Annotated in this window: 39 protein-coding genes (2 of these 39 cut by a window edge); 11 read left to right on the top strand and 28 right to left on the bottom strand. The window is 38.6% G+C overall.

Annotation, left to right across the window (positions count from 1 at the left end):
- The 14 genes from AC0L7T_RS10730 to AC0L7T_RS10665 form a co-directional block, all read right to left on the bottom strand.
- Positions 1–1,442: the 5' portion of an FAD-dependent oxidoreductase gene (locus AC0L7T_RS10730; RefSeq protein WP_473342624.1), read on the bottom strand. It extends 583 nt beyond the left edge of the window; 1,442 of the gene's 2,025 nt are visible here — the first part of the coding sequence; it begins with the start codon at positions 1,440–1,442; its stop codon lies beyond the left edge, outside the window.
- Positions 1,443–1,451: 9 nt separating this feature from the next.
- Positions 1,452–3,224, bottom strand: coding sequence for an arylsulfatase (locus tag AC0L7T_RS10725; RefSeq protein ID WP_473342622.1), 1,773 nt, complete (start codon positions 3,222–3,224; stop codon positions 1,452–1,454).
- 173 nt (positions 3,225–3,397) lie between these two features.
- Positions 3,398–5,080: an FAD-dependent oxidoreductase gene (locus tag AC0L7T_RS10720; protein ID WP_473342621.1), complete on the bottom strand. Its 1,683-nt coding sequence runs from the start codon at positions 5,078–5,080 to the stop codon at positions 3,398–3,400.
- A gap of 137 nt (positions 5,081–5,217) precedes the next feature.
- Positions 5,218–6,615, bottom strand: coding sequence for a Gfo/Idh/MocA family protein (locus AC0L7T_RS10715; protein WP_473342620.1), 1,398 nt, complete (start codon positions 6,613–6,615; stop codon positions 5,218–5,220).
- 111 nt (positions 6,616–6,726) lie between these two features.
- Positions 6,727–8,439 (bottom strand): FAD-dependent oxidoreductase, encoded by a 1,713-nt coding sequence (locus AC0L7T_RS10710; protein ID WP_473342619.1) that lies wholly within the window; start codon positions 8,437–8,439, stop codon positions 6,727–6,729.
- A 117-nt stretch (positions 8,440–8,556) separates the two neighbouring features.
- Entirely contained in the window at positions 8,557–10,062 is a 1,506-nt protein-coding gene (locus AC0L7T_RS10705) for a sulfatase family protein (RefSeq protein WP_473342617.1), read from the bottom strand.
- Between the two features lie 68 nt (positions 10,063–10,130).
- On the bottom strand, positions 10,131–11,249 hold the full coding sequence (locus tag AC0L7T_RS10700) for a hypothetical protein (protein ID WP_473342616.1): 1,119 nt from the start codon (positions 11,247–11,249) through the stop codon (positions 10,131–10,133).
- Positions 11,242–13,629, bottom strand: a complete 2,388-nt coding sequence (locus AC0L7T_RS10695; protein ID WP_473342614.1) for an FAD-dependent oxidoreductase — start codon at positions 13,627–13,629, stop codon at positions 11,242–11,244. The genes AC0L7T_RS10700 and AC0L7T_RS10695 overlap by 8 nt, the downstream gene beginning before the upstream one ends.
- 253 nt (positions 13,630–13,882) lie before the next feature.
- Complete coding sequence (locus AC0L7T_RS10690; protein WP_473342613.1) at positions 13,883–15,562, bottom strand: RagB/SusD family nutrient uptake outer membrane protein; 1,680 nt, start codon at positions 15,560–15,562, stop codon at positions 13,883–13,885.
- A gap of 13 nt (positions 15,563–15,575) precedes the next feature.
- Positions 15,576–18,902, bottom strand: a complete 3,327-nt coding sequence (locus tag AC0L7T_RS10685) for a SusC/RagA family TonB-linked outer membrane protein (protein ID WP_473342610.1) — start codon at positions 18,900–18,902, stop codon at positions 15,576–15,578.
- Between the two features lie 94 nt (positions 18,903–18,996).
- Complete coding sequence (locus tag AC0L7T_RS10680; protein ID WP_473342609.1) at positions 18,997–19,992, bottom strand: FecR family protein; 996 nt, start codon at positions 19,990–19,992, stop codon at positions 18,997–18,999.
- A gap of 139 nt (positions 19,993–20,131) precedes the next feature.
- Entirely contained in the window at positions 20,132–20,713 is a 582-nt protein-coding gene (locus tag AC0L7T_RS10675) for an RNA polymerase sigma-70 factor (protein ID WP_473342607.1), read from the bottom strand.
- Positions 20,714–20,872: 159 nt separating this feature from the next.
- Positions 20,873–21,649 (bottom strand): cupin domain-containing protein, encoded by a 777-nt coding sequence (locus tag AC0L7T_RS10670; protein ID WP_473342605.1) that lies wholly within the window; start codon positions 21,647–21,649, stop codon positions 20,873–20,875.
- 217 nt (positions 21,650–21,866) lie between these two features.
- Positions 21,867–23,033, bottom strand: coding sequence for a glycosyltransferase family 2 protein (locus AC0L7T_RS10665; protein ID WP_473342604.1), 1,167 nt, complete (start codon positions 23,031–23,033; stop codon positions 21,867–21,869).
- Between the two features lie 211 nt (positions 23,034–23,244).
- Between AC0L7T_RS10665 and AC0L7T_RS10660 the strand changes: the two genes are divergently transcribed.
- Positions 23,245–27,372, top strand: a complete 4,128-nt coding sequence (locus tag AC0L7T_RS10660) for a response regulator (protein ID WP_473342602.1) — start codon at positions 23,245–23,247, stop codon at positions 27,370–27,372.
- Between the two features lie 210 nt (positions 27,373–27,582).
- Here the strand turns inward: AC0L7T_RS10660 and AC0L7T_RS10655 are convergent, their stop codons facing one another.
- Together AC0L7T_RS10655 and AC0L7T_RS10650 are read right to left on the bottom strand one after the other, a co-directional pair.
- Positions 27,583–28,281: a LytR/AlgR family response regulator transcription factor gene (locus tag AC0L7T_RS10655; RefSeq protein ID WP_473342600.1), complete on the bottom strand. Its 699-nt coding sequence runs from the start codon at positions 28,279–28,281 to the stop codon at positions 27,583–27,585.
- A gap of 47 nt (positions 28,282–28,328) precedes the next feature.
- Positions 28,329–28,991 (bottom strand): acyltransferase, encoded by a 663-nt coding sequence (locus AC0L7T_RS10650; RefSeq protein WP_473342598.1) that lies wholly within the window; start codon positions 28,989–28,991, stop codon positions 28,329–28,331.
- A gap of 152 nt (positions 28,992–29,143) precedes the next feature.
- Between AC0L7T_RS10650 and AC0L7T_RS10645 the strand changes: the two genes are divergently transcribed.
- Genes AC0L7T_RS10645 through AC0L7T_RS10620 form a run of 6 tightly spaced genes read left to right on the top strand, consistent with a single transcriptional unit; the run spans position 29,144 to position 36,868 of the window.
- Positions 29,144–29,902, top strand: coding sequence for a TolC family protein (locus AC0L7T_RS10645; protein WP_473342597.1), 759 nt, complete (start codon positions 29,144–29,146; stop codon positions 29,900–29,902).
- A 1-nt stretch (position 29,903) separates the two neighbouring features.
- Entirely contained in the window at positions 29,904–32,045 is a 2,142-nt protein-coding gene (locus tag AC0L7T_RS10640; protein ID WP_473342596.1) for a GumC family protein, read from the top strand.
- 24 nt (positions 32,046–32,069) lie between these two features.
- Positions 32,070–33,497, top strand: coding sequence for an O-antigen ligase family protein (locus tag AC0L7T_RS10635; protein ID WP_473342595.1), 1,428 nt, complete (start codon positions 32,070–32,072; stop codon positions 33,495–33,497).
- Entirely contained in the window at positions 33,490–34,398 is a 909-nt protein-coding gene (locus AC0L7T_RS10630) for a glycosyltransferase family 2 protein (protein WP_473342594.1), read from the top strand. Before AC0L7T_RS10635 ends, AC0L7T_RS10630 begins: the two co-directional genes overlap by 8 nt.
- A gap of 11 nt (positions 34,399–34,409) precedes the next feature.
- A complete protein-coding gene (locus AC0L7T_RS10625) occupies positions 34,410–35,543 on the top strand; it encodes a glycosyltransferase family 4 protein (protein WP_473342592.1) in 1,134 nt (377 codons plus the stop codon).
- Positions 35,540–36,868 carry an oligosaccharide flippase family protein gene (locus AC0L7T_RS10620; RefSeq protein WP_473342590.1) on the top strand — a complete coding sequence of 443 codons (1,329 nt, stop codon included), beginning with the start codon at positions 35,540–35,542 and terminating at the stop codon, positions 36,866–36,868. The genes AC0L7T_RS10625 and AC0L7T_RS10620 overlap by 4 nt, the downstream gene beginning before the upstream one ends.
- A 22-nt stretch (positions 36,869–36,890) precedes the next feature.
- Here the strand turns inward: AC0L7T_RS10620 and AC0L7T_RS10615 are convergent, their stop codons facing one another.
- Positions 36,891–38,060, bottom strand: a complete 1,170-nt coding sequence (locus tag AC0L7T_RS10615; protein WP_473342589.1) for a glycosyltransferase — start codon at positions 38,058–38,060, stop codon at positions 36,891–36,893.
- Positions 38,061–38,206: 146 nt separating this feature from the next.
- On the opposite strand from AC0L7T_RS10615, the gene AC0L7T_RS10610 reads away from it, so the two are divergent.
- Positions 38,207–39,433: a glycosyltransferase gene (locus tag AC0L7T_RS10610; RefSeq protein ID WP_473342588.1), complete on the top strand. Its 1,227-nt coding sequence runs from the start codon at positions 38,207–38,209 to the stop codon at positions 39,431–39,433.
- Here the strand turns inward: AC0L7T_RS10610 and AC0L7T_RS10605 are convergent.
- The 3 genes from AC0L7T_RS10605 to AC0L7T_RS10595 form a co-directional block, all read right to left on the bottom strand.
- A complete protein-coding gene (locus AC0L7T_RS10605; RefSeq protein WP_473342586.1) occupies positions 39,430–40,632 on the bottom strand; it encodes a sugar transferase in 1,203 nt (400 codons plus the stop codon). The two genes, AC0L7T_RS10610 and AC0L7T_RS10605, sit on opposite strands and share 4 nt — an antisense overlap.
- Positions 40,625–41,032, bottom strand: coding sequence for a response regulator transcription factor (locus AC0L7T_RS10600; protein ID WP_473342584.1), 408 nt, complete (start codon positions 41,030–41,032; stop codon positions 40,625–40,627). The genes AC0L7T_RS10605 and AC0L7T_RS10600 overlap by 8 nt, the downstream gene beginning before the upstream one ends.
- Positions 41,033–41,295: 263 nt before the next feature.
- Positions 41,296–42,243: a UDP-glucuronic acid decarboxylase family protein gene (locus AC0L7T_RS10595; RefSeq protein WP_473342583.1), complete on the bottom strand. Its 948-nt coding sequence runs from the start codon at positions 42,241–42,243 to the stop codon at positions 41,296–41,298.
- Between the two features lie 175 nt (positions 42,244–42,418).
- On the opposite strand from AC0L7T_RS10595, the gene AC0L7T_RS10590 reads away from it, so the two are divergent.
- The gene (locus tag AC0L7T_RS10590) at positions 42,419–43,210 is read left to right on the top strand and encodes an NIPSNAP family protein (RefSeq protein WP_473342581.1); all 792 of its coding nucleotides are present in this window, start codon (positions 42,419–42,421) and stop codon (positions 43,208–43,210) included.
- A 203-nt stretch (positions 43,211–43,413) separates the two neighbouring features.
- Here AC0L7T_RS10590 and AC0L7T_RS10585 read toward each other — a convergent pair whose 3' ends face one another.
- Positions 43,414–44,271, bottom strand: coding sequence for a substrate-binding domain-containing protein (locus AC0L7T_RS10585; RefSeq protein ID WP_473342580.1), 858 nt, complete (start codon positions 44,269–44,271; stop codon positions 43,414–43,416).
- A gap of 200 nt (positions 44,272–44,471) precedes the next feature.
- On the opposite strand from AC0L7T_RS10585, the gene fbaA reads away from it, so the two are divergent.
- Positions 44,472–45,533 (top strand): class II fructose-bisphosphate aldolase, encoded by a 1,062-nt coding sequence (gene fbaA, locus AC0L7T_RS10580; protein ID WP_473342579.1) that lies wholly within the window; start codon positions 44,472–44,474, stop codon positions 45,531–45,533.
- Positions 45,534–45,806: 273 nt separating this feature from the next.
- Here the strand turns inward: fbaA and AC0L7T_RS10575 are convergent, their stop codons facing one another.
- The 6 genes from AC0L7T_RS10575 to AC0L7T_RS10550 all read right to left on the bottom strand — a co-directional run bounded on the left by AC0L7T_RS10575 (position 45,807) and on the right by AC0L7T_RS10550 (position 54,344).
- Entirely contained in the window at positions 45,807–47,903 is a 2,097-nt protein-coding gene (locus tag AC0L7T_RS10575; protein WP_473342578.1) for an alpha/beta hydrolase family protein, read from the bottom strand.
- A gap of 218 nt (positions 47,904–48,121) precedes the next feature.
- A complete protein-coding gene (locus AC0L7T_RS10570) occupies positions 48,122–49,495 on the bottom strand; it encodes a Gfo/Idh/MocA family protein (protein WP_473342577.1) in 1,374 nt (457 codons plus the stop codon).
- A 33-nt stretch (positions 49,496–49,528) separates the two neighbouring features.
- Positions 49,529–50,416 (bottom strand): sugar phosphate isomerase/epimerase family protein, encoded by an 888-nt coding sequence (locus AC0L7T_RS10565; protein WP_473342576.1) that lies wholly within the window; start codon positions 50,414–50,416, stop codon positions 49,529–49,531.
- 10 nt (positions 50,417–50,426) lie between these two features.
- The gene (locus AC0L7T_RS10560) at positions 50,427–51,605 is read right to left on the bottom strand and encodes an alpha/beta hydrolase family protein (RefSeq protein WP_473342574.1); all 1,179 of its coding nucleotides are present in this window, start codon (positions 51,603–51,605) and stop codon (positions 50,427–50,429) included.
- Between the two features lie 27 nt (positions 51,606–51,632).
- Positions 51,633–52,901, bottom strand: a complete 1,269-nt coding sequence (locus AC0L7T_RS10555; protein ID WP_473342572.1) for a dienelactone hydrolase family protein — start codon at positions 52,899–52,901, stop codon at positions 51,633–51,635.
- 30 nt (positions 52,902–52,931) lie between these two features.
- The gene (locus tag AC0L7T_RS10550) at positions 52,932–54,344 is read right to left on the bottom strand and encodes a putative oxidoreductase C-terminal domain-containing protein (protein ID WP_473342571.1); all 1,413 of its coding nucleotides are present in this window, start codon (positions 54,342–54,344) and stop codon (positions 52,932–52,934) included.
- A gap of 904 nt (positions 54,345–55,248) precedes the next feature.
- On the opposite strand from AC0L7T_RS10550, the gene AC0L7T_RS10545 reads away from it, so the two are divergent.
- A complete protein-coding gene (locus AC0L7T_RS10545; RefSeq protein ID WP_473342570.1) occupies positions 55,249–56,667 on the top strand; it encodes a tagaturonate reductase in 1,419 nt (472 codons plus the stop codon).
- Between the two features lie 84 nt (positions 56,668–56,751).
- Here the strand turns inward: AC0L7T_RS10545 and xylA are convergent, their stop codons facing one another.
- Positions 56,752–57,671, bottom strand: the 3' portion of a protein-coding gene (gene xylA / locus AC0L7T_RS10540) for a xylose isomerase (RefSeq protein ID WP_473342569.1). The gene runs 394 nt beyond the window's last position; 920 of the gene's 1,314 nt are visible here — the last part of the coding sequence; its start codon lies beyond the right edge, outside the window; the stop codon is at positions 56,752–56,754.

Genomic DNA, 57,671 nt, shown 5'->3' with positions numbered 1-57,671 from the left:
ATATGACTGGCAGAAAGGGCAACAGGTACAAGCAAGTTTTTTGCCTCATTGGCTTTAGGTATAATAGACCTATAAGCAATTGGATACGGGCCGAAACCACCTATCTCAACATTGCCTTCATTCTTCACCATTTTCTTACCATCCTTTTCTACAACTACACGTTGGATATTGTGAGAATCCATGGTGTAAGCAGCCATTCCAACACCATCCGCTACTACTTCCTCACCTACGCAATTGGCTTGAGTCATTACGTATTCTCCTATCATTCTCCTCACTTCTCTCACATACAATTGTGGCGTCCAATTTTCACTATCTACATATTCATCTTTTGGATAACCCCATTCCTGAATGGCATCCTGAAGTTCTTTTGGCACCCTTGGATCGGTTTTGTAGAAGTAAAGAAGTGATTTCGTGTAAAGCGTATGGGCATCTATTATTTCTTTTCTCTTTTCATAACTTCCTTCCGGATATTCGTGATTCATTCCAATCATATCTGTAGAGAAGCCTCCCCGATTGTTAATATCCGTCTTGCTATTTGGCATTCGACTCCAGATAAAATATTGTCCAAGGCTTCTTTTCTCAGGTTGTGCTTCAAAAAGTCTGACCAATAAATCAAACATAGCTGGGTCGTAACCTTCTGGTTTTGTTATTTCTATCCGATTTCCTGGATCATTGGTCAAACAAATACGATAATTATAAGCTTGAATTTTATCATCCTCAGTACCATCTTCCGCCAGACTACCCTCACTGATTCCCCACAGCAATCCACTCGAAGGATCTCCTGGAGTTTTATAAGGATCAACGCCGTCAGGAAACTGATGGCCATTCATTAATTGAACGCCATTATAGGTTTCCCCATACTTATCATTGGCCTCTCTACCGATGTCATAGCTGACGCCTGCCTTGGCCATCAAGTCACCTTCATAGGTAGCGTCAATAAACATTTTACCTGACACTTCCCTTAACGGTTCTGAAAGGTTGTTCGAATTTTCCAAAGAGATTTTAGAAACCCATCCATCCTTATTGACTGCATCTTGAATTCTTAACCCATATTGAACTGTGATTCCTGCCCGATCTAAATACTCCTGAAAGGTCGCTTTGGCAATACTTGGTTCGAATATCCATTGTTCAAACTTCCCATAATGATCTCCTAGTTTCCGATAAAAGTCCCTTGAAAGCCCAGTAACGGCAACTTTATTCCCTATATCTGTATACCCAAGCCCCCCGGTAGTCAAACCACCTAAGTGCTGACTGGGTTCTATCAGCAACACTGACTTGCCCATGGTTTTAGCGGTATAAGCTGCTATTATCCCAGAGGATGTGGCTCCATACACGACTACATCATAAGTATCCTCTTCTGCTTTTTCAGAGCCCGAACATGAAAACATCAAGCTTGATAAAATCAAACAGCCTATTACTAAATAATTTAATTGTCTTTTCATTACTTATTCTCAATTGGTTTTGGTGAATACAATCAATCTTAAATCCATTACCTGACTACCAGGAATTTCAAGTGCTTTCAAGGATAAAGTGGCTTCTCCACTGTCCAAATTTATTTCACCCAAAGACATGGCTTTGAAATCTTTAACGTAAGACTCCATACGTTCCACTCGGTCATTTTCCATTCCTTTGATCGGGGGATCATGGGCGGTTTCCACTTTCCCGTCCAGGTAATTCTCTCCTACCTGAAGCCTGAAGGTGGCACCAATGTCTTTTTTAGGGCATGTATAATATATCACTACCTGGTATTTTCCCGCTTCTAATACCTCTACGTCCCAGGTGATACTGTCTTCCAAACTCGTCCAATTTGTAAAGAAAGAATCATTGGGAAAACGATTGGAACGTTGGACCTGACCATGAGCAGTACCATCTCGGGCTGGCATTTGTGTATAAATTGCTTCTGGAGCCCCTAAAGTAAATGGCCTAATCTTGGGCTCATTGGCTTGTTCATCAGCCATTTCACTTTCCCATGCCACTTTTGCGGCTATAAGCCTGGCGGTAACTTCAGGATTTTGATCTTGAACCGGATTCTTCTGATAAGGATCCTTATTCATGTCAAACAAAGCGCCTTCATGATCCAGAAGAAAATTTTGAGTCCTTAAACTCGTTCGGTTGTTCCAGTGTCGGTAGATTATTCTATCTCCCCAGTCCTTTGCATCTTTAAATATCAATGGTGTTAAACTTATACCATCATATGGTTTAGCAGCCTTGTGATTTATCCCCAGCAATTCCATTAATGTTGGAAAAAGGTCAATTGCACCCGATATTTCTTTGATCACTTCCCCTCCGGAAATGGTCCCTTTCCACTGCATGAAAAAAGGACTTCTAACGCCTCCCTCATCCGTGGATCCCTTTCTGCCTTTCATTCCCCCATTCCACCTAAAACTATTTGGACCATTGTCACTAAAATAAATGACAATTGTATTTTCTTCCAGATTAAGGGATTTTAACTGGTCCATAATTCTTCCCACATTCCAATCAATATTTTCACACATGGCCAAAGCTGCCTTGGTAAACGCTTGATCCTCATCATTCACCAGGCTATCCAAGGATTTGTTAGCGAATGAATCGTACCAACGATCAGGAACCTGCATGGGTGAATGGGGTGTATTTAGGGGCAGGTAAACTAGAAAAGGTTGCTCCTGATTTTTCTCAATAAACTGCATGGCTTTGGTAGTCAGGTCATTGGCAAGAAAACCTTCACCTTGAACGGGTTTGCCATTGTGTTCCAGCGGAGGACTAAAATAATTCCCCCAATGTCCGGAACAAAAGCCATAAAACTCATCAAACCCTCTGGCATTGGGATGGTAAGGAAATTGCATGCCATTGTGCCATTTGCCAAAAGCGCCTGTTAGGTATCCCTCTTTTTGAAGTACTTCTGCAAAAGTTTCTTCATCAAGGTCAAGCCGTTCTTGCCCTGCAGAAGTCCCACTGACTCCTCCACGCAAATGATACCTTCCAGTAAGCATTTCTGCCCGAGTTGGAGAACAAACCGGAGAAACATAGAAACGATCAAAGCTGATCCCTTCAACACCCAATTGATCAATATTTGGGGTTTGCAAGTTCGGATTACCCGTAAAACTTAAATCTCCCCAACCCTGATCATCGGATAGGATGATTACAACATTCGGTCTGTCCTCCTCCTTTTCTTCTGACTTACAAGCCATAAAAGAAAACAAGCACAAGCAGAAGAATATACAGGTTTCAGTAAATTTCACAGGCATATATTTTAATTTAAAATCAACAATTACCTTATGGAAGTTTTTTGGAAGTTAAAAGAAATTAAAAGTAAGCAACAGGTACTGCAAACTTTTTAAAGTCATTGGTCCTTTATTGCCTACTTTTGAAACACTTAAATTCAGTATATCAACACTATTCTTTATATAAAATCTTAGTATTAATTAATTTTATCAGCTAAAGTCAATACTTGACCATCCTCCAAAAGTTTTGCTTTTAAATCTGCGTAAGGAAGTTTTTGTACGCTGACACCTTCATCCAGAGCCATTACCGCTGCAGTAGCAGCCGATTGTCCCAAGATCATAAATACTGGCTCCATTCGAATGGATCCAAAGGCAATATGACTTGCAGAAACTGCCACAGGAACCACTAGATTTTGAATTTCGTCGGCTTTAGGTACCAAAGAACCATAAGAAATTTCATAAGGTTGTGGCAATGGAACTCCCACGTCTCCTTCATTTTGGACATGTCCATTCTCATCCACATAGCGTTGGATATTGTGCGAATCTATGGTATAGGATCCCATTCCTACTGATTCAGGGGTAGGTCTTTTTTGTAATAACTCGTTTTCAGTCATGACATATTTACCAACCATTCTTCTGGCTTCCCTTACATAAATTTGATGTGGCCAGTTACCATTGTCTGTAAATTCATCTTTGGCCAAGCCCCATTTTTTAAATTCATCCTGGGTTTCTTTTGGCACCCTGGGATCATTGGCTACATAGTATAAAAGTCCTTTTTGATAGTCCTCATGTTCCTTGATGATTTCTCGCCTTCTTTCATAACTGGCTTCAGGGTAATCATAATTCATCCCTATATTGTCAGAACTAAATGGTCCATGATTGTTGGTATCCGTTTTCTTGTTTGGAATCATGTCAAATTTACCGAACCATTCTGTCCATCCTGCATCAAAAATTCGACCTAGCAATTCATATTGGGTAGAATCATAATTGTCTGGTCTTGGGAAAGGCACCTGATTGTCTGGATTTATAGACATACAAGTTCTAAAGCAATAGGCCTGAACCTTGTTGTCCCCTTCCCCTTTAACACCTGGGTCCTCTCCACTTATTTTAGGAAGCAAACCTGAGGAAGGGTCACCTGGAATAATATAAGGATCTATCGGTTGATCTACTGCTTTGAAATGGTGCTTGTGATGAAAAACACCCGTCTGCACTCCATTCCAATCCTCACCATATACACTTGTTCCTTCTCTTCCTACATGGTAACTGACCCCAGCAGCTGCCATCAAATCTCCTTCATAGGTGGCATCTACAAACATTTTACCTTTGAATTCCTTGCCACTCAATGTACGAATAGCTGTGATTTTTCCGTCCTCAACGGTAACTCCACTTTCTCTGTCCAACCATTCATCCCGAAGAACTTCAATGCCTAATTCCTCAATCCATTCGTCATAGACTTCCTCAGCAACATGGGGTTCAAAAATCCACATGGTTCTAAACGCTCCATCTATAGCAGGTGTGCCCTGACCTTTGTTTCCAAAATCAGATTGGGCTTCCCATTTCCAGGCACCATCTTCTGTATATTTTTCATATACACGTTGGTAAAATTCACGGGAAAGGCCTCCTATCACCTCTTTTTTCCCTGTATCCGTCCAGCCTAAACCACCGGCCGTCAAACCTCCTAAGTGCTTGTCCGGAGAAATCATTATTACTGATTTGCCCATTTTCTTTGCTTGTATTGCTGCAGTTACTGCTCCAGATGTGCCGCCATATACTATTACATCTGTTGTTTCTTCCTGCTCAGTTGCTGGGCCACAAGCCATAAAAACGAAAAGCAAAGAAAGGTTTAACAACACAGTCTTTAAAATACCTGTTTTTTTCATTGTTTCATTGGGTTAAATGCTTATTTATTAATTTTTATATGATTTTATTTTTTATATTCCTAGAGGTGGATTCAATCACTAAATACCCTCATCCCCATACCTTTTAAGTAAATCATAAAAGATAATCCTGAATTCAACTAAGCCCCTACAAGCTTCATGTTTTCAGGATCCCACCCGACAATTTTCTTTTGGAAATAACTGATATTGCCTGCTTCAGTTGGACCAGAAGCCCGAAGTCCAAATACTGCATCCTCCACTACAGGTTTCCCATCGCGGATGGATTCAAAGAAATTGACAAAATGCTCATACCTATCTCCCTTGTAGTTAGTAGGTACTTTGAATTCAAATTCAGAAGGCCCAACCATTTCAGCTTTCTGAGGGTATTTTTTACTGTGAGCAGCTTTGAGTGCTTCCTGCATGGCTTCCGGGAAGCTGTTTAAGGACATCCCAGGATCTTTGGGGAAAGGTGTTTTGCGTAATTTTAAACCATTAAAATCGATGGTAATGTCCCCTTCCGAACCCACTATTCTAAACAGAAAATTATTTCCTCCCCCACTTACAAGATTGGTTCTCAATGACAGGTTAAATGCAGGGTGAGCATCCGATTTAGGATAATCAAATAATCCCAAATGAATATCAGGCACATCTCTTCCATCTTTCCAATACCTCAAACCTCCAGTAGCCTGAACCCTTTCAGGCCCCTTAGATCCTGTGACAAAATGCAGCATGGAAAGCATGTGCACATACAAATCACCCGCTACGCCTGTGCCATAATCCTGGTAGTTTCTCCACCTGAAAAAACGAAGTGGATCCCAATCTCTTTTTGGTGCATTGGCTAGATAAGTATCCCAATCGACTGTTTCCTCGGAGGCATCCAATGGAACTGTATATTGCCAAGCTCCTCTCGCACTGTGTCGGTCAATCTGTGCTTCAGCAAAGTTAATCTCCCCAATTTCTCCAGCCGCTATCAGTTCTTTTGCTTTGGCATGAATGATGGAGCTCACATACTGACTACCAACCTGAAATACCATTCCGGTTTTTTTCTGCATGTCAATAATGCTGTGACCATCTGCAGAACGTTGTACCATTGGTTTTTCACAATAGACATGTTTGCCTTTTTGCATGGCATCCAAACACACTTTTTGGTGCCAATGATCAGTGGTCGCATTGATAACAGCATCCACATCACTTCTTTCTAAAATCTCTCTGTAGTCTTTGGTCGTATATATCTCTGAACCCCAAAGTTCTTTGGCGCGAACAAGTCTTCCATCATACAAGTCACAAGCTGCTACAATTTCAACGCCATCTACCATCAAGGCCGTATTGGCATCACCTATGCCCATGCCTCCAGTACCTATGACAGCTACGCGGATTTTATCATTGGCAGACACCGCTTTTCTTTTTACCAAGTCAAGGTAAGTGGAGGATTCAAATCCTTTAGAGGCAATTGCTATTGGTGCACCCACTGCCAAGGCCGTGGATGTCGATAACTTTTTCAAAAAAGATCTTCTGTGGTTTTGGGGTTCAATTGGCATAACTATTTGCTTTTATAAGTTTAAATGCAATGTAACAATACTATTTATGTTAATGCAGAATTCACGAAAGTCTAAATAAGGCTGGTTTCAACACTGAAATTTCGGATTCAATTATTTCTGATATTCTAAAATCTGATTGTCTTTGCGAAGGATTTCAACCAATAAATTATAGTCAAGATCCTGAACTGCCACCTGATGGTCGATTGCTAAGGCAGCAGCAGTGGCTGCAGATTGGCCTAAAACCATAAATACGGGTTCCATTCTAGCTGATCCAAAAGCAACATGAGTGGCACTTATACAAACTGGCACCAAAAGGTTTTCTTTTTCTCCCTTTTTGGGAACAATCGATCTATAAGATATTGGGTAGGCGGTCAAGCCCCTAGCTTCAAAGTTACCTTCGTTTTGAACATAGCCATTGTGGTCTACATAGCGTTGTACCATATGGGAATCCATCCCATAAGAGCCCATGCCTACTCCATCTTTTACTTGTGGGACCAGTCCCTCACAATCAGCTTGCGTAACGACATAATCACCTACCATTCTCCTTGCCTCTCTTACATACAGTTGAGGCGTCCATCCATTTCTATCCTTAAACTCATCTTTTGTCATTCCCCATTTGGACACTACATCCCTCACTTTTTTTGGAATTCTTGGATGGTAAGCCAATGACCACATCAGCCCTTGTTGGTACCCCAATTGTTTTTGGCTAAAAGCTTCCCTATCCGCATAACTTGCTTCAGGATAATCGAAATTTTGACCGATAAAGTCTGTCGAAAACCCTTTTTGATTGTTGGTATCCGTCTTTTTATTGGGCATGGGTGTATTGATCCAAGGCACCAATGGATCCCCATAATGGTACATTTTTTCTATTGGTCCATTGGCTGCTTCATAATTCCTAAACAACAACTCATATTCAAGTTCATTGTAATTTGCAGGTTTCTCGAATGGAATCCTGTTCTCTGGATGGTTGGTTAAGGTCATACGATAACAATAAGCCTGAATCCCTTTGTCTGCAGTGCCATCCAAACCAGGTCCACCTTCAATTATAAATGGCAGTAATCCACTGGATGGATCACCTTTTACCACATAAGGGTCTACACCCGGTACGAAATTATGGTGGATCGCATTTCTGGAAACATTCCCTTTTAGGGTAAGGTTATAAAAATTGGCTTGCACACCATTAAGGGTTTCTCCATACTGACTATTGGCTTCTCTACCGGTTGTATAACTCACCCCTGAAGCGGCCATCAAATCTCCCTCATAGGTAGCATCCATAAACATTTTACCTGAATAAGTCTCCCCGCTTTCCATGGTAATGGAAGTAATTCTATTGCCATTGGTCTTGACTCCGGTTGCTCTGTTTAGGCGTTTATCCATTACGACAACTATATTTTCCTCCGCCAACATCTTTTTATAGACTTTCATCGCTACTGATGGTTCAAAAGTCCACATGGCCGCTTCGCCTTCATTGGATCTTGTTTGGTCCGGCCTCGTCAAATAATCTAGCCTACCCTCATATTTCCAGGCCTCTGGATTGTCATAGTAAGCCTTGATATTTTGGTAAAATTCTAAGGAAATACCTCCTATTACGTCTTTGTTCCCAATATCTGTGGCGCCTAATCCCCCGGTGGTAAGCCCACCTAAATGATTTGAAGGCTCAATAAGAATTACAGATTTGCCCATTCTAGCCATTTGAATGGCTGCTGCGACACCACCTGAAGTACCTCCATAGACGACCAGGTCATAAGAGGAATTTTGTGCCTGCGATGGATGAGCAATCCATGAGGTGAAAAGAAGTAGAAATGCTGTAAACAGTTGCTTCATAGTGTTTAAATTTAAGGAATGTATCCTATTTGGTTACTATTCCAGTCTTTGATTATAAGTTATTATTTGTTTTTTTTAAATGGTGAAATGGTCGGGCCAAAAGCAAAATTAGTCCTGTTAATTTTCCGCAGTAATGGCTGCATTTAAATGATCGTTCAATTGTTTTAATAATTTATCAGCCATTTCAGGATTTTCCTTAGCCAGATTATTCGTCTCCCCAGGGTCTTCCTCCAGGTTATACAGTTCCACTGGCGATACAAAAGGATATTTACCAAGCACCTTCCATTTCCCTTCACGCAAACCATATGCATTCCCACTGCCCCGGACCACTATTGATTCCCTATTTCCTGAAGTCACCTTACCGCCAAAAAAAGCGGACAATAGGTTATGCCCATCTATAGCTGAATCTTCAGATAATGTTTCCCCTACCAACGCTGCTAAAGTTGGTAAAATATCATTCAGCGCAATGAGTTGATTGCTCACCTGTCCTTTTGGAATTTTACCTGTCCAACTTGCTATCATTGGGGTACGTACCCCTCCTTCATAAACAGACCATTTGGTACCTCTAAAAGGAAAATTGGGCCGGTGTGCATCTGGATGTATTTTCTTGTTCACATCCTTTGGGCTATTTGTCACTTGCTCTTTGTCTCCTTCCCGACTTGTAGCAATAAACTGCGAGCCATTGTCACTGGCAAAAATTATAAGCGTATTGTCTCTTAAACCGAGAAGCGCTAGTTCTTTTATTATTTGGCCAACATAGAAATCCAGCTCAAACACATAATCTCCATAAAGTCCAGCATCTGTTTTGCCTATAAAGTCCTCATCAACAGCCAATGGAATATGGGGAACATAGGGAGAATAATAGAGAAAAAATGGTTTTTCTCCACCACTTTTTTTGAAGTTTTGTAGGTAATTAATGCTTTCCTCTGTGATATAAGGCAAATATCCCTGCAGAGGAATCTTATTGAGGTTTTCGGTTCCTGAGGCAGCTTCGATCGTGTACAGATCATGAATGAGTGCCCCTACCACCTGCTTGTCTTCGAATATCCAACATTCACTGGCACAACTAAAACCTAACCAATGCTGAAACCCCCTATCCAAAGGCCCATCACTCAGTGCTTGGGTGAAATCAATATTAGCACCATTCTGGTCATCCTGAAATTTCCCATACCCAATTGGAGGCTCACCGTCATTCGTAGGAAAGGTGGTACCTAAATGCCATTTCCCAAATCCGGCTGTTTGATAGCCTGCATTCTGAAGCATTTGAGGCAAAGTTAGTACTCCATCCTCAATCATGGAAGGTTCATAATTCGCCATCACACCGGTTTTCTTCCAACTTCTCCAAGGGTATTCTCCTGTCATCAGCGCATAACGGCTGGGAGAACAAACTGATACAGGGCAGTATGCTTCAGAAAACCGAATCCCCTCCATTGCCAATTGATCGAGGTTAGGGCTTAGCGCTTTTGAATTTGGATTGTATACACCTAAATCACCATAACCCAGATCGTCTGCAAAAATAAAGAGAATATTAGGTAAAGGTTCCGTTAATTCCTCCTTCTCCCCTGCATCGCAGGACATAAGCATATAGGCAAAAACCAACATAGCAATCTGTATAAATCTCATTCAGCCAATAAATTAATATTACTTATATATATAATTCTCATTTTACTTTCTATCAACCATAATTGGCATTACCACATTTCTTTCTCAATGCCAATCTCATCTAAATACCTTTTGGCCCATTGCCTTTGCTGGTCATTTTCAGTAGTTATTAATTGATAAATATTTTCTTTAGTCAATGAAGCTACTTTACTTTTATCTTTTAGTAGCCCAAAAAGGACATCGTTTAATCTATTGTTTTCCTTACTTAAAATTTCAATAATTTTGATTATCGAAGAGAAGTACCAACCTTCTAAGCTTTTAAAATAAGTAATCATTCCTCTCTTGGTATTGTAATCTACTTGTATGTACACATCTAACAAAACCTGTTGGATCCTTTCATTACTCATTTCAGATGTAACCACACTTCCCAAGGCCAAATTGCTTATAACTGGATCATTACCAGTCATAACCTGCTGTACCACAGGAATCAGCCCAGGAAATATTTGGGCTTTTTTCTTGAACTGATGCAAGGCCCATAAAATGTCCTGACGGTTAGAACTGTCCAGGTATTTGGTCAAAATATCCTGGTCCACATATTCAGTAGACACAAGCCTAACACTGTCCCGCATTGGTCCATAAGCCATGTGCCACAAAGTATGCGTGGTATAAGCAGCACCATCAATAATATACCCCTGTATATCCTTCAGGGTGGCAGCACTTATCCCGTCCACTTTCGGATTATCCGGTTCCTTTGCTGTAAGGTCTCCCAATGTATAATTGGCCAAAAGCGACTGAGGATCACCAAGCAAGCGGTGAAGCTTCAGGTAATCTGCTTCCGAAAATGGAACATGTCTATTTTTTGTCAATGGTTTTATGGGCCTTATTCCCAAATAATTACCTGAAAAGGACCAAAATAGGTACAGATCAACTGGCAAACATAATTTATCTTCACATACTCCTGCATTCAACTCCCGAAAAACGATTGGCAATTGGTTTTCATAAATTTTACCTATGTACAAGGTGTCGTTAATTAAAGAATCCGAAAAATCCACTACTTTTTTGTCGATCAATATTATTTCTCCAGGATCATAACTCCCCTTACTTTTCTGGTATTCAATAGGTTCATTATAAAATCCCTTTATCACCAAGGCCATCAATGCCAAAAACGTCAACCCTGGTAAGGTTTTTATGACAAATGAATCAATCATTTTCCCATGGGAGGTTGACTTCTCCTATTTCAGTCTTCATAACCTTCATAGATCTCTGAGCCATTTCCAGGGATTCCGGTGATTCTTTATATACCCTTATTTCACAGATGCCACCGGGTACTTTTTCATCTTTTAAAGTTATCCTTAATTTATTGGACTTGGTATTTTTAACCGGCAAAACCAAACGTCTGAAACCTTCTGGATTATCAATTTCACCTAAAAGGGTCCATTTCCCTTCTCTCTGGTATTCTATATTGAATTTTTTTATTGCCAAATCCCCCCTATTTTGGAACACCAAATGAACCATATTGAATTGTTGGGCTTGATCCCAATTTAATTCTATCCAGTGTGTACCTAAACCTGTAGTGTCAGGTACCCATGCATTGGTTTCGAAAGTCGCAAATGGAAAAGCTGTGGGCAATCTGGCCCTAGAGTATCCATTATTAACTTGTTTAGCAGGGCTTAACTCACTAGATGCCTCTGCGGTAGCCAACAAAGCCAAATCATTTGGGTCCTGATTTGGGAGTTCTATCATATAGGCTCCTTGTTTCAGTAAATTTTGCTGTAATTCACTTAAATGATGCTGATAGATTCCTCTTGGGCTGACATCATTTTTAATGGCCATTCCTGCAGCAGTCCCAGCTGCTTGACCAATAATTCCACAAGTCAGCATCACTCTTGTTCCAGTGAGGGCTACATGGGTGACCGATATATCTCTACCTGCCATCATAAGGTTATCAATATTTTTTGAATACAAACTCCTATAGGGTATGGAATGTAGCACACCCCTGTGGGTATGGTTGTTCAGTCTTTCCTTATCAAAAAAGCCTAATGAAGGGTGGTCATCCAATCCCCATCCACCATAGGCAATTCTGTCTTCGAGAAGTGGCTGTTCAGTAATGTCCTTCTCGGACATGACATAGTCACCTTCTAGTCGATAGCTTTCCCTGACACCCACCACGTGTCCCATCCATACAAGCTTATAATTTTCCATAGACCCTTTCCACTCATCACAATGATTTTTTACATGGTCCCAAATACCATAAATCAGTTTAAACAAATCATCCCTAACCCCTTCTGCATTCCCGTGGGTCTTGTCGGTCCCTCCTAATTCAATCATCCATTGGTGGTCTATCAATCCCATCTGAGGATGCCTTCCGGGACCAAAATCCTCACAGGTAGGGAAAGAGTAAATCCAGGATGGACTTACAAATTTATGTGGGCTACCAGTATCTTCATACCAATACTTCAAAGAACTTGGCAATGTGGTGGTATCCGGATAATCCAATGCTTTTGTCTCATTAAACATTTCTTTGGATTCCCTACCATACATATGGGAAGCGCCCGCTTTTACGCCTATGATCCCATTGCCAGTACAGTCCATAAAAATTTCACCACGGAATTTAAGCCGGTTTCCGTCAGGAACAGAAATGGCAATTACGGCTTTGATCGATTTTTTGTCCTCATCCATGATGACATCCGTCGCATGGGTTTTTAAAAATAGATCAAGATTGGGTTCTGATTGCACCAGCTTTAAAAGTTGATCCGGGTATTTTTTACCATCTGTAAAATATCTTTGATTGCCATAGGAGGCAATTTCTTCAATCAAGCCCGTTTCGCGGACATCAAATTTTTTATATTCTTCTTCCAGGTTGGTTTGCACAACCCCTACTGGAGGAACCAAAATCTCAAGACTTGCATTTCCTCCTAACTGATCTCTATTTTGAATCAAAACAGTTTTTGATCCTTCTCTTGCAGCAGCTACTGCTGCTAAGGTTCCGGCCAGGCCACCGCCAATCACCACTACATCGTATTCTCCTTTATCTACAATATTAGGGCTGATGGCATGATATTTTTTCCTTAACTCATCTAAGGAGGATCTGTCATTGGGAGGTGTCCAATCGAGATCGGAAGAAAATACGATTGCATCCAAACGTCCATAATAACCGGTATTGTCTCTTATCGTTAATTCATTTTGATTAACCAAGGAAACTATTCCTCCATCTTCCCAAGTCCAGCCCTCAATTGCTGATTTTCCAAAAGTTTGTTGTACTGGTTTTTCATTTACCAATATAGAAAATTGCCCCGGACTGTAGGTAGTATCCCAGTTTCTGGACCTCACCCAAACCCTGTATTTCCCTTTGTGAGATAATTCCATCTTGGTTTGGGCATCTTTTACAGGAGTTCCTATACCTGAGGCCAACAAATAAGAAGAGCCCATCTGATCAAGAAATTGCCAATCACTGGTCCAGCCTCCTAGTTTATCAAATTTCTCAGCTTCCAGCCAAATCAAATCCTGGGCTATAGTAACAGAATAGACCATCAGTCCAAAAAAAACGAGGATTCCTTTTTTTAAGAATTTGTTCTCAATGAATTTCATATTTAAAGGATTTTAATTGTAACATTAAAATGATGGAATTACCCTTATGTGGGAAATGCTAAGCCGAACTTAAATGGTTTTATTAGGTCTGAATTCAATAAATTGATACGAAGTGCTTGTGATTACTTTAATTTTGATCCTAGAAAAATCCTGCACAACAAAAAGAGAATTCACCTACTCCGAGGCTATTGGACTCGGAGCAGGCAAATCCTACTTTATTGGTTATTTTCAATCCACAGTTCCTTGCATGGTTTTAGTAACCTGGATTTTGAGTCAATGCAGTATTGGTTTCTAGTTCTATCCTTGGAATCGGCCATAAGTAATCCCTGTTTGGATTAAATGCCCTGGTTTCCACCACTACCATTTCATCGGCATTGCTGATATTGTCGTAGTTAGGGGTGCCTATCTCATCAATCATAGGGGCCTCAGCCAGCCAGCCGCCGCCGCCATATCTATTGACTCTTCCCCGGTAAGGGCCAGGCATTATGTCTTCAGCTACTTTCCATCTTCGGATATCAAAATACCTAAAACCTTCCATTCCCAGTTCATGTCTTCTCTCCTTGCGAACAATATTCCTCAATTCCTCCTGGGATTTTCCACCTTCAATAGCTGGCATTTGCACAGATTCTCTTCCACGAATGGCATTTAAAGCTTCGTAAACAGTTTCATCAAGTTGATTTAATTCTACTTTTGCCTCTGCATAATTTAGCAACACCTCTCCAAGCCTGAAAATGGTAAGGTTTTGATCCGTAGACCCCACATCTGTAGGATAATTGGCTACATCTATGTGTTTTCTGTATAAATAGCCAGTAAAGGATGCATAAGCGTGTGACGCTTCTATATTAGGCACTCTAATCTTCTCATCTCCCCTGAATTCCCAGGTCATGGTACTGTCCCTATGGGTTTCATAAATCCAGTTTACCAATCGCGAGCCCGGTACTACTAGGGTATAGTTCAATCTTGGGTCTCTATTTTCAAAAGGACTTTGAGGATTGAATAGTGGAGATTCGTCAATAGGTAATCCATCAATACAATCATAGGTATCTACCATGTCCTGAGGTGGCTTTTTATTGGAATGCCCAAGGGCCATTCTAGACCAAAAATTTCTTGGCATATTGTGCGTTGCAACTCCTCTTAAGTATTGAATTCGCATGATTACTTCACTAGAATTGTCTCCTGCAAAGGTAAACATCCCCTCATAGTCAGGATCAATTTGATAAGCATTAGCATCCATCAGTTCTTTGGCAGCCGCAGCTGATTCATCCCATCTTTCATTCCACAATGCCACTCTTGATATCAATGCAAGTGCCACACCTTTGGTGACCCTTCCCTTCTCAGCAGCATTCATTGGAAGTTGATCTTTCACTTCATTCAACTCTGAAAGGACAAAATCAATCACTGCCTCTTTCGAGGACCTTGGGGTCTGCGATTCCTCAAGTGTTAGATTAGTTGTCACCAAAGGCACATCCCCATAGAGCTCTGTCAGGTAAGCATAAAAATACGCCCTGAGAAACCTCGCTTCTCCTACTAGTCTGTCGTATTTTGCCGGATCCATCTCTTGCCTCAAATGGTCTCCCTTTGAGGTTATGAAATTCACCCTGTTAATTCCTCTGTAGAAATGTGACCAAAAACCATTGGTATAACCGTTGTCGGCATTTTGCTCTCCTCTACCAAGGGCCTGTAGTGCACTACCATTACGATCCCAGCCATCATCTGAGGCAAAATCGAAGGATAAAAACCAGGCTATGCCTACAGGAAAATACCAAAGTCTGTTGTAAACTCCAGTGACTGCCATCTCCAATTCAGTTTCGTTGGCAAAATAGGTCTCACTTGAAGGCGAATCCAGTGGCAAGCGCTCTAGAAATTCTTCATTACATGCTGAAGAAAATAGTAAAGCAGGTATCAATATTGTATATATAATTATCTTTTTCATCAGTTCTCAGTGTTTAGAAATTAACATTCAAACCCATAGTATAAGTAGCCATTTGCGGATACCAACCACCATTACTAACAGGTGCTTCTGGATCATAACCTTCATAAAAATTATGAATGGTAAAAAGATTTCTACCACTTAGGTAGATCCTTATTCCCTGAATATTGAGTGGTGCTAAAGCAGCTTCAGAAAATGAATATCCTACCTGAATGTTTTGACCTCTTAAATAAGCTGCATTTCTCATCCAAAAACTTGAGTTTTGCTCATTGTTGGTCTGGTTCCAGGCCAATCTAGGATAAGCGGCATCCGTATTGGTAGGTGTCCAATGGTCTTTGTGTTGTTCTTGTACCGTTCCCCCCAAATAAAAAGGCATGATTCCCTGACCAAACAAATACCCATCGGCCTTGCCTACTCCTTGTAAAAAGATGGATAGATCAAATCCTTTATAATCTGCATTAAAACGTGCACCAAAAGTATGTCTCGGTATTGAGCTCCCGATCACATCAAGGTCACGGTCATTGATCATTCCATCACCATCGACATCTTTATACTTGATATCACCTGGGGCAATATTGCCAAACTGATCCGCATGATTGTCTACTTCTTCCTGAGACTGAAACAAGCCTTCATCTATATAACCGAAGAAAGAACCTATAGGATAACCTTCTCTATTTACAGTCAGTCCTGTGTTTTCGATTCCTCTCATGTCCACAATTTCATTGAGAACATCAGAATAATTCAGCATAATACTGTAGTTAAGGTCGCCTATCTTATTTCGATAATTAACCATCAATTCATAGCCTTTATTTACAACTTCACCAGCATTTTGGAAAGGTGCACTGAGACCTATGGTCTGAGGTATATTTAAAGCCAAAAGAATGTCCTTCGTTCTTCTTACATAGTAATCAGCAGACACATCTAATTTACCCCAGAGGTTAAACTCAAGTCCTAAATCTGTTGTTTCTGTGGTCTCCCATTTAATTGTGGAATTGGCCATACTGTTCAGCGCTGCACCAGGTGCATTTGCACCGCCAAAGACATAATCCTGAGCACTACCACCTAAAGCCATAAAAGCAGCAAAAGGATACAGACCAATATTTTGGTTACCCAATTGACCCCAGGAAGCTCGAAGTTTTAATTGGTCAATTAAACCTGAATAGTCCTGCATAAATGATTCTTCAGAAATTCTCCATCCAGCAGAAAAGGAAGGGAAAATCCCTGACCTGTTTCCTTCTGCAAACCTGGAAGAAGCGTCCCTTCGAACATTGCCTTCCAAAAGATACCTTTCATCAAAGTTATAGGCAACCCTTCCAAATACAGACTGTAAGGCCCAATGGGAGGCCGCTCCTCCTGTTCTTTCATTGGCCCTGTTACCAGCATTGATCTGCTCATATTGAGGCAATGGGAATACTTCCCTGTAAGCTGAAATCCACATATTGGTTTGGTCTTCCTGCTGATAACCTGCTGTAACGCCTATGGTATGAACTTCATTAAAGGTCTTGTCATAGGTGACAATGGCTCGAATATTATTGTACCATTCCCGATTAAAACTTTCCGACAATGAGTTTCTTTGGGGAACAAAGTGAGTTGGGGTAACTCCATCTCTGGCATAAGTCTGGGTAATATTGGAAAAACTCTTATTGTGTGGATTCCAAAATTTAGGCGCATACATCACCTCTGCATTTAGTCCTTCTGTAATTTTATACTTCAGGCGAAAATTCAGGATGGCATCCAAGCTTTCATTGGTGTTCAACCCACCATCTTTAGCCCTTGCCAAAGGGTGGTCACCGTTCCATCCTTCACCGTAGAGGCCATTGGATAAAATGCCTACTTCGTTTGAAGGGATTCTTCTCATCCAGTGAAAAATATAACTTGTTCCACTAGATGGTTGGGTTTGTAAAGCCCTTCTTAAAAATATATCCGTAGAAAGTGTCAACCGCTCAGACACATTAATGTCTGAATTAAGTCTCAAATTAAATCGGTTAAAACTTGTGTTTGGGATTATACCTTCCTGATCCAGGTAACTTACAGAAGCAAAAAGCTTCGCCTTTTCGCTTCCTGCGTTAATGCTAACATTGTGGTTTTGCATAAAGGCAGCATTACTCATGGTAATTCCCTGCCAATCTGTATCTGGATATAGATCAGAAGGCATGCCCGCTTTATAAGCTGCAATGTACTCATCTGTATACTGGGGATCATTGCCAATATTGGTAAAGGCCTCATTGGCCATTTCCATATGATCGATGGCCCCTACAATATTTGGAAGTTGTGTAGGTACTTGAAAACCAGCATACATGTTGTAGTTTACCCTTATCCCATCAACACCACGTTTGGTTGTAATTAACACAACTCCATTTGCAGCTCTGGCACCATAGATCGCTGCAGAAGAGGCATCTTTTAGTATAGAGATGCTTTCAATTTCATTTGGATCTACATTGTTGAGACTTGTTTCTACTCCATCTACCATTACCAGTGGGTTCGAATCCCCTAGTGTACCAATACCCCTGATTCTAATGGAACCACCATCACTGCCTGGCTGTCCACTTCTCTGCGTCACGGTAACGCCTGGTGCTATTCCTTGCAAAGCCATTGAAGTTTGACCAACGGGTTGATTGACAATCTCCTTGGAAGAAATGGAGCTAACCGCTCCAGTTAGATTTACTTTTTTCTGCGTACCATAACCGACGACTACTATTTCATCCAAGGAAGAAAGGTCTTCGTTCATCGTAATATTGACCTCACTTTGGTTGCCTACCGAAACAATTTGCTGCTCATAGCCGATAAAGGAAAAAATCAAAACAGCATTGTCCGGGATTTCCAAAGAGAAGTTGCCGTCAATATCCGTGGCTGTTCCCATATTGGTACCCTGTATCAATACAGTGGCACCTGGTATTCCCACTCCTTTACTGTCAACCACCCTACCTTTTATAGGACGTTCATCAATTGTAATTTCAATTTTTCTACTACTAACCTCATCAGTTAAACCCGCTACATAAATGGCATTGTCTACCTGCTTGAACTTTAAATTTGCAGAGACTGCAATATCCATCAACAAATCATTGATTGACTGTCGCTTATTTTTTAAGTTTAATTTTGGGTTATTGTCCAAAATATCTTCTGGAAGTACAAATTGATAATCAGTTGAATTTTCCACCTTTTGGAAAATCTCCTCCAGATCCCATTGAACTTTGTTAAGCCTGATATAGGATTTATCAATGGGCCTGATCTGAGCATTTATCTCGTGAGCAGCTAGTGTTGTCATAAACAAGCACTGCATCAACAAGCCATATAATAGGTTTTTAGATACCATTTTAATTAGGTACAGTAATTTTCTTTTCATAATTTTAAATGATTTTAAAGTTAAAATTTTAAGGTCTGCAGGGTAATTCATTTCATTTGGCGATGGGAGTATTGCCCTGCTTTATTTTTCTATTTCATAGGCTACTTTTTTTAATTATTACCTGGTTCTTATCAATGCTAAATTCGAAACCCATTGAAAACCCAAGTCCTGTCAATACATCCTTCAGGTTTTTATTACGGAAAGTTCCGATAACTCTTCTGTTTAGGTTGAAACCATCTTCATTTATTATTTTAACACCATACCATTTAGACAGGTCATTTAAAATAGATCCTAATGAAACCCTGTCAAAGTTTAGTATTCCCTCTTTCCAGCCCACTACCTCATTGTATTCAAAAGACTTTACTTCAATGTTTGACAAGCTGTCGCGCTTATTCAAAATCAACATTTGTCCTGGCTTTAATTTTAGTTTTTTATCACTGGCCTCTATGGCAACTTTGCCTTCTGTAAGTGCAACCGCATAAATGCCATCTCTTGCAAAAGCATTAAAAGCCGTTCCCAAGGCGGTGGTTCGCATTCCTTCTGTTTTAACCTGAAACGGTCTCAGACTATCTTTGGCAATCTGGAAATATCCCTCTCCAGTCAATTCTACAAGTCGGTTTATCTTACCAAATCCTGAAGTAAAACGAATGCTGGAATTGGCATTTAAGACAATAGTAGTACCATCTGGAAGCTTGAGTGTTAATTTTTCGCCTACACCCGTGTTTCGGTGGATTGTTTTTTCCGCTAAGGGTTTTGTTTCCTTTTTAAACTCAAGTCCGTTCTTAATTAAAAAAATGCTCCCTACCAAAAGAGCAAAGCTTGCTGCTATTCTAAAAACTCTTGACCAAGGTATAATGGAGACTGAAGGTTTGTCGCCTTTAGCGGCGGATGTCCTGGTATGGATTTGATGAAGAAGTTTTTTATAATCTGTTCCATCCTCTTCGTTTGGGATAGTAATCTCCCACTCTGATTGTAATATATCATCCAGTGCTTTTTTGGCACCGGGCTGCTCTAGCCATTCCAAAACCTGCTGCTTTTCTTCAGGCTTGGCTACTCGATTTAAAAATTTAATAATAATCTCTCGTTCCAATGGGTTTATTGTAATTTGGTATATAAAACATTAACCACCCCATTTACTTAACCTCAGGTAAAAAATATTTCAAAAAAGAAATGTGACCGTTGAAAAATAGTGGCAAAGGCACTTTAATCCATATACAAAATTAAATCATTCAAAGGAAAATGTTGGTAAATAAAATCAAGCTTAAGGTAGGGTTTTGGAGAAGGTTTTTTTTCAACGATTTTGAAGCCAGGTAAATATGGTGTTCAATAGTCCTTTTGGACAACTTCATCTGATGAGCAATTTGCTCACTGTTCATGCCTTTCAATTTATTCAACTTAAAAACTTCTTTTTGAACCTTAGGAAGGTTTTCTATTAACTCCATCATCATGCCTTCCATTTCCTTGTAGGTAAAATCATCCTCTTGGTTTCTAGCGCCAATCACATTATCATCTGACAATACCTCCAGGCTACAATCCTTCTTCCTATCCCGTATATAGTTATACATATAGAATTTAACGGCTTGAAAAAGGTAACTTTTAAATGATTTGGTTTGATCTAATTTTTTCCTTCGTACCCATACCCTTACGAAAACTTCCTGCACGGCTTCTTCCGCCAACTGTTGATCAGCAAAAAAGGTAAGAGAAAAAGCCATTAATTTCTTGGCATACCGGAAGTACAATTCATCAAAGGCAGCCATATCTCCTTGTTTAAGGGAGATCAGCAAAGTATTGTCTGTATGTTTCCTCAGCATACCCATGGTATTATTGCTTGGTGGTACTAGTATCCGCCAAAAGTAGTGAAAAGCGAAAGGAATAAGTTAGTATAATTAATATAGATTTAGAAAGACAATATAGCCTAATAATATTTAAGTAAAAAATTGACCTATTCCTTAATTCTACTACAATAATAGTTATTTACCAGTATTCTTTGTAATCCAACGAATAGCATAATATTCACATGCACCCTTACCTGCATTGCGGATGCCATGCGCATCCATTGCATGCAAATAGATAAGTGAGCCGGGTCCAAGATGGTAAGGAACTCCATTGATCATCTCTTCCACTTCCCCCTGAAGCACTACTATAATTTCTTCATCAGCATGCTGATGAGGGTCGTGACTTTTTTCACCTTCATTTAGCGTGGTAATGTGCATTTCCAATTCTTGTAAGGTAGGCGTCGGCCCTCTTGCCACATTCCTTCTTCCACCTTTTGCACTTTCCTTAAATGGTAATTTTTGATAATCATAGCTGGTCATGGAAGTTACATCCGGTATAAAATCATCTCCAACTTTATCAGCCTCCCATTCTATCACAAAAAACGAGGTAGTTTCATCTCCCAAGTGCTGAATTTTAACTGTCTTGTCATTTGGTACCCAAGCCACACTTCTACTTCCCAACTGATCCTTTTTATCCCCTTGATTGATTTCAAGCTTACCAGAACCTATTAGGATCAGCTTTTCATCTCCCTTTTTGATGGAGATACTTTTTCCATTACTGAGTGTGTAGTGATTGACACGGAAATTATCTAACGTTTCAGTAGGGCCATCAGCAATTGGTCTTATTTCATTTCCACCTTCTACATAGGCTGGTAACATCTTCCACTCAAAAACAGCAGAAGGTAGGGGAAATTGTTGGGCATTTAGAAACGTGGGGAAGGCAAGTAATAAAAGTAAGAGCAGTTTTTTCATGATTTTGGGTATTGTTAATTTGCTTAATCAAACAATAAAACAACAATTTCATTGGACTCCAAATTATTTCTAAAAAATACTGACCTGTTAAGAACCAATTTACTTTGTGATTTAAAAAGAAATAGTAAGTGTTGATCCATTGAATACAGCAACCGCCTCTCAGATCATTGTGGAAAATTCTACTGTTCAAACTTGCCTCAAAAGCTTTCGGTTACGATCAACTTTTTCGTTTGGCTTTTTCCCAAGTGCTTTTTTGACTTCCTTTCAAAAAGCGAATCAAACCAGCTGCCACAGCATAGTTCATCATACAGAAGTAAAAGGGAACAAATAGGATCTTGACCCTAATTTTTCGGCTTTCCAATAGGTATCCAAGCAAGGCCGCTGCATAAAAGAACAATTGACTAACCATCAAGAGTTGGTAGACCATGCCTTGATCCAACAGAAAAAAGTTGAGAACAAAAATCAAAACCAATAAAAAAGGTGTAATTGTCCATCTAAGAACCCTATGTGAAAGATACTGGAAAAATAAAAGAGGGTTATTGAAAGGGGTGATTTTGAAAAACAACCTTTTCATTGATTGCCAGCCACCGGCACTTATTCTAATTTTACGCTTTAATTCTTCACCTGTTGAGTCTGAACCAGTTTCCATGGCATAGGCATCAGGTTCATACACAATTCTGTATCCATCAGAAGCAATGAGGAGGGATTGCATAAAATCATCCAAAATGGTATCTTCTGGCAAGTCCCTGTAAAGATCAGACCTAAAGGCAACCAACTCTCCTGCAGCACCTACTGCTGAATAAAGTTTTGAATCCATCTTTTTTAAGAAAGATTCATATTTCCAATACATGCCTTCTCCTGCTGAACTGGCGGAGTCCTCTGCCTCTACGAACACTCTTTTTTCTCCAGAAACACAACCTACATTTTCATTGCTGAAATGTCGGACAATGTTTTTAATGGCTTTGTTGTTAAGAATGGTATTGGCATCGGTAAATACTACAATCGGGCTGTTCACGAATTTCATTGCCCTGTTTTCGGCTGCTGTTTTACCCGCACGTCTTTCATCATGGAGCAATTTTACTTGTGGAAATTCCAATAAGACTTCCTCAAAGTTATCATTTGACCCATCGGTGATGAAAAAAAATTTTATTTTTTCTTTTGGGTATTCAAGTCCAAGTGAATTAAGCACCTTCTCTTTAATAATATCGGCCTCATTGTAACAGGGTACAACGAGGCTAACATCCGGCAAAAATTCTTTGTCTGTTTGATTTGTCTTTTTTCGTAATAAATTTTTTACTTTTACAAGGAAACCTATCACGATGCCATAACCTAAAAATGTATACGCGACAACACCTATCGCTATCCAAAAAACTGCCTGCATCATAAGAATTAATTTAAATAATGAATTTGTTTTTAAATTTAAAATTTCGATTTTGTAAAAATTTAAAGTCCGTTTGAAACAAAACTAGATTTTTCTCAGATACTTTAATTTTTTAAAAAAATAGAACTACTCTATTTTACTTGACAAGAATTGAAATTATTTTGGTAATTATTTTGAGATAATGCATCCATCTCAAGAAAGCATAATTCAGAGTATGAAAAAAAATATTTCAGATAATAATACGGAGAATACCGGACATATTAAAAAAATGATACCAGAAAATTATTCCAGACATGAAATTTCCTCAAAGATTGTAGCACTGACGCTGAAATTAACTTCATGTAATCATGCTTTCCTAGGTGCATTACAGGATGATGGCATTTATATCAAAGCTTCATCTGATCAGGTATCCTCAAATATTATCAAAACAAGTGACCCCCTATTTGATTTTTTAAAAGAGACAGTAGAATTCACCGAAGTTAAAGATTTGCCTATTCATGAAACACTTTTAAAAAGTGAGTACCTAAACTTATTAGGTAAATTAAAATACCTCTCGATACTTCCTATCCTGGACCAATCCGATGAAAACATCGGTTTTCTAGTGGTTCTAAATCAAGAAATCCCTGCAGAAAAATTACCAATAGCCGAAAACTTAAGCTTATTGACCCCTCAGGTACATGAATTATTATTGCACCAATCTGACGACTTAGAGGACAAGGTACTTAGTAAAGCTATGGCACTGTCCCAGGATCTGATTACTATTTTAAGGTTTGACGGGAAATTCCTAAAAGTAAACAAAACTTTTAAAAGCCTTCTAGGCTATGATGAAAACGAGCTTTCAAACAAACCAGTAACAGACTACATACATCCCGCTGATGTGGACAGTACGATGAAACAGATCAATTTATTGATTAAAGGGGGGGAACCCACCACTAGTTTTTGCCATCGGTTAAAATGTCAAAAAGGGGGATATAAAACCTTTTCTTGGCGCGCCACCAGCGATTTAAAAAACAAGTGGATTTTTGCCATAGGTAGAGACATAAGTGAGGAAAAAGAAAATGAGGACAGGCTACTTTCTAGTGAGGAAAAATTCAGGTCCTTTTTTGAAAACAGTCAAGGGTTGATGCTAACTCACGACATGGAAGGTAATTTTTTAAGCTTTAATAACTACGGCGCCAGGCTTTTAGGCTATACAGTAGATGAGATGGTAAACAAAAAGCTGTGGGACATTATACCATCAAAATTTCGGTATGAGATAGATGACTATCTCAAGGAAATTAAAGAAAACGGCAAAGCACAAGGATTAATGACTACTTTCCAGGCGAATGGACAACTAAAAGTGTGGCTATACAGCAACAAAATGGAAAAAGACCATTTTGGCAATAGCTATGTAATAGGCAATTCCATCGACATTTCAGAAAGGTTACGGTTAGAAAAAAGAATCCAAAATGCCAGAGAAATCCTAAATCAGACCCACATAATGGCCAAAATAGGTGGCTGGAAGTATGATTTAGAGAAGAAAACGACAACATGGACAGATATTACCAAAACAATTTTCGGTGTTTCCGAGGATTTTACCCCGGACATTGCCAATAGCATAAATTATTACAAGGAAGGTTATAACCGAGATAAAATCAAAGAATTAATTGATTTGGCGGTGAATTATGGAAAGTCCTGGGATGAAAAATTAAAAATAGTAAATGAATTAGGAGAAGAATTATGGGTAAGGACACTTGGAGAAGCCAATGTTGAAAATGGGAAATGCCTGTACTTGTCTGGCACTATTCAAGACATTGATGATGAGGTAAGGAAAGAAAATCAACTTATTCAAAAAGAACAAATGCTTTTGGCTATATCAAAGGCTACAGATGAACTCCTTTCAAACAATAAACTATATGAGGCTATCCCAAACAGTCTGGAAATAATAGGGAAATCTGTAGGTGTTGATAGGATTTATTATTTCGAAAACAGCTTGGGTGAAGGAGGAGAAAAACTCACCTCACAAAGGTTTGAATGGAGTACTGAGACTGTGGAATCCCAAATCAATAATCCTCACCTACAAAACATTCCCTTCGAAGCTTTTGGAGAGTTCGTATTGCCAATGGAGAACAATGACATTTTTCAAGCAATTATTTCAAATTTACCCGATGAATCTGAAACAAAGAATTTCTTAGACGATCAAGGCATTAAATCAATTTTAACTATCCCGATATTCACAAACAAAGGGTATTGGGGTTTCATTGGCTATGATGATTGCACCAATGAAAGAGAGTGGTCCCAGGCTGAACTATCTCTATTAAAAAGTTTTGCAAACAGTATTTCAAATGCAATTGATAGGAATATTTTAGAAAAAAACCTCATAGATTCCAAAGAGATTGCCGAAAAGGCAAGTTTAGCCAAATCGGAATTTTTAGCCAATATGAGCCACGAAATTAGAACTCCTCTCAACGGTATTATTGGTTTTACAGATCTGCTTGTAAAAACTGAGCTCAATGAAACTCAAAATCAATACATAGGTATCGTAAATCAATCGGCAATTGCCCTACTGAACATTATAAATGACATCTTAGATTTTTCAAAAATTGAAGCAGGTAAACTCGAGTTAGAAATTAACAAATCAGATATTTTTGAACTGTCCGGCCAAGCCACTGATGTTGTATCTTATCAGGCACAGAAAAATGGGGTCGAGATGCTACTGAACATCGAGAAATCTTTGCCCAGGTTCATTCTTGTGGATGATATTCGATTAAAACAGATACTAATCAATCTCTTAGGAAATGCTGTTAAGTTCACAAATGAGGGTGAAATAGAACTTAAAATACAAACCTTAAAAGTAATTGATGAAAACAAGAGGGTAATAAGGTTCGAAGTTCGCGATACCGGGATTGGGATATCTGATGAGTATCAAAAAAGGATTTTTGAAGCCTTTATGCAAGAGGATGGTTCTACTACTAAGAAGTATGGAGGTACTGGTTTAGGCCTTACCATCTCCAATAAGCTTTTGTCCATGATGGGCTCAGAGCTGCAGTTAAAAAGTAAAATCAAAGAAGGAAGCACCTTTTATTTTGATTTAGAACTATCCACGGAAGAAGGGGAATTAATCGAAAAACCAGAAGATTACCCAATCGATAATGTTCTGGTAGTAGATGACAATGCAAACAACAGACTTATTCTCAAAGAAATTTTCTCTTTGAAAAAAATAAATATGGATGAGGCTCAAAATGGCTTTGAGGCATTGCAACAGATAGAAACCAATGAGTATGATGTTGTGCTTATGGATCTGAATATGCCTTATATGGATGGCCTTGAAACCTCAAAGAAAATTAGAGAGAATTTCAGTGGAGAGAAAGCACAGGTACCTATTTTACTTTTGCACAGTTCTGCTGAAGACGATTTCATACAAAAGCAGTGTAAAGAACTTTCAATAAACCTCAGGTTGTCAAAACCAATCAAAAATAATGAGTTGTTCGAGGCATTCTCCAAATTGAAGGTACCTGTCAAAGAAAAACCCAAAGAACCTTCTCATGAAAATGAGTCGAGCAATCAATCAAGTAAGGGAAAAGTGCTTATCGCTGAGGACAACACTATTAATATGTTTTTAGCTAAAACTATTGTATTAAAAGTGTCTCCACAGATTGAGATCATTGAAGCAACTGATGGACTTGATGCTTATGAATTGGCATTAGAACATTTACCGGACATTATTTTAATGGACATTCAGATGCCTATAATGAGCGGACATGAGGCCACTCGGAAAATAAAAGCTGATCCTAGGACGAGAGACATACCTATAGTAGCTATTACTGCAGGAAATATTAAAGGAGAAAAGGAAAAATGCATGGTGTCTGGCATGTCAGATTTTGTACCTAAACCTATCGTAGAAAAAAACATTAGATATATTTTTGATAAATGGCTAAAAGTGAAAAAACAACAAGAAATAAAAGATGAGGAGATACCCTCAGTAATTGAACCAATAAGTGGCAGCATTACCCAAGAACAAAAATTACATTTTGATGTAGACAAAGTAAAAGAATACCTGGGTGACGAACCAGAAATCATAAAAGAAGTCCTTAAGCTGACCATTCACGAGTTGAATCAATCAAAGGGTGTTCTTTTAAAACACCTCGAGGACAAAAACCTTGAAGGTTTGAACTCAGAAGGCCACAAACTAAAAGGATCTGCACTTACTGCCGGCTTAGGGAAAATATTTGAAATAGCTTTGACATTAGAAGAAATGCCTACTTTGGATTTAGCAGTATCGAAAGAACTTATCGACAGATACAAATCTGAAAATGCAATAGTTGAAAATTTAATAAATGATTACATCACCAATGGAAACTAAGCTTATCTAACCCGAAACAACCAATAGTTAAACTATTGGTTGTTGATATTTCTTCATGAGAAAATTTTGAACTGGGTGTTTCAAAAATACTATTTCAGTTCTCCTCTTGCTCTTTATCGATTGACCAATCCGTAATATTTAAGAGGTAATCAAATGAAATTCTGACCAAATTAGCTATATAACTATATTATATATGTCTTTGTATCAGGATTAAAGGAAATTTACGCTCCTTTTTAATTGCTCTTTATATTTGGCTCCAATAGGTATTATTTTCCCATCTACCACTGCGGTATCACTATCGAAATCCGTGAGATAATGAAGGTTTATCACATACGAGCGATGAACTTGAACAAACTCTAAATTACCGGATAACTTTTCCAAGAAATTGGAAATAGTTGATTTAATAGTATACGTTTTATTTTTACACTTCAAACTAATATAATCTCCTTTTCCTTCACAATAGCTTATATCTGAAAAGAGAATTTTTTTATATAACCTATCATCTTTCACAAAGATAAAATCCTTAGAATAGGAGTTTGGATCGATTTTAAATTCTTTTTCTTTTCGCTTTTCTATCCCCTTTAAAAATTGTGGGTAACTGAATGGTTTGGGTAAATAAAAGCAAGCGTCGGTTTCAAATGCGGCAATTGCATTTTCATTATTTGTTGAAATAATTATTAAAGCGCCATTATACTGGCTGTGTTTTAAGATTTCAAAACCGTTCATCTCCGGCATTTCTATATCCAAAAATAAAAGATCAATCTTCCCTCTATTCTCCACCAAAAAGTTCAACCCATCAATTGCATCTGAGAAATCCGCTAGTAATTTTAACGTTTTAGTCTTTTCAATATAATGTGAAAGTACTTTTATGCTAGATGAATCATCATCTAAAATTACGCAGTTATCCATCGTATATATTGTAATATCAATTAAAGTTTCAAATTAACCGACTAACCTTAGACAGTTATATTTTGTTTTTGTTCTGGTACTTCAAGATTTCGGATCAGTCTTGCCGGAACTCCCCCTACCAAAGTGTATGGTGCCACATTTTTTGTTACCACGGAACCAGCTGCGACAGTCGCACCTTCTCCAATCGTTACTCCTTTCAAAATCATTGAACGTGTGGCCAACCATGCATTATCACCAATAATGATGGCATCGGACTTCCCTGGTGCAGACCTATCGTCTACTCCATGAAAATCACCATCCATTATAATTACCTGATTGGCTATTTGGCAATTCTTGCCGATTACAATCCGGTTACTTGCAGATACAATGCAGGCCGTATTTATAAAAGTTCCGTCCCCAATTATTAACTCTGCTCCTCGATCAGCAAATAACTGAGTTACCCCCATATGAGACCAAATCTTACAATTGTCCCCAATTCGGATGTCACCATAACCCTCTACTCTCAATGGTCCTCGTACAGTTATCAGCTTCCCAGTACTTTTACAATTTCTTAAACGAAATTTCCCATTAAGAATACGAATTACTCCTTTTGTGAGGTCCTTAGTTAAGGAAACGAAAACATGAAGTTTTTCATTAAAACCCCTTGAATCCCGTCCGTAAATTTGATGACTTAATTGAGATACTTTTCCCGAAATCTTGTCCTGAATCATTCAATTTTCAAATATTTAATGAATATAGAAGTGAAAATTTTAAATTCAAAAAAAAGGATAAACTAAAATTTTTATTACATTTATTTTAAAAATAAGATAAAAACAGTAAATTATTTTACGTGAAGCATTTAATGTCATTGATATATAAATAAATGAAATTCATATTTAAAAAGCCTCAGGTCAATTTTTTTATTTATACAATTGTGTTTTTATTATTTTTTATTTCAGAGAATAACCTTGTTGCTCAGGAACAAAAAGATATAGAACAGTATTTAAATTTAAATATGCCTCTTGAAAACCAATTACCAAAACTAGACAGTTTAATTGGTGTGGCAATAGCTAACCATCCTACGGTAAAAGTAAACCAGGCCTTGATAGGTTCAGCAGAAACCAGGGTGAAAATGGCTAAAAAATCTTGGTCAAACTTATTACGTGTTTATGCTGATTATTCCTATGGTAATCAGGCAATTTTATATTCATCTGGGTCGGACTTATCCAATATAGCCAACGGATACAGAACTGGTGCAAACCTCAGTATCCCACTGTCAGAGATTTTCACCAGAGGTGATAAAATCAGACTTCAAAAACAGGAACTAGAGGCCACCTTTCACAAAACAAAAGAAATGGAATTAACCATTTCAAACCAAGTCATTGAAGAATACAATAGTGTATTGCTAGGTCAAAAACTTATGCTGATCAGGTTAGAAATGCAAGAGAAAGCCAGAACCAACTTACAACAAATGGAAATGGAATTTAATCTGGGAAACCTTGATCCAACTTCTTTTTTGAGAAATCAGGAGATTTATACCATTGCCCGTTCTGAATATGAAAATGCAAGAAGAAATTTTTTCGTGGCCGTTCAAAAATTAGAAATCCTTCTAGGAGATTCACTGGCCAATATAATACAGTAAAATGACAATAAAACAAATCATCAGGCTTCTCTGGAAAAGCAAATATTGGATCTTTTTAACTCCCATTTTTGTAGCAATCGGCGTATTATTTCTTACGCAAGACCTTCCCCGGGAATATGAAACTTCCACTTTGGTTTTTACAAATCCTACTTCTGACAGAGGTTCCACGGATGGAGGGGTTGTAAGAATGGATTTTTACACCTCCAACAACCTTTTTGATAACTTAACACTTATAGTCAAATCCAGGAAAACCATAGAAGAAGCTTCCTTAAAACTCCTGGCAAAGCATTTGGCACTTCCTGAGCAAATAGACGAGGTACTATGCATTGAGGCCTATCTGGATTTAAAAACCCATATTCCTCCTTCACTATGGGAACAATTGGCTGTACCACATGATGAAGTTAAAACCTTACATAACCTATTGAAAAACCTTGAGGAAGACAAAGATTCACCTATTGAATATTTGCTTAGGGAACATGAATACTATTCCGTCAATAAGATAATCGGTAGGCTTTCTGTCTCTAGGAAATTTTCCAGCGATATGATGGAAATAAAATACAGTAGCAATGATCCAGGAATTTGTTATTACACGCTAAAAATATTGGTGGAATCCTTTATGAAAGGATATTCAGAAATGAAAGAATTGGAAAACATCAATACCATCACCTATTTTCAAAACCAACTGACCATTTCTCAGGACAAGCTAAAGCAGGCTGAAGAAACCCTAAAAAGGTTTATGACAGACAATAGAATCCTAAATTATTACGAACAAGGCAAATACCTGGACATCGCCAAACTGGAACATGACCAGGATGAGGAGCGTTCTAGAAGATTGCTCTCAGGGACTGGATATAATTTAGAATTGATTGAAGACATGTTTGCAAATTTTGACGAGCGACAAATTATAATTAAAAACATTTCTTCACTTCAAGATAGAATCGTTAAAATAAGTTTGAACATTCAAGGATTAAATGTTCTGGACAATCAATCCATTCAAATAGGAAATTTAGAAAAAGAAAAAAGAGGCTTAGAAAAAGAAATTAAAGCGCTTTCCGACGAATTGTTTAAAAACAGTAATTCTGTTCAGGGAGTCCAAAGAGAAACCGTATTAGAACAATGGTTGACACTTAAAATTTCTTATGAAGAGCAAAAACAGGCTCTGGATGTAATGAAAACCAGAAAATCCTACCTTCTGGATAAAATTGATGAATTTGCCCCACTAGGTGCTGAATTGAAAAAATTAGAGCGCGAAGTAACTGTCAATGAAGAACAATACCTTTCCATTCTTCATGGCCTCAATATGGCGTACCTTAAGAAGTATGACCTGGAAATGTCTTCATCCCAAAAACTTATAGATGAACCCTATTATCCAAAGACTCCTTTGGCTTCTAAAAGAATGTATTTGGTGGTTGGAGGGATGTTAGGCACCGGAATCATGGTGCTAACCGTGATACTGCTTTCTTTCTTCCTGAATTCATCCATAAAGTCAGGCAAAAACGCCACCGAACTGACTGGTTTGCCGGTTTTAGGAGGATGGGTAAATGAAGATAAAATCCAAAAAAACGTGTTTTTGAATCAATTGCAGAATAACCAGATCAAGCAATTTTACAATAATTTAAGCAGGTATTTCCCCAATTCAGGACAGAAAATCTTGCTTTTCTATAGCCATCAGGATGGAGAAGGAAAAACATTTTTAATTCAATCTTTAGCCAAAGAACTATTAAGGCAAAACCGAACAGTGATTTATTGTGGAAATCAAGAAGACACCGCAAATATGCCATGTGAAACTTTAACATTGGACAAAGGTTCTAATGTCAATCCATCAGAAGAAGTCCGATTTTGGGAAGAAAAACTTGCCAAAATGCCACATGAATTTGTTCTTTTAGAGCTGCAAAATATAAATGTGAAACCTTTCAATTATTCCTTGATTAATAAAGCCAGTGCCTTGGTATTAGTTATTGAGGCCAATCGTAAATGGAAATCCTCCGACACTTACTTTAACAATAGCCTAAAAGAAATGGTGAAAATCCCTCATTTGCTTTGGCTAAACAAGATGGATGGAGATGAATTAGAAGACATCAATGGGGAAATTCCAAGGAGAAGGTCATTTATTAGAACCAAAATAAAGAAAATGCTATCATAAGGCACTTTATCAAGCTAAGTTTAAATGCATACTATCAGAAAAAATATAACTACCCCCGTTTTCTGTCTTCTGATAGCAGGATTTTTGAGTCTATTTGTTGTTAAAACTGGTCTTTTGGGAATAGGCTTAATGATTGTGATACCCTTTGCCCTTGCATTGGGGATTTTCATGATGAGCCACCCCAATAAAGCATTGGCTACAGGCCTGGTATTTGCATTTGTTTCAATAGGTGCCACCCGATACATTACCAATTTACCTCTGGGACTTTCGGTAGACCTGGCTTTGGCTGCACTGGTGGTAAGTGCCATGTTTCATACCGAGGTTAAAACAGATTTTACCAAGCTAAACAATAGCCTGTTTTTAGTTACCCTTATATGGATGGGTTATAATGTGGCAGAAATATTCAATCCTGAGGCAAGAAGTGTTACTGCCTGGATTTATGCAGTTAGGGGTACAGCTTTGTATATGTTCCTCACTGTACCACTTACCCTTCTGTATGCAAACAAGCCTTCTGACCTAAATCGGCTTTTCTATATTGTTTTTTTCTTTAGCATACTGGCCTCATTTTGGGGATTGAGGCAGTTTTATATTGGACTGGATGCTGCTGAAAACCGTTGGTTAGATGCCGGATCGAGATCTACTCATGTATTGTTTGGCAACTTGCGGGTTTTTAGCTTTTTCTCTGATGCAGGTCAGTTTGGTGCGGGAATAGCCCACGCTGGAGTGATGGCTATGGTTTTGGCCATAGGGCCTTTTTCATTGAAAAAAAGAATTATTTTCGCAGTTATGGCCCTATTGTTCTTTTATCTTATGATCATGAGTGGAACAAGAGGTGCCCTTATGGTACCTGTGGCGGGCACAATGGCCTATCTTTTTGCTTCAAAGAATTTTAAATTGATGGCTGTTGGTATCCTGGGTTTGGCATTGGTCTTTTCATTCTTAAAATTTTCCACTATCGCCAATGAAAACTATCAAGTACGAAGAATGCGATCTGCCTTAGATCCTGACGACCCGTCGCTTAATGTGAGGTATTTAAATAAAAGAAAATTCTCTGAATACTTAAAATCAAGGCCTTTTGGTGGGGGGATAGGTACCTCTGGGTTCTGGGGGCAAAGATTTAGTCCAGGAACATTTTTGGCAGACACGCCTAATGACAGTTGGTTCATCAAAATATGGGCTGAGATGGGGATTGTCGGCTTGTATTTACACATTTTCATCTTAGGTTTTATTGCAATCATTGGACTCTTTAAGATTTGGAAAGTCAAAGACCCAAGGTTACGGCAAAAGCTCCTCGCATTATTCGGTGGTTATGTAGGTATCGCTGCGGCATCATATGGCAATCCCCTATTGGGTCAAATGCCTACAGGCATCATTCTTTATATGTCATGGGCATATTTTTTTCTTGCCGAAGACATGGACAATAGCTTAATTAAATCGTCTAAAAATGAATAAACCTTTAATTTCCATTATCACCATTAATTATAATGGGCTTGTCCATACAATGGGTTTTTTAGCATCTTTTCAAAAGATCACTTATCCAAATGTGGAGATTATAGTGGTGGACAATGCTTCTAAGGAATCTCCTGATAGTCTTCTTGATGAATATCCGGATACCATTTTAATTAAAAACCCAGTTAATGAAGGTTTTGCTGGAGGGAATAATCGTGGAATGGAAATAGCCAAAGGGGAATATTTCTTTTTAATCAATAACGACACTGAAGTTGCCCCTAATATTTTAGAAGTCTTGCTAGAACGTACCTTAAAATCAGAAAAAGTAGGTCTGGTATGTCCTAAAATTCTTTACCATGAAGAACCTGACATTATCCAGTATGCAGGATTTTCGGCCATAAACCCTATAACGGGAAGAGGAAAAGGAAAAGGCTATTTAGAAAAAGACGAGGGTCAACACCAAGTAGCAGAGGTTACTCAATTGGCACATGGTGCAGCCATGTTTATTCCAAAAAAAGTAGTCAATGAAATCGGCTTAATGGCTGAACTTTATTTTTTATATTATGAGGAGATGGACTATTGCGAACGTATCAAACAAGCGGGGTATGATATATGGTATGAGCCCAAAAGTTATATCCTCCACAAAGAATCCATGAGTGTGGGTAAAAACTCCTTGCTAAAGACTTATTACATGAGCCGAAACAGGTGGCTATACCTACGGAGAAATGTACATTACCCTTTATTCATCTTCACCGCGGGATATTACCTGCTAGTGGCCCTACCAAAAAACTTGCTGGTATATGTTTTCAGATCGGAATGGTCCCATTTCAAAAAATACTTTAAAGGATTTATAGATGGCCTATTTTTGAAAGACATTAAAGAGAACCCTACCCTAATTAATTAAACTACCTGACGATGAGAATAGGCATAGAAGCGCAACGTATCTTTAGAAAGAAAAAACACGGCATGGACATGGTAGCCCTAGCCTTGATTAAAAACTTGCAGCAGCTGGATACTGAAAATGAGTATTTCATTTTTGTAAATGATACAGAGGACCCTTCAGCAATAAATGAAACAAGTAATTTTAAAATTGTCCCCTTGCCTCCATCACCCTATCCCATTTGGGAACAGAAAAATCTTGCCAAAGCTATAAAAACCTATCAATTAGACATTCTACATTGTACCAGCAATACTGCACCAGTTTCTTGTTCAATACCGCTGCTTATCACCTTACATGATATTATATATCTGGAAAAAATAAACCTAAAGGAAGGCACCTGGTACCAAAGACTGGGAAACATCTACAGAAGATGGAATGTACCAAAGGTGGTAAAAAAAGCTTCCATGATTTTTACAGTTTCCCATTACGAGCAGAAGAGAATTGTGGAACATTTTGGGTTAGAAAAGGATGAGGTTCAGGTCATCTACAATGGGGTAGCCGGTCATTTTAGAATAGAAGACCTCCAAAAACAGGAAGCTATCCGCTTAAAGTACAGTTTACCACAATCGTTCATACTTTTTCTGGGGAATACTGATCCAAAGAAAAACCTTAGAGGAGTGCTCAAAAGCTTGGCAATTCTGGAGGAGAGGGGTATTGAACACCCTGATTTAGTCATGCCTGATTTTGGGAAAGAGGTGCTCATAAAAATGTTAGAAGAGATTAAAGCACCACATTTGATTTCAAAGATTCACCTCACAGGATATATTCCCAATGAAGACTTACCCGCCATTTACAGTAAGGCAAAAGTATTCTTGTACCCATCTTTAAGAGAAAGCTTTGGTCTTCCCATCTTAGAAGCTATGGCTTGTGGTTGCCCTGTAATCACCTCCGACACCTCTTCAATGCCTGAAGTAGCTGGAGATGCTGCTATTATCATTGATCCATTTAATCCAGCATCAATTAGCAAAGCCATTGAAAAAACATTGTTCGATTCGGCATCCAGAAATATGCTTATACAAAGGGGGTTTCTAAGACCACCTCTATTTGATTATAAAAAAGGAGCATTGGACACACTTGCTGCTTATCAGAAAATCAACCCGCACAAATGACAGATAAGAAATATTGGCTTACCGGAGGATTTTTTACAATGATGCACCGAGGGGTAGATTTTTTACTCGGATTTATAGGATTCATGCTTTTGGTAAGGGTTTTTAGTCCCGAAGAATTTGGAATTTGGGTGTTGCTTATCACTATTGTATCGATAATTGATATGGCCAGAAATGGATTCATTCAAAATGGGATGATTAAATTCCTTGTAGGAAAGGATGAGGCCCTACAAGCAAAAATTCAAACTGCTTCGATCTGGTTAAATGCTGCTTTAAGCTTTTTAATGATGATTTTATTATGGTTGTTTGCCAAGCCTTTGGAGCAATTACTAAATGGTGAAGGGTTAGCCGATTTATTGAAAATTCATTCTATAGTACTTCCTGTATTGATTTTCCATACCCATAATATGGTGCTTATGCAGGCCAAATATGATTTCAAAGCTTATTTTTTTGCGGGAATAAGCAAAAGCCTGCCTTTCTTTTTGGTTATTTTATTTGCCTACCTAATTGATAATAAGCTTAGTTTGATTGAATTGGCCTGGTATCAAAATCTCGCTTTTCTTTTGGCTACTTTTATGTCTGTATATCAAGTAAGACAATATTTTAAATTTCGTTTCAAAGCAAAAAAATACTGGCTGAGCAGAATTTTCCATTTTGGTAAATATGTTTTTGGTACTAATCTGGTGTCGATGCTGACAAACAGCCTGGACAAGTTTTTACTGGGCGCGCTGTTGTCTCCAGTGCAAGTGGCAATGGCAAATACTGCAGGAAGAGTGATGAACATGGTGGAAATACCCGTCAACTCTATCGCTTCTATCAGTTATCCAAAAGCAGCAGAGGCCCATGAGAAAAAGCAGGCTGGCCTCGTAGGAGAGATTTATGAGAAGACCTTGGGAATGATGCTAAGCCTTACGGCTCCCTTTTGGTTAGTTTGTATGGTGTTTGCCCATTACATTGTTCTTTTCATTGCAGGTGAGGCCTACTTAGATGCCGTTCCATTTTTAAGGATTATGGCTTTTTTAGCACTTATAAAGCCATTTGATAGACAGTCTGGTGTATTTCTCGATGCTATTGGCAAGCCCTTTATTAATATGATTATGGTATTTGGCACATTTATTTATGGTGCCATTTTTAGCTGGATTTTTATTCAATGGTTTGGCCTTTTGGGAGCAGCTTACGGGTTGGTACTTGCGGTTTTCACTACTGCGATAATCAAGCATATCATTTTAAACAAATTTATTGAAGTCAATTTCGGTCGTTGTTGGCTCAAGGCATTTCAAAATTATCCAATAATGCTCAATACACTGCGTAGTAAGCTCAAGAAATGAAATCACAGCAATTCTAAGTCCACTATTGCCAATATTTTTCAAGGTGTTTAAACTCCTTTTTTCTAGACTCCCAAAGTGGGCCAATTTCAGTTATCTCATTATGAGTGGTTGCCATAAAATCCTTATTGGCTTTCCTTATATTAAGTATACCGGAGATTTGTCCCAATACAAATAGCGGTATTTTAGGGATGGCGTTTAGTACTTTTTGTGGTGTCTTATTAAGAAGCAATAGCAGTAGGAAACCTAGGGCAAACAATACAAGACTTCCTCCTAAGAGGAAAAAATAACTCCATTGGACAAACAATGCGACAAATGCCAATAAGCCACTAATGCCAACCAAAATCACCATAGGTGGCATAGCAGTCATCAAAGCAAAATAAATGCGATTCCAGTCAAAATTCACAATCCCTTTTCCTAAAAGTTTTAAAGTTCCTGGCAACTGACCAAAGTAACTATTAAGCCATCTTCCCCTTTGTCTGCCAATTTGTGTAGAGGCAGTAATCTTCTCATCAAAAATTATGGCTGCGGCCGCATAGGCAATTTTATGCCCTTGACCTACTAGCTCTGATTGCAAGGATTTATCCTCTGCTACTACCACACCTTGCTCCTTTAATACCAATAACTCTTTGGCGATATTTTTGCCGTACAAGTTTTTTTCGATAGACATTCCTGAACCTGCAATCGTAGAGGATGATCCCAAACGAAAAGGGATATTCCTCACAGCAAAATCATAATAATATTCACCCAAGGCATCTAAAGCTGCATAAGTTCCAGCTATATTTTTAGCAATTCTTTTTCCTTGAACTGCCTTATACCCACTTGCATGAAACATACTAATTATTCTTAAAAAATGCGAAGGTACCAGGTTATCGGGGTCAAAAACTACCACATGACTGTGTTTCTCATTCATTTCTTCCAGTACCAATCCCAGGGAGGCTACTTTACTATTAAGAAAAGGACTAGGCTGATATACGGTAAGTTTTTCATTTACCAATATGTCCATTTTTTCATCGATCCCATCCGCTACCAAATAAATGTGGAAATGAGGGTAATCTTGAGCCAAAAGAGACCTAACCAATGGCCATGCTATATCTTTCTCTTTGTATACAGTGATCACACAAGCAAAATCAGCATTCAGATCAGATTCATTTAGCTTTATTTTACCACCAAAAAATGAAACAAAAGTACTCAATAATGGGAATAAAAGATAAAAACTGCAAATACACGAAATAATAATAAATAAGATCAAAGCTTTAAAAATTAATGGTTTACATAAACCTAAATTTAAGCTTTCCAATGCGGAAAACATTCATTATTTTAGAAAAAAAACAGCTTTTTATGAAGGATTTTTCTAACCTTACTTTTGACAAGGTTACCATAGTAATGACAAGTATGTCCCGATGGGACGGTGAATTTTCATCAGCTTCCTGGTCGCTTGCCAAAACTTTTGCTCAAACCCAAAAGGTTGTTTATGTAGACTACCCATTTACTTTATTGGATTATTTCAAAGAACGCAAGAGACCATCTGTTTCCGCTAGGAAACAGGCCTTAATTTGGGGAAAGGATAGTCTTAAACCATTGCCCCAATTTAGCCCTTTTCTATATGCCCTGACACCTCCTTTAATGCTTCCTATAAACTGGCTACCCCAGGGTGTTTTTTATAATTTACTTTCGGATTGGAATGATAGGCGATTGGCCAAATCAATTAAAAAAGCATTAAAAGAGCTTAAGGAAAAAGATTTCATATTCTTTAATTCTTTTAACCCTTTGTATCTAAGTAAATTACCCACAGGGTTTAAACCCAATGCATTCGTTTATCAATCCCGGGATAATATCAGGGCCTTGGAGCGCTATTTGAGAAAACATGGAGCCCAAAAAGAAATAGATGCTGTTAGAAATGCAGACCAAAGCTTGGTCACTTCGCGAATGCTGCAAAAGGATTTAGAAAAACTTTCCGGAAAAAAAGTGGCTTATTTTCCGAATGCAGCAGATTTTGACCTGTTCAAAACTGCCTATGAAAAGCAACTGGAGATGCCAGAAGACATTAGAAATATACCCCAGCCCATAATCGGCTATACCGGGAATATTTGTCATAGATTAGATTATGATTTAATAAAGAGCATCTGTGAGGCAAATCCTGACAAGAGTATGGTAATGGTTGGCCCTAGGAATCATCAAGGACACACAACCATAAACCTGGATGAAATTCCTAATTTGTACTTTACAGGCCCAAAAAAAATAGAACAACTGCCTCAATACCTGGCACACTTCCAGCTTTTAATATTGCCTTTTTTATGCAATGAGGTTACCAAAAGCATTTACCCACTTAAGATCAATGAATACCTCGCTTCCGGAAAGCCCATAGTAGCTACGCCTTTCTCAGAGGACATCCAATTGTTTCACCCATTTATTGGCTTGGAAAAATCACCTGCGACATTTAATAAAGCTATTGAGGTAGAATTGGCAACAAATACTGAACAAAAAGCAAAGGCAAGGTATTTGGAAGCCTCAAAAAACACTTGGAAAGGGAGAGTTAAGTTATTTTGGGAATTACTGATTAATTAAACATTTTCACTTTGAAACAATGCAGGAATCGTTCTTAAGAGAATTTTTAAATCAAACCAAATACTGAAATTTTTAACATAATCATTGTCAAGACTTAGTCGTTCTTCTTCAGACATTGCCCCTCTTCCTCGCTTTTCTACTTGCCAAAGACCAGTAATCCCTGCAGGTCCAAGGAACCTTAGGGCATATTTGTCAGTGGTGATTTTTTCCGCTTCATAAAGTGGCAAAGGTCTATTTCCTACTAGAGACATATCTCCTTTTAATACATTCCAAAGCTGCGGCAATTCATCAATACTAGTATTTCTTATAAATTTACCTATCCTTGTCACACGTGGATCGTCTTTGATTTTGATAAATGCTGCATCCTTATTGCTGTCTTTTTTAGCCATAAGAAGTTTTTCACAAACCATTTTATTGTCATCATACAATGGTTGAAGACAACCACCACCTGCTTGTTCACAAAATTCACAGAGTTCCTTTACCTCGTTAACAACATTAGTAGACTTGATTTCTACTTCCTCCACTACTTCATCATCATTGTATTGGTTGAGATGCTTCAATTGCTGCAATTTGGCATCTGCATCAGGATCCATGGACCTAAATTTGTAAAATTTAAAAATATTATACCCTGTCCCAACTCTATAAGAATAATAAAATACAGGTCCTCTTGATTCTAGTTTGATCAAAATAGCAACAATCAGGAACAAAGGCAACAATCCTAAAAGTATAAGACCGGAAACCACAATATCAAAAGCCCTTTTGAGAAATGGTGTTTTAGCCTCTTTTAAGGCAGAGTATTGGGCCTTTTTCTTTTTTGTTATTGGATGTTTCATTTGAAACTCCAGTCTGGTTTTTAATTGCTTTCCATTTATGGGCTTTAAGACAAAATCAGAAACTCCTTTAGAAATTGCATTATAGATGTCTGCGGGAGTGGCCTTATCCACAACCATAAAAAAAGGCAGATGACCAAACCCTAGCTTTTCAATTGTATTTTTAAGGGCGACTCCATGAACATCCAATAAGGAAGAATCACTAAGTATCAAACAAAAGCTATCAGTAGCTGTAGAAAGCGTGTTGTAAAAAATAATACCGTTAGAAAAAGTATTTATTTCGAAGGAATCACCAACGGCCTTTTCAATCGCATCAATAACCTTGGTATCTTTGGAAATCAATGCAATTTTTTTAGTTTGTTTATTCATTTATGGATTCGATAGCAAATTTTCCTGTTCTTCTCAAAATTGAATTTATTCGGGCTTCAAGTTCTTTGGGATTAAAAGGTTTAACCATAAAGTCATCTGCTCCCATATTTAAAATATCGATTTTCTTTTCAGAAGAATCGGTAGCAGAAAGAACGATTAAAGGAATAGAGGAGAAAAACCCGCTTGAACGTACAAGTCCAACAAATTCGGCACCGCTTATCTCGGGCATATTTAAGTCACAAATAATAATATCCGGCAAATCTCCTTCTTGCATATTCGCAATGGCATCTGCAGGTTTGTTAAACACCTTGACATCAAATTTTTCTTTAAAATAATGTTGTATGATCAGTAAAACTGAAGGTTCATCATCTATCCCAAAAATTTTATATTTATTTTTCATAGTTACGAAATAGAATTTTTTCTATTAAATTACTAATAAAGGTAAAAACGAACCTGCATATAAAAAAAGGTTTTAATATTTAATTTCCTTATTTAATCAAATGTTTTTGGATTTACAAGGATAATTCTTCTACAAAATTTATAAAATACAAAATATATTATTTAAATAACTTAATTATGTATTCCAAAATAGCAACCAATAGACAAAAAAAAGCATTGCTCTTTTGGAAAAGAACAATGCGAATACTAGAGTTGAATTAAGACTTATATATTATCCTCTTTTAAAATAAGATCGAAATATTTAATGGTTTCAACTAAACCAGCTTTCAACTGAACTTTCGGTTCCCAACCAAGTTCCTTTCTCGCCAAATCGATATTAGGCTTTCTTTGCATAGGGTCATCCTGAGGCAAAGGCATAAACTTAAGTTTACTTTTCGAACCTGTAAGTTCCAAAACATTTTCAGCCAATTCCAACATGGTAAATTCAACCGGGTTGCCAATATTGATGGGCCCAATCACGCTATCCGGACTGTTCATCAATTTATGCATTCCAGAAATCAAATCACTCACATATCCAAAACTACGGGTTTGCTTGCCATCTCCAAAAATGGTAATGTCTTCTCCTTTCAAAGCCTGGACAATAAAGTTACTTACCACCCTACCATCATTTGGATGCATTCTAGGTCCATAGGTATTGAAAATACGCATTACCTTAATATTCAATTCATGCTGCCTATGATAATCAAAAAACAAAGTCTCAGCACACCTTTTCCCTTCATCATAGCAAGCACGAGGGCCCGTAATGCTTACACTACCTTTATACGATTCAGGTTGAGGATGAATTTCAGGATCTCCATAAACCTCACTGGTACTGGCCTGTAAAATTTTTATTTTCAACCTTTTGGCAAGTCCTAACATATTAATGGCACCAATCACACTTGTCTTGGTGGTTTGAACCGGATCAAACTGATAATGAACGGGACTTGCAGGACAGGCTAAATTATAAATTTCATCCACTTCTACATACAATGGAAGTGTCACATCATGTCTAAGAAATTCGAAATTTTTATTATCCAACAGATGGTGAATATTTCTTCTTCTTCCTGTAAAAAGATTGTCTGCACAAATCACTTCATGGCCTTCACCCAAAAGTTTATCACAAAGATGGCTACCTAAAAATCCGGCTCCACCGGTTACTAAAATCCTCTTCATTATATTAAATAATTAGTTAAAAACTTAAAGTCTGCTATTGCTGCTGAGTAATATGCAAAAATAATAATATATTACCCATTCAAATAATTTTTTTTCAATGTTGTTTATAATTTACCTAAATTTAAGTATCTATCTCATATTCCAAACAACAAAATCGTTAAAATCCTAAAATAACATGAAAAACAGCCTACCAATTTTAAAGTTGTTCACTATAGTGCTACTTTTTATGGTCTTCAATTCTCCGTTGGCAGCACAAGATGGCAAACGTGATCTTTACGAAATAAGGATGTACCACATCGAAAATTCAAACCAGGAAAAAGTAATTGATACCTATCTGGAAAACGCATTTATTCCAGCAGCCCATAGAGCAGGTGTCGAGAATGTAGGTGTATTCAAGCCTTTACCTTCAGAACCGGATGCTGGAAAAAAAATATACGTTTTTTTGCCATTTACCAACGCTAAAGATTTTTTCAGGTTTCAGAGAAAGTTAAATACCGATACCAAACACCAGGCGGATGGCAAAGCATATATTCAGGCGGCTTTCGACAATCCTTCTTTTAGTAGGATAGAGACTTCTTTAATGCAAGCCTTTGAAACGAGAACCAGAATGGCTCTGCCTAAGCTAAGTTCTCCTAAAAGCGAAAGAATCTATGAATTAAGGAGTTATGAATCCGCCACAGAACGCCTTTACAATCAAAAAGTGAAAATGTTTAATGAAGGAGAAATCGATATTTTTGATGAATTGAATTTTAATGGCGTTTTTTATGGGGAACCTATAGCAGGTGCAAATATGCCGAATTTGGTTTATATGACTGCATTTGAAAACATGGAAGATCGAGACGCTCACTGGGCAGCGTTTAGTGATTATCCAGCTTGGTTAGCCTTGAAAGCAAATAAGGAATATGACAATACAGTAGCGAAGAATGACAAAAGACTGTTGAGACCTACTTCTTACTCAGATTTCTAAATTTCATTTTCCGCAAAAAAGGCCGATCATAGTTTCTTATGATTGGCCTTTTTTATGCCTTGAAAAAGGTAAAAACAACATTACATACAGCCATTCACTTAAACCCAAATTAGGCAATGCCCTTCTATTACGTGTTGAAATCATTTCCCTTAAACACGGGACAGGTTTACGTATCCTATTACATAATCCGGTTAAATTTTCACCTATAATTTTTCAATGATTTCATCTGGCGCTAACCTTTTATTAATTAAACCAAGGTTTAGTAAAGCATCCAAGGTCGTATTCACATCATGATCAGGCACTTCTCCATCAGTTGCCCAATTGGTTTGTCCCATCCATTCCTGAACATCCTTTTTATCAAGTTTGTAGTTTTCACTTATACGCAAAACAAAGCTTTGCTTGTCTTCCATAATGGTCTTGTTGATACGGTATATTTCCTTTTGAATTTTTTGGAGCAGGCCCTTATTCTCCTTTAGCATTTGACCCGAAGCAACGATTACGAAGCATGGCCAAGGTGTCGGAATTTCGCCTATCCGCCGAAAAAAACCATTGTCCACCAATGGCTTCGTAGTATATTTTTCCCAAAGAAAGGCCTTGGTCTTATTGTCCTTAAAGGAATTTATGGCTCCGTCTAAATTACCAATGGTTTCAAAATCAAGACTTTTTGTATCCCAACCTTCCCTTTTTGCCAAGAGATAAGCCATTAAATGAGAGCCTGATCCCATTCTACTCACTAAAAATGGCGCATTATTCAAGCTTCTGAGACTTTGTACCTCACAGGCATTAGGAACATGAATCCCCCAAACCAAAGGAGATTTCACATGATAGCCTATGATTTTCCCCGGATTCCCTTCAACTTTGTCTTTAAGGAAACTTTCGGTGAGAATGATGGCTAAATCTGTAGCACCAGTCCTTATGGCACTGTTCATCGCGCCAGATCCTCTGGGCTCATTTCCCCAAACCAATTCAACCTGATCATCCAAGAAAGGTTGTTCTTTTACCAGCTGTTGCCAGGGAAAATTAAAATGTTCGGGCACCCCTGTAATCCTTATTTTATCCATAAAACAAATATATAAAGGAAATTTTATAGTTTCCAATCCATGATTATGGGCAAGGAAATAATGAAATATTCGGTAAAAATGTATTTTTCAATCAAATTATAAGGTAATTGTTCTGCACTATTTATATCTTTGAGTTCCAAAACTATCACTTCGGTGAATAAAGGTGGATCAAAATTTAATACAACCATAAATTATTTAATATGAAATTCAAACCTGGAGTAAAGTACGGCGAAGAGCTTAAAGACCTATTGGCCTATGCGAAAGAAAGTGAATTTGCAATGCCTGCAGTGAATTGTATCAACAGTAATACTGTGAATGCTGTTTTAGAAACCGCAAAAAGGGTCAACTCCCCGGTAATGATTCAGTTTTCAAATGGCGGTGCTCAGTTTTATGCTGGTAAAGGTCTACCAAATGACAAGCAACAAGCTTCTGTAGCAGGTGGTGTTTCCGGTGCCCTGCATGTACATAAAATGGCTGAAATATATGGTGTCCCTGTAGTGTTACATACAGATCATGCAGCTAAGAAATTACTTCCTTGGATAGATGGCTTACTTGCCGAAGGGAAAGCTTATTTTGAAGCTTATAAAAAACCTCTTTTCAGCTCCCACATGTTGGATTTGTCTGAAGAGTCTATTGAGGAAAACATTGAAACATCCGTAAAATATTTCAAGGAGTTTGCCAAAATTAAAATGGCAATCGAAATTGAGCTAGGTGTAACTGGTGGAGAAGAAGATGGTGTAGACAATACAGAAATCGATAGCTCCAAACTATATACTCAGCCTGAAGAAGTAGCTTATGCTTATGAAGAGTTGAAAAAAGTAGACGACTTGTTCACTGTTGCTGCTGCTTTTGGAAATGTTCACGGTGTATACAAGCCCGGTAATGTTTCATTGAAGCCAATAATTTTGAAAAACTCTCAGGATTATATCAATGAGAAATTCGGAACTACTGGCAAACCTGTAAATTTCGTATTCCATGGTGGATCAGGATCTACTGTAGAAGAAATTAGAGAAGCCAATAGCTATGGTTCTGTAAAAATGAATATTGATACAGATCTTCAGTGGGCATTCTGGGAAGGTGTGTTGAAATACTACCACAAGAAAGAAGGATACCTTCAAACCCAATTGGGAAATCCTGATGGACCAGACAGTCCGAACAAAAAATCCTATGACCCAAGGGTATGGCTTAGAAAAGGTGAAGAGAACTTTGGTCAGAGACTAGAACTTGCCTTCGATATGCTAAATGCATTGAATAGAAATTAAGTTTAGAAAATTGATATTTGATTGTTAAAGCTGCCCTATTTGGGCAGCTTTTTTGTCTTTGTTTCTTCAGATTTCCCCTTAAAGCTGTTGTCTAATAATTTCTTAGGTTGACAGTTGATACTGTTAAAAGGGGCCCTCAACTTACAAATCTTTTACGTTCCCCCTCGCAATAATGAGCGATTTAAAAAAAGCACCGAGTAGAAACCCGATGCCTTTTATCTGTATTCATATTTCAGGTTAAACCTGTTCCTGAAATTGAAACAATATCCTTACTTAAGGATTAAGCCATTTTGTCAAATGGGCTTTTCTATCGTTTGCATTTTTCACGGAAAGGGCTTTGATTTTTTCGTTACCTCCACGCTCAGGCAATAGGGAGTGTTCTTTTTTCAACTCAGTATTTTCATGAAGTACCAACGGATTGGTTATGCTCAAATTTTCCAACAAGTCTGGTAAATCATAATGCTTCAATGCACCTGCTACTGTATAATTGATTTCACTGGTATTGTACCTGAAGGACTCTACAATTCCACGGTAAGAACTCATTGGATCTACTAAGGCTATTGAAGATATAGCAGGGTTGAAATTTGCCGCATGAAGCAGTACCGAAGACATTTCTCCCTTAGCAAGGCCTTTGATCTCCCTGGCGCCTTCTTTTTCCTGCAATACAGCTACCAGACGATTGGCATCACCTGCATTAATCCCCACAATGCTTCTACCAATAAGGATACTTTCAAACCAGAGGTTGTATGAATGGCCATCAAAATTGGCATCGCCTCTAAAGCCTCCATTGCCCATCTCCCCGGTATTTAAAAGGTCCGGAGCAAGTACCATGGCTCCTGCTTTGACCAAGGCTTCCATGTCTCCGCCAACTTCAGCATCAACAGCTTTACCAGATGGATCTAAATATAGTACCGCTTTATCTGTAGCATGGTCAGGTTTCATCAAAAGGTAAGGCAACCAGTAGTCTCCCTCTCCCTTCATCAGGTGTTGTTCTATGGTATACCCATCGCGTTGAAATCTTCCCACCATCATGGTTTCTGACAATGTTTCCGGCTTTTGATAACCTGAAAGTTTCTTAGCCCAAGCTACCTTCTCTTCCAAAGAGCCATTCAATTCTTGAAGTTCAGCCTTGTTAAGATCATACGTTGTTTTGCCATTGTAGCTGCTCACCAGCTGCCCTGTAGGAGAAACCTGCAATACTTCCATTGATAGTGTATCGATGTCCTGGTCTTCCACAGCTCCCGGTAAGTCAAGATGTTTTCTAAAGAAAGCGTACATGCGTTCTCTGTTCTTCTTCGTCGAAGCATGGCCATCATCATCTTCAATTTTTTGGAAATTCTCTGAGACACCATAGGCATCATAAATTCTTTGAACCTGTTGACTGGTTTCTCTAACCCCTTCTATATTGAACATGTCACGGGTAGTGGAGATAAGCAGATTGGGTTTTGGTGCTCTGACGATCATTAGATCAGGATGGTCTAATCCCTCTGCAATGGCATGGTAAAAATTTTGTTCTGCATCCTGAGGACCATGGGTAAGCATCAGTCGCTTGAAATTGGTAACGTAATTTTCCGGAGCTGAAGCATTGATCCTTTCGTCGAAGGCTGCAATATAAGAAGATTGTGTACCTCCTCCTGATCTACCTGTGATTCCGATTCTTTCCGGATCCACTTCTTTTCTAGTCATCAGATAATCTACCACCCTGATACCATCCCAGATCATGTGCCTGGCCTCTGAAGAGCCTACAACAAATGCTTGTGCTCCTGGATAGGAATGTTGTTTGGTAGCGCCACCTACCAGATCTTTATTGGTGTCATGATCAAAATATTCCAATCTTTCTCCTTGTCCAACAGGGTCAAAGCCAAAAACAACAAATCCTTTCTTTACCAGGTTAAGAATTACATGCTGGTAAGTAGGAGCTCTATAAGCCAAAGGCGTATGCCCTGAGCAATAAATAATGGTAGGTGTTTTCCCTTTCACACCATCCGGAATAAAAAGCGTTCCACTCACATAAAATCCCGGTTGGGACTCAAATACAATGTTTTCAAATTTATATCCATCGCCTTTATGCTTTCCAGTAACTTTTGGATTTAAAGGTGTTTTTTCAGGAAATGGTCCTACGACCTCCATCAGTTTGTCTTTGGCAGTGGCCTGCCAGTCTTTCCATTCGTTCAAAGAAGAGATAGAAGCAATGGCCTTGTCTCTTTTTTCAAGCATTTCAAGTGCCTGTTGACTTTGGTGTTTGTAGAGGGCATTGGGGCCATCGGTAAAGTTAACCCAGTGAGATTGAATCACTGTTAGGTCTTCTTGAGCAAACCCGATAGTAGACAAGCCTATAAAAAGCAGTAGTGTCAGTGGTATGTTTTTCATTTAAAGAAAGTTTGTAATTTTATGGTGCAACGGGTTTATAAAACCAGCTGGCGTTTGTTTATTTTAATTATTTGTTAAATATCCTTGAGGCTTCCAATATTTTCCAGCAATAATTGGCGTAAAAACGGAAGGCTTTTTCCTTCAAAACAAAAGAAAAAACCTTCCTGATTTATTGTAAAGAATTAAAGGACAATATTTTAGGTCCTTATTCTTAAAAATTATACCTGATCTGGGACCACGTAAGGAGGTCGACTAGGTCTGGTGAGCATGGTATCTGCCTCAGAATCGTTGGCAAATCTCTCATAGTCACCCATAAACTTAAGTCCTCTCTCCAAACGATAAGAAATGTTAGCTATCTGCGGCAATGCAGAAGAATAATAGCCTTCTCTAATATCGCAATTCAATGCTTCATTGTTTCCTGCCCTAACACTGTCAAGGAAGTTAGCGTAGTGCTCAGAACCTCCTGGAGCAGCCACCAACACATTGCTACCGGAAACTTCAGATTTAGCCATTTGGGAAGTAGCAAATGGTTCTTTCTCATCTGTACGGAAAGCTTTCCAGGTACCGCCGTTAAGCTCAAGGTACCCCTCAGTGCCATAAAACATGTTTCCTATTTTGGTTCCAAGGCTAGATTCTCCATTGGTATATCTTCCACGGGTTTCAAATTCCAAGGTTTTACCATCCTCATACTTAAAGATGGAAGTCTGGGTATTAGGGGTTTCCTGTGAACATTCTTTGGGAGAGATTCCGTAAATGGCTCCTGAAGAAAATACAGACACAGGGTGCTCATTTTTATTCAATCCCCAGCGGGCAACATCAAATTGGTGGGGCCCTTGATTTCCGGTATCACCATTTCCTGTGTCCCAATGCCAATGCCAGTTATAATGTCCCTTTTTCTCGTTATATGCCCGGTACGGTGCTGGCCCTAGCCACATGTCATAATGCAATCCTTCAGGTGCCGCACTGTCATTGGCGATACCAAAACTATTTCTTGGCTTGTAACACAAGCCTCTGGCCATATAAACTTCGCCTATATTGCCATCATGAAGAAATTTCATGGCTTCTTGTACATTTTCAATAGACCGGTTTTGAAAGCCTACCTGAACCACTCTATTGTATTTTCTGGCGGCTTCAATCATCTTCCTACCTTCAAACACATTATGACTTGCAGGTTTTTCAACATAGACGTGCTTTCCAGCCTGACATGCCCAAATGGTACCAAGTGCATGCCAATGATTTGGCGTAGCAAATGAAACGGCATCAATTTCAGGATCATCCAAAACCTTTCGCATGTCCCATTCTGTGTTGGGCTTATCTCCTACAGTGTCTTTTACCAGTTTCACTTTTTCAGCCCAGGTATTCTCATCCGTATCACACAAGGTTTTGATGACAACATTTCTACTTTCCTTAAGCTTACAATACTGGTTGATATGATTGGTACCTTGTCCCCTAATACCAATCATGCCTATGTGCAAACGATCATTGGCACCTAAGATATTCCCATAGGATTTGGCACTCATGGTCATTCCTGCCACAGCCAGCCCTGCACTTCCCAATAGGCTTTTTTTGATAAAATCTCTTCTTTCTGTCATTTCAATTTTTTGATTAATTTCGGTTCTTCTGTCCTATAGGTTTTTTAGGTATTGCTCAAAAGTTTTTTTCTGAGCAATCATGGCGGCCAACTTGTCAGCAGGATCACTATGGGCTTCAATTAGAATCCAACCATTGTAATCGGCTTGATGCATCAACTTGAATAGTTCCTGAAAAGGATAATCGTTTTCATCAAAAGCCCGGATATGGGTGGTATCTCCCAACCATTGTTTGACCATTTCAAAATTCCCCTCAAGGCCTGGCTCCATTAGGTCCGTATTGTTGCTATTCCAGCAAATTTTCACATTGGAAGAGGTTACCTGATCAAATATTTCTTTCATCACAGGAAGCTGCTGGGTTACTTTTCCATGTACTTCTACACGCACCAACTGCCCATAATCTTTGGCATATTCACCTACCTCGCTAAACGATTTTGCAATTTGAGCAATGGTTTTCTCCCTGGACACTTCTTCTGGTAGTCGGTTGGGCTTGACTTTAATTCCAGTGGCGCCAATGTCATGGCACAATTTGATGTATTCTTTGGTATCTCTAATATTTGCCGCCAATTCTGCTGGATCTGGGCTATGGTATTCGTAATTACTACCGTATCCTACGCAGGTCACTGGACTGCCCTTAAACCTCTTTTTAACTTCTTTTCGTTCTTTTTTGCTAAGACTCGTTTCAACCCCATGGGCATGCTGTGTCCGAAGCTCCACCCCTTCATAACCTGCTTTTTCACAATTGGCTATAAGTTCAGGCAAAGCCCAGTCTTTTCCCCACAGGTAGGTCACCAAACCCAACTTCATGGAAGCTGCTCTAGGAACAGCTGGACTGGCCCATGTTGCCCCCATACTGCTTAGTGCAATACCTGATAAAAGGCTTTTCTTAAGAAAATCTCTTCGATTATTTTGATCGTTGTTCATTGTTTTGGGTTTACCATTTTATGTTTTCTATGGAAGTAATTCCATACGAAGGAAAGGGATGCGCATCATTAAATGGGTATAAGGCCTTTTGGTCTTCCACTGTTACTGCCTCTTCTTTTAAGCGGCCATCACTGTACATGGCTTTGGAAAGATCCAAATCCAGGGTTTTTGCAAGGAATGGATATACAGCTTTTCTTTTTTTATCGTCATAGCCATGATTGTCCTCAGGAATATGCTTGTTTTCAACCTTTTCAGTATGCCCTTTTAGCCCATAAATGTATTGAAGGAATGGGTATTCCACATTTGGCGTATTCTTGGTCCAGTCTCCTCCAACAGAGGTCAATAATAGCGGTTTTGGTGCAAATACTGCTGCAATCTCTACATTGTTGGTTTGATAGTTCTTTGCTTTATGTATAGGCATGCCACTCTCACACTCACATCCACCAAAAAAATGAGCCGAAACCATTACTACTGGCGCTGAAACATCTATTCTGTCATCTACTGCTGCCAAAAGAAAGGATTGCGTTCCTCCACCTGAGGCTCCGGTTACAGCCAGCCGATCGGGATCCGCTCCCAATGAAAGGATAAAATCAACGCTTCTGATACTGTTCCACAATTGCAATTTGAGTACATCTCCTTCTCTGTGTTCCCAGCCAATTTCTCCCATTTGACCGTAACCAACAGCATCATAGGCCCAAACAATCGCACCCATTCTGGCCATAGATGCAAATCTTTTTTGTGCATCAGGTCTGTACCTTCCTACATCTCCAGGTTTTGTCCAGTGCCCATGAGGGCTAAGGATACCTGGTGCCTTACCTGGGTTTTCACTCGGCATGTACAAACTTCCGGTTACAAATACTCCCGGCAAACTTTCGAAAGCAATGTTTTGAACCACATAGCCATCAAATTTTCTAATCTCACCCATTATTGGTTTTAATGGTGACTTTTTAGGCATTTTAACCAGGTCTGTTCCCTTTAGGATTTGTTTTCTTATCGCTGCCGCTCTTTTGTCCCAGGCTTTTTCTGTGGTGTATTTTTTCTTCTCCATTTGAAGAAATGCTGCCCCTTCTTCTTCTGTCCAATGGTCACCAACACAGAGCATGTCTGAACCTGAGCTTTGGGCACTCACTACTTCTGGAAAAGTAAAAACCATGAAGAGTACAACTACTAAATACCAATTTGATTTCATAAGGAAGGTGTTTTTAATAAGAAATTGTTAATTTTTCAGCCACTGGTCCCACCATTCAAATGCCTCTTTTTGCATGTCTTGGTCAAACTTGTGAAGCCCTGGGTAATAGGAGGCCCTGTATTTGTCCTGGGCCCCAGCTTTATCAAAGACCGCTTCAAGAATTTTATCTGCTTTTTGCATTTCAGGAAGCGTATACAACTGATCTTCACTATCATTGAGTACCAAAGTGGGTAATGGAACTCTTAATCCAAGAATTTCAGGAAAATCCAATTCATTAGGTAGCCTTGGCACATAAGCCATCCAGGTATGTGTATAGGCCCTGTTCAATAAAAAATCTGTCCATGTGCTCATAAAACCAACACATACCGCACATTTGATGCGGTGGTCCAATCCTCCCATCATGACTGTACGCAATCCTCCACCCGATAGACCTCCGCAGCCCACTCTGTCCGGATCTACATCTTTTCTGGCTAGTAAAATTTCCAATGCGACTTGATCCTCAGCAAAAAACACCGCCGGCCAGCTAGTACCTCCACAAAATAAAGACTTGGCCATGATGTGTTCATGATCTGAAGCCCATTTATTATAGGCTGCAATATTTTCTTCTTTTTCTGGGTTTTCATCTGTTAAACCACCCCTTCGGTTCTCCGGCACTTCCTCCAATAGCACCCTTCGACTGGCAAAGGTGAAAGAATCTGGCACTATGACTACATATCCCCTTTTGGCGATTTCATTGGCCCAGGCCTTACCTTCATAGTAGTGGTCTTGGTGCACTTCCATCAGCGGGTGCTGATCTTTACCTGTTCGGGTAATTTTTCTTAAACCAAAATACTTGTTCCCTCCATGGTCATGAAAAGCCAAAATGGCCGGTAACCTTCCTTTGGCCCCTTCCGGCTTGATGACTATAGCTTTGGTGGGATTGCCATAGGGCAGTTGCCAACTAATTTCTTCAAAACGCAAACCATCATTGACATAAGTATCATGAACAGTTACTTCTGGTATAGGTCCCAAATCAGGAATACCCATACGTTCTCTAGTTGTAGCCATGGCCTCTTTTTTCCAAGATTCCAGCGCTGTGAATCGCTCGTTCCTGAAAGAGAGTGATGGCAATTCATTGCTTATCAACCCATTGGCCCATGGGCCGTAAGGGCCGATGATACTAAGGTCACTTTTGGTCATGGCAAGGTCTTTTATAGCAGATGAAGCAGCAAAACTTTGAGGAGATAGTACTCCCCCTGCCAAACCAAATCCTGCCAATCCTGCAGTTTTGATAAAGTCTCTTCTTTGCTTTTTCATCTGCTTGTAGTTTTTATAAGTATGGATTTCTTATTTGGCCAATTCTAAAGCCTGCGTAGTAACGTAGTATTTGGCCAACATATTTGGCACTTCCCAATCAGGTAATTTTCCCTCTTTAAGGTAATTGATATACGTTTCTGTTACTTCCCTGAAATGGTCTTCATGTCCATGTCGGTAAGCCTGTGGGATTACAACTCTCCAGGAGTTTTTACCTTCTACTTTCACAACATCCAAATCTTTAAAGGTACCTGCAAGCTCTTTTACATGCTTGGTTACATTGGCTTCAAACTCAGCCAAATCCTGACCTTCTACAGGCTCTATGTACAATTCAGGCTTGTATTTTTCTTCTGCATCCTGTCTGATCACCAAATTGGCCTTGGTTCCTCTCATGATAGAATAATGTGTGTCTGCAGAACCTTCAGGCGCTTTGTAATTCCAGATAACAGATACCTTGGCATGCACCCCATTGATCTTGTAATTAATTTCTCCATTGCCATAAACCTTCAATAATCCATCAGACACTACTGACTGAAGGTAATCAGGGAATTCAGTAAGGTTTGTAGAACTAGTAAACTCATCAAGGGTGAGGTCAGTAGTCCATCTTTTGGCATTGATCATTTCAATGTCAGTCTTATAATCTATGATTTTATCTGGAAAACTTTCCCATTGCACCAAATCCACCAAGTGGGTAGTAACATCTACAATACCATTTCCTTGTTGATTTACATCATAAAACCATCCTGGCCTAATTAATTGCTTTCCTGAAACCAACTTAGAAAAATGGTGAATACTCTCTTTGGTAATGGCCGGGTTGTCAACAGTTCCTTCTTCCATTTGTCCGAACACATCCGGAATCAAAGAAAACTCTCTTTGAAGAATAGTAGAAATCTCAAACCTTTCCGTCATGATATCAAACAGTAAAACATTGTTTTTTTCCGCCAGCTCAAAAGCCTCCTTCAATGTTTCAAAACCTTTAGCGTCAATCGCCATTGGTTTATCTGCCAAAACATTTATACCTGCTTCAATGGTTGCCTTGATATTGGCTGTTTTTTCTTTATTGTTACCGGCAGTAAGCATTACGTTACCCTTCTTTTCACTAAGCATTTTTTGAAGGTAGTCGTCGCCTTTGTAGACCTCTAGTTCCCAACTGGTAGGATCCTCTTCACGGGTATTGTAACTTTCAATTGATTTCAAGTAAGACTGCAACTCTGGTCCATCAGGAGCATAAACGTAAACTTTAGGGTCTACTTGCTCATACATGGATTTTTTCACAAGGTGGGCATGGAAATGACCTGGATCGAGGGTAATGAGTTTAATTTCATTTTTCCCTCCTGTAAAGGTAGTTTTTACTTCTTCTTCCACATTTTTTTCGTTGGAACATGATACTGATAAAAGCAAAATTGAGGCAGCAAATGGTGACCAAAATTTACTATTGAATTTCATAAGATCTGGTTTTGGTAATTAATTAAATTAGGTAATAATTACTTTGGGACAATCTGTTTTTGATGCAAGAAGATCCAATTATTGTTCTAATAAAAAGAACAACAAGAAAATTAATCAAGGGATTAAATATAAAGAATATAAAAGGAGAATAAAACAAATATTGGCGCAACCGATTGCATTTAATGCATTAGAACTAATAATTCGTTATAAACGGTATTGATAGGAAGCCATTCAAATTATCTTTTGACAAATTTGGGTTAAAAAAGAAACGGAATATACCTTTTCAGATTATTACCATGGCCACTGAAGGTGCTCCTACCTCAATAAAGTTTAAAATCTGGGGGATTCCGTAGTCTTAAACAGTAAAGAAATGGGCATTAGGTAATCTATTTAGTAATGAACTCTCCTCCTCAGAAAAAGGTCAGGGCATGTTGAGACAAGTCAGCGAATCCCACTGCATTACCCGTGTTGATATTCACAGCTAGGTTAAGGTTAAGAGTGGTACAGAATTTGATTAAAGTTTTCTTTATAATGCAGTAAGTACCTTTTGGCAATAATTGTGAAGTTCGTAGCTACTTTAAAAAAAAATAAATACTTTGATGCTATATTTCGTTAGTAATTATGACATTGTAAAACCATTTCAGTATATGGATAAAAATGTCTTGCGATTTTCCAGCGTTAATTGGCCATAACAAATACAGAATGAAACCATTACAGCATTTATCATCTCTTTTTAATTACCACTACCCATAGACTTAAAAATCATTGAATACAAGGAATGCGTTTTAAATTACACGCAACCCATTTTACCTATAGTGAAAAATTTACTATCTCTAAACGATTCATTTGGGTGTAAACTAAATAAATTCCAAACCACATTAACTATACTAATTGTAAGTAAAGCATGAAACTATTAAATAGACAAAATGCCCCAACACCTACTTCTCGTCCATTGAGAGTTATCCAATTTGGAACGGGCAATTTTTTAAGAGGATTTGCTGATTGGATGATAGATGTCCTCAACGAAAAAACATCATTTGATGGCGACATTCAGATGGTTCAAGTACATAGTCGGAAGCCGGCTAAGGGGATAAATGATCAGGATGGCTTGTATCATATTTTAACCAGGGGTATAAGTAAAGGTAAAACGATAGAAGAAAACAGACTTATCCAATCTGTTAGGGGTGCAGTTAATCCTTTTTTAGATTATGAGGCTTATTTGAATCTTGCAAAAATACCTGATTTAAGGTTTGTCATTTCAAACACTACTGAAGCAGGAATATATTTTGATGAAGACGACAAAGATTGGGCAACTACTCCTGAATCCTTTCCAGGTAAATTAACTGCATTGCTCTATAAACGTTTCAAGCATTTCAAAGGTGATCCCCAAAAAGGTTTGGTAATCATCCCTTGTGAGTTGATAGAAAATAATGGTAAAAAACTAAAGGACAACATCCTTAGATACATTGACTTATGGGAACTACCAGGATCATTTGAAGATTGGATTGTCAAACACAACACATTCTGTAACACACTAGTAGATAGAATTGTCCCTGGTTATCCATTGGGCAATGGTAACGATATTCAAGCCCAAATTGGATTTAAAGATGAACAAATGGTGATGGCCGAGCCATTTCACTTTTGGGCAATCGAGGGACCTGATTGGTTGAAAACCGAGTTGCCTCTAGATAGTGCAGGATTCAATGTACTATTCGTAAAAAACATCGCTCCCTACAGAACCAGGAAAGTACGTATCCTAAATGGTGCCCACACTTGCCTTGTACCTGTTGCTTACCTTAAAGGTATCAGACTGGTAAAAGATGCTATGGAAAATGAGATAACCAGTGACTATCTACAGAAGGTTATCTTTGAGGAAATAATTCCAGCCATGGATCAACCTGCTGAAAGCCTTATTCCTTTTGCTGAAGATGTTCTTGACCGTTTCAGAAACCCATTTATCAAACACAAACTTAGTGACATTGCATTAAACTCTATTTCTAAATGGAAAGTCAGGGTATTGCCTTCCTTGCTAGATTTTATCAACAAAAAAGATAAAACCCCTACAGGCATGGTTCAAGCTTTTGCTGCAATGATTGTCTATTATAGAGGACACTACAACGGAGAAAAGACACCCATAAATGACAAACCTGAAATCGTTAAATATTTTGATCAGGTTTGGAAGATTAAAACGCCAGAAGTAGTGGTGGAAAGTGTTTTGGCGAAGGTAGAATATTGGGATCAAGACCTCAACCTTGTGTACGGACTCAGTGAGGCATTGATAAAAGAGGTAAAAGCCCTTTTGGCTCAGGAAAAAGTAGCGTAGAAATTTTCATATTAATTTAAACCCATAAAAAAAGCGACTTAGAATTCTAAGCCGCTTTTTTTTAAACCTGATCAATATGGGTCTTTAGATATATTGATTCAGAATATTTTCGTACATCTCTTGCTTTCCACTGATCATTTTTGGGTCCCCAATTACCAAAGCATGGTTTCTCAAAGCCTCCAGATCCAGTTTTCCTGTTTCAAATTCTTTTCCTTTACCACCATCAAAAGAACTATAACGTTGCTTTCTTAGAGATTGGTAATCTGATTTTTCCATGATATCACTTGCGATAAGCAAACTTCTGGCAAATGCATCCATGCTGCCTACATGTGCATGGAAAAGATCATCCAGATCTGTGGAATTTCTTCGAATTTTAGCATCAAAATTAACTCCCCCAGAAGTAAATCCCGGTCCTTGCAACAATACTAACATAGCTTCGGTAAGCTCTTGTAAGTTAATCGCAAACTGATCTGTATCCCAACCATTCTGGTAATCTCCCCTATTGGCATCTATACTACCCAGAAGGCCTGCATCCATTGCTACCTGCAGTTCGTGTTGAAAAGTGTGCCCTGCAAGAGTTGCATGGTTTACTTCCAGGTTTAATTTAAAGTCCTTGTCCAATCCAAAATGACGCAGGAATCCAATAACTGTAGCGGCATCATAGTCATACTGGTGTTTGGTTGGCTCCATTGGCTTTGGTTCAATCAAAAATGTACCTTTAAAGCCTTGTTTTCTACCGTAATCTCTGGCCATGGTTAAAAACTGAGCCAAATGTTCAGTCTCGCGTTTCATGTCTGTATTTAACAAGGACATGTATCCTTCTCTACCTCCCCAAAACACATAATTTTCACCTCCAAGGGTAATTGTCGCATCTATGGCATTTTTTACTTGAGTAGCTGCTCTACTTACCACATCAAAATCTGGATTGGTAGCTGCACCATTCATATATCTTGGGTGGCTGAATACATTTGCCGTTCCCCAAAGTAATTTTATTCCTGTTTCCT

Source organism: Cyclobacterium sp. 10D3-21 (assembly GCF_055809755.1).
Note: the sequence above shows the minus strand (reverse complement) of the source record. Positions and strands in the feature narration are given on the sequence as shown.

Coding starts and splice junctions, on each gene's coding strand:
- AC0L7T_RS10565 (WP_473342576.1), bottom strand. CDS start 50,416: ATGAACAACGATCAAAATAATCGAAGAGATTTTCTTAAGAAAAGCCTT.
- AC0L7T_RS10570 (WP_473342577.1), bottom strand. CDS start 49,495: ATGACAGAAAGAAGAGATTTTATCAAAAAAAGCCTATTGGGAAGTGCA.
- AC0L7T_RS10650 (WP_473342598.1), bottom strand. CDS start 28,991: ATGATTCAGGACAAGATTTCGGGAAAAGTATCTCAATTAAGTCATCAA.
- AC0L7T_RS10590 (WP_473342581.1), top strand. CDS start 42,419: ATGAAAAACAGCCTACCAATTTTAAAGTTGTTCACTATAGTGCTACTT.
- AC0L7T_RS10585 (WP_473342580.1), bottom strand. CDS start 44,271: ATGGATAAAATAAGGATTACAGGGGTGCCCGAACATTTTAATTTTCCC.
- AC0L7T_RS10575 (WP_473342578.1), bottom strand. CDS start 47,903: ATGAAAAACATACCACTGACACTACTGCTTTTTATAGGCTTGTCTACT.
- AC0L7T_RS10610 (WP_473342588.1), top strand. CDS start 38,207: ATGAAGGATTTTTCTAACCTTACTTTTGACAAGGTTACCATAGTAATG.
- AC0L7T_RS10630 (WP_473342594.1), top strand. CDS start 33,490: ATGAATAAACCTTTAATTTCCATTATCACCATTAATTATAATGGGCTT.
- AC0L7T_RS10600 (WP_473342584.1), bottom strand. CDS start 41,032: ATGAAAAATAAATATAAAATTTTTGGGATAGATGATGAACCTTCAGTT.
- AC0L7T_RS10665 (WP_473342604.1), bottom strand. CDS start 23,033: ATGATGCAGGCAGTTTTTTGGATAGCGATAGGTGTTGTCGCGTATACA.
- fbaA (WP_473342579.1), top strand. CDS start 44,472: ATGAAATTCAAACCTGGAGTAAAGTACGGCGAAGAGCTTAAAGACCTA.
- AC0L7T_RS10710 (WP_473342619.1), bottom strand. CDS start 8,439: ATGAAGCAACTGTTTACAGCATTTCTACTTCTTTTCACCTCATGGATT.
- AC0L7T_RS10675 (WP_473342607.1), bottom strand. CDS start 20,713: ATGCTGAGGAAACATACAGACAATACTTTGCTGATCTCCCTTAAACAA.
- AC0L7T_RS10560 (WP_473342574.1), bottom strand. CDS start 51,605: ATGAAATCAAATTGGTATTTAGTAGTTGTACTCTTCATGGTTTTTACT.
- AC0L7T_RS10725 (WP_473342622.1), bottom strand. CDS start 3,224: ATGCCTGTGAAATTTACTGAAACCTGTATATTCTTCTGCTTGTGCTTG.
- AC0L7T_RS10695 (WP_473342614.1), bottom strand. CDS start 13,629: ATGAAATTCATTGAGAACAAATTCTTAAAAAAAGGAATCCTCGTTTTT.
- AC0L7T_RS10715 (WP_473342620.1), bottom strand. CDS start 6,615: ATGCCAATTGAACCCCAAAACCACAGAAGATCTTTTTTGAAAAAGTTA.
- AC0L7T_RS10625 (WP_473342592.1), top strand. CDS start 34,410: ATGAGAATAGGCATAGAAGCGCAACGTATCTTTAGAAAGAAAAAACAC.
- AC0L7T_RS10690 (WP_473342613.1), bottom strand. CDS start 15,562: ATGAAAAAGATAATTATATATACAATATTGATACCTGCTTTACTATTT.
- AC0L7T_RS10705 (WP_473342617.1), bottom strand. CDS start 10,062: ATGAGATTTATACAGATTGCTATGTTGGTTTTTGCCTATATGCTTATG.
- AC0L7T_RS10645 (WP_473342597.1), top strand. CDS start 29,144: ATGAAATTCATATTTAAAAAGCCTCAGGTCAATTTTTTTATTTATACA.
- AC0L7T_RS10640 (WP_473342596.1), top strand. CDS start 29,904: ATGACAATAAAACAAATCATCAGGCTTCTCTGGAAAAGCAAATATTGG.
- AC0L7T_RS10620 (WP_473342590.1), top strand. CDS start 35,540: ATGACAGATAAGAAATATTGGCTTACCGGAGGATTTTTTACAATGATG.
- AC0L7T_RS10550 (WP_473342571.1), bottom strand. CDS start 54,344: ATGAAATTCAATAGTAAATTTTGGTCACCATTTGCTGCCTCAATTTTG.
- AC0L7T_RS10700 (WP_473342616.1), bottom strand. CDS start 11,249: ATGATTGATTCATTTGTCATAAAAACCTTACCAGGGTTGACGTTTTTG.
- AC0L7T_RS10555 (WP_473342572.1), bottom strand. CDS start 52,901: ATGAAAAAGCAAAGAAGAGACTTTATCAAAACTGCAGGATTGGCAGGA.
- AC0L7T_RS10545 (WP_473342570.1), top strand. CDS start 55,249: ATGAAACTATTAAATAGACAAAATGCCCCAACACCTACTTCTCGTCCA.
- AC0L7T_RS10670 (WP_473342605.1), bottom strand. CDS start 21,649: ATGAAAAAACTGCTCTTACTTTTATTACTTGCCTTCCCCACGTTTCTA.
- AC0L7T_RS10660 (WP_473342602.1), top strand. CDS start 23,245: ATGAAAAAAAATATTTCAGATAATAATACGGAGAATACCGGACATATT.
- AC0L7T_RS10655 (WP_473342600.1), bottom strand. CDS start 28,281: ATGGATAACTGCGTAATTTTAGATGATGATTCATCTAGCATAAAAGTA.
- AC0L7T_RS10595 (WP_473342583.1), bottom strand. CDS start 42,243: ATGAAGAGGATTTTAGTAACCGGTGGAGCCGGATTTTTAGGTAGCCAT.
- AC0L7T_RS10635 (WP_473342595.1), top strand. CDS start 32,070: ATGCATACTATCAGAAAAAATATAACTACCCCCGTTTTCTGTCTTCTG.
- AC0L7T_RS10605 (WP_473342586.1), bottom strand. CDS start 40,632: ATGAATAAACAAACTAAAAAAATTGCATTGATTTCCAAAGATACCAAG.
- AC0L7T_RS10720 (WP_473342621.1), bottom strand. CDS start 5,080: ATGAAAAAAACAGGTATTTTAAAGACTGTGTTGTTAAACCTTTCTTTG.
- AC0L7T_RS10685 (WP_473342610.1), bottom strand. CDS start 18,902: ATGAAAAGAAAATTACTGTACCTAATTAAAATGGTATCTAAAAACCTA.